Genomic DNA, 57,671 nt, shown 5'->3' on the forward strand with positions numbered 1-57,671 from the left:
AAGAGTGGTTGATGATCGCTCGGCAAGACGGCATGTGCTGTGAAGAGCGGGAAGGCAAGCGGGTTTATCTTGGCGCCATGACATGGACGGACAAGAAGTTGAAGCGCCCGATACGTGCCGTTTACCAAGTCATCGAACGAACGGTCGAAGCCGACGGACAGCTCTTGCTGGTTCCACAAATCGAGGTGCAGGTCTTCTTCACGACGCTCACCTGCTCGCCCTGGCAGGTCATACGGCTCTATAGGGATCACGCCACGAGCGAACAATTTCATAGTGAGCTCAAGACGGATCTGAATCTGGAGCGACTGCCCTCGGGTAAATTTGCAACCAACGATTTGGTGCTCTGCGCCGGTCTGGTCGCTTACAATCTGCTGCGGGCCATTGGACAAATCTCGCTGCAAGAACCGGATGCCCCTGTCAAAACCAAGGTGTCTCGCAGACGTGTGAGGACGGTCATTGAAAATTTGATTTGGCTCGCTTCGCGAATGGTGGAGCATGCGCGGCAAACGAAGCTCCGCTTTGGCACGCATAGCCCATGGTTCCAGACCTTCCAACGCATTTATGGCGTGTTGTCCGGCTGAGCGAATGACGAACATAGGTTTTGTTTTAGTCGCTGTGGGGAGCGCCTCTATTTTTCTGCGCTCTTTTTCTCAACGTTCCGTTGCTGTTGGCTTCTCCTTCACGAACCTCCGTCAGCTCACGTGCATCGACTACCTTGCCTCAATCTTTCACGGATTCAGGCATAACTCCTTCCACGCATTACTGCCAGTTAGCTTAATCCCATCTCCAGTCTTTTTCTCAGTCTAGTACTTTATTTTCTTTGAACAACTAAATAAACTTGCGGTGCGAAACCTCATCTTCCAACAAATTGGTGATCTTTTTCAAGTATCGGCCTGAAATCCAAATGCTTATTTATTCGACGACTACATAAAACATAAAGGGTTCCACATATTAGATAATAAGTGGAACCCTGGTCTTGATTCTTAATTCCCCATCACACTACTTAAATTGTTTTTGGTATCGTTTAAACAAATCATGTAATGCTTTCGCCTCATTGTTGACCGAAGAGATCTCACCATTGTCCACGTAATAGTAAAAGTTACCATCCGCATGTCCCAAAGTTAAACTATTACTATTACCTTTACGAGCCATCATCAGTTGCCTGCTTGGATCAAAGTAATAATAAGTAGTTTCGAAACCTTTGTATTTAGCAATTCCTTTTAGCTCCTCAATACTATTTATAAGCTGGTCATCAATAGACTTAATGGTAATGAAGGTTACCTTATCTTCATAATAATAAATGCTATAGTTTGGATATTCCTCAAATGGCTCATTCATTCCTGGATCAATCCCACTCTTAGTAGGGGTCCCGAGAATTGATTTTACTTCAGTCGAACTCATCCCAAGTCGTAAGGCATTGATTACTATCCGCTGATCTTGTATATGTATCGATGAATTTTCCTTTTCTGTTTCTACCTTGTTGATTTCAGGTGCATTTGTAACAATTAATACTGTGTTTGTTTGATCATCATAATCAACCTTTGCATTTAACGCTTCAGCAATGGCGCGAGCGGGTAGATAGACTCGTCCATCCACTAATCGGCCTGAAACTTCGAGATTCTTATGAATACCATTAATAGAAATGGTGTTTGCGTTAATAGAAACTTCAATCATTTGATTTTTTGGTGTAAGCGGTATGATGGAAACCATCTTTTGTTGATCATTCCAGATAATATGGTTGTCATCATCGGGTATATCTAAAGAGATAAGCAAATCCCGCAATGGAAACAGGCTACTACCATTTTCAATAAAAGGTTGGCCATATTGAAATTGTATGGATTCGTTGTTTACCTTTAATTTCGGACTGTCAGCAAACGCAAAGCCGGGGAACAATAAAATAAATACTGCGATTAAAACAGGGGTGGCGATTAAATTTTTCATGATGTTCCTTCTTTCAAATATTGAAATAATAGACTCGTCTTTTGTTCATGAATAGGAAAATACAAAGCATTCTTTACATGACTCGGGTAATTGCACCTAATTTTCCGGGATATTATCAACCATCCCATTTTCACTCTTCATTTCTTTTGTTATCGGATTCACATGTACCCAATCTTGGATTACCGTATCCCGTTTCCTGCGAATAGCAATGATATAATTCCCCTCTTCATCCTTCTTCTCATAGACAGCATACGTTGAATAATCTTTATAATCTATTTTATTTGGATCTTTATCAATTTGTTTAGGTATATTTGCATAACCGCAATTACAAGTTTCCTGTACTAATTTTATTGCAGCGTCAATTGATAACATCGTAGGTTGAAATGCAAGCTCCGCTGGATATTCTTCAATAATGACAGATTGATTTTCAGGTTGCCATTCCACATATTTCCCTGTAGCTTCTGCGATGAACCGAACAGGCACCATGGTACTGCCATTCACGATTTTGGGTGCGATTTCCATAATAAATGGTTTCCCATTTATCCGAGCACTTTTATCACCTATTTTTACCTCAACTAAATATTCTTTGCTCTTCCCCAAAACAGTACCATCTGAGGAATCAAATTCAACGGTTAAACCTATTTTTTCGAAAATGGCTCTAATAGGTACTAAGGTTAATCCATCTTCAATTACAGGCTGCGTCTCAAACTTAATAGGGGACCCATAATATTGGACAACGATATCTTTTTTTTCTGCAAATGCTGTGCTAGTAGAGATCAAAGAACCCAGCGCTATTGCTATTAAAATTTTCTTAACATTCATCCTTATATTTCTCTCCCATATCAATTTAGTTAATCTTGCCAAGAGGAGCCTGTTAATCCAACTCCTCACCTTGAAAAATGACGGTTTTTTTGAAATAATCATCAATCTGATGAGTTACATAACTATTACTTTACACGATTCCTGTTAGAAAAAAGTGCCATCCAGAGTTTTTGCATGTTTATTCTATTTGTTTAACTAAAGTAACATCATCTGCAATGTCTATTGCAAATTTAATTAACTCCTGTTCATTTTGAAAATGGCTAGTAAAACCTCGTTTGTAAAACCATTTAAGCACATCATTTCTTTTTGGATTACTTGCTCTTACTGAAACAGTGAATGTTTTTATACCTTTTTCAAGAATCCTTTCCTCTAATGTTTTTAATATAGAAGACCCGATATTTGCTCCTCTGAATTGCTGATTTACTACTAAAGATATTTGGACCTCTACCTCATCATCATCCTCATTCTCAAAGGCATCTCCCTCGAAGACATCAAACCACCCGAATCCAATAGTTTCATTTGAGTCTTTATTATAAAATCGGTACAAATCCTTTTTTTCAATCTTCCCATCCTCCAGATTTGGGATATTAAATGATTCACTTTCCTTTGAAAGGATATCTTTGAATTCTTCCAAAGTCGTATCGTTTGTTTGTTCATATTCAATTTGCATGTAGTACTGTCTCCTTCATCCTCTTGCTTTGGCAAAACAAAACCTATTCGACTTTCAATGCATTCTTCATATTTTCCATTTGAGAATACAAAGAAGACCATGCCTCCCTTGAAATTTCACCATCTCTATCAGCCTGATCAATAATCGATTGGCAGCGTTCAATATGTTCGTGGAATACCGGATAGGCCTTCAAATATTCAGATAACCTGAAGCGTGCAAGCAGAAACCGATAGTATTCAACTTTACCAAATGCATCAGCCCTTATTTGTGAAGATGATTGTGCATCTTGCTTTACATCATAAGCTGCCGCTACTTCGTCCCTATATACCTGCTGAACACGCGTCTTAGCTTCTTGCCGCTGTTTGTATTCTCTAGCCGCTTTTTCGGCTTGTTCGTTTAACCGCTTAGCCTCTTCTTCTTTTTCCATTCGTTCACGTTCAAGTTTTGCATTTAGCTCTTCATAAGCATTTTGAGCACGTTGTTTCAGCTCGTCTCTCATAGAAAGCTCATTTGGAGCAAACCATCGAAAATCGGTTCCACGATCGTTAAGGGTTACAATTTGATCGAGTTGTAAAGGAACCGCTTCGTGCGGCATGTATGCCCACCCTACAGTTGAATCAGATCTGCTTATAATTGGAACACATCGAACCATTAATGCAGTCAACTTACTCATATTCACATACATCATTGTAAGGACCGTATAGGGACGAATCGTCTCACTCGATTGTAAGACAATTAGGGAATTTTCACCGTAGAGCCTGACAATTGATTCTATTTTCTCTTTCCATATCTGGTCATACTCAGTGGAACGCAACATCAAAAATTCAGATCGGTAGAGAGATAGTACCGGTTTTTCCATGTGTGGTGAGTACCATTCCTCGTCAATCAAGAAGAATGACCGGAACCCCTGATCCGCATAAGTTTGGATCCTTTTCCGTAGAAAGTTATGATAATTTTGATCCGTCTTAGTGCCTGTAATATAATCGATAGCCCACACCTGACCATCAGGAAAGTATAGAATCAAGTCCGGAATGATATTCAATCGTTGTTTATATAGATAACCATCTTGAACTTCTATTCCACGGAATTTTAACTGACCCGTCAAATATTCTTTGAGAATGGTTTTACCAATGCGGTGTTGCTGATCATTTTCACCGATTCGGCTTGATGTATATTTCTTGTAATTGTCTTTGCCAGAACATTCATCAGTATTCTTATGGCTAAAAAAGCAAACCTTTTCAGGGCCATAGAGCACAAGTTTTACTGTACTCCCGCAGCAGCGGCAAATAAACTTGCCCTTTTGTGCATGTTTGCGATATTTTTCATCAAGGACATCTCTGATTTTATCCCAACTATAGCCCTCAGCTTGTAACTCTTGCCTTTCTTGTTCGATATTCACGATATCATGAAATAGCTTTGCCGTTTCCATTAAAAAACTTCACCTCCGGTGTACCGTCATATTAAAGGTTATGTAGGATTCTACGATTTCAAAGATTAGCAGCTGATATTCAACGTAATCTTTTTCCCAATTTAGAAGTCCTTAAGTTGTTTTCCCTCTTTAAACCATATTAATTCATGTTTTTCAGGCAGTAGCACACCTGTTTCAAATTCAATAAAAAGACCAAAAGTATAATGAAGCTTGTTATGATCAGATTTATCCGTATAGCACTCCAATTTTGTATAATCAAAGACTCTATCAGTAGGATTTGTTGATTTTTTTATTTCAATTATCAAAAAATTACTCTCGCTCCCTCCCCTTCTGTGAACTACTATATCTGGATATATTGAAAATTTTGCATATTCAATATCATTAATCAAAATTTCTTTCTTCACAGTTTTACCCAGTTTCTCAGCTTCAGCTTTTACTTGATATATATTCTTGGAGCTCTTTTCTTCATCGATATTTTTATTATATTCACAGTCTACATTCAGATATGGAAACTCCTCCTGGAGATACGTAGCAAGCTTATGGGCTATCGTTCGCTCATTTAAATCATTTACAAGTAAATAAATGTCTTCTTGAAACAACTTTGAAATTGCATTGTTAACATTGTGAGATATGCTATTCATCTTGTTTAATTTCCCCCTCTCACCACTGAAAATATTACACCAGTATTGTGATTAAACAGCTATGTATATCCGCCACGTTTGTTAACTGTTCTCTATGTTAGAATTTAGAGTAACTCTATAAGTAGTACATTTCAATCTTCTTTGTCATAAGGATTTAACATGGGTATACTTCCGATGTGTCTGCCCCAAATTAGATTTATATATAGACAAGCCTGTTCTATAACCGCTCTTACATGACTAATCCAGTTAATTGTTAGAACCTCCGGATGCGAATGTAGATCTCGAAGTTTCATAAGGCTTTTACACTTGGATTGATCCCATTTTGTTAGACTATTAATCCTAACTGCATGTTCTAACAAATTTTCTTTATTTCTGGGAAATGGCAAACCTTTTACTTTTACATTTCGAGCCTCATTTTTATTTGACCAATCGTATATTGCTTCTCTTTCAGGCTTCATCATTACATTTACTTTTTCGCTTTTTATCTGAGCCTCCACTACAACATCTTGTGTACAATTGCTTGTTACGCATTTTCGTCGAACTATGCATTAAGAAACTTCAATCGTTGAATTGGGGTTCTTCTCGCACTCGTGAAGCAATTTTTGTACATAGGCTAATGCTCCTTCGTAATTCCCCCATCCGTTGGGAGGATTCATCGCCTTGTATTTCTCTGGATTTGAAATCATTTCTTCTACACATTGCCGAAGCAAAAGGGTCGATTCCCCTGCGTTTACACCGTTAAAAGCACTCAAAGATTGCCCCATAGCTTCAACATACATTTTCGAAACGTTATAAGTGTAGTTGCCAATATCAGCAACCTCGACATCCAGCATTTCCTTTTGTTTCAGGGATATGTCCCAGCTCATTTCAATCAACCTTTCTTTCACTTGGTTTAAATATCCATTTTCTTGTAATAATGGTTTTAGAAAAAAGTCATTCCACTAGAAAATCCGAAGAACCACAAATAGTAAAGAAAAATAACTGTACATAGAGCTCCAGCTACTAGAACAAGATAAATACTTACTGAATCAAATAATGTCAATAGTACGAACCAAGTACCAGCAAGGATCAAATATGAAGAACTGACCATGAAGAGGTTCTTCGTAAAGTGGACAATGATCGATTCCTTATAGGATTCTTTAATCACATAGATGAAACTAATAATAATTAAGACGATCAAATTGGCCAAAGCGAAAATTGCTGTTAAGGATAGAATCACGTTTCGCCCACCCTCCACTGGTATAAATATACATACTAGTATATCATATCGTTATATTCATCATTAGGGAAATTTTGTATGTCATTATGAAGTACATCATAAACACAAACAGCCCCCATGAGAAGGCTGTTTGTGTTGCTATAGACATTATACAGAGTATATGCGGCCCACATGCTCAATCTCAGGATAACAATATATCTCTCTAATTAATGGATCGTTATCGTAACAAAGAATAATATCGGCGCCAGGCATACCCATGTGTAAGGAATCTAAAAGTACACACAACCGAATATGCTCATCAGTATCATAATGACAGCGATATAATTGCTTTCCCTTTTGACGAAAAGGTGGGTCAAGATAGAGGGTAAGTGAATCGTCCCAATAAGTTTCCTCAATTAGGTCACAAGCATCTAGGTTTAATACTACGAATCGGTCACTTAATTGGTGAATTCGCTGAATTCTCTTGCATAGCTCTTTGGGGTTCCAACGAGAAAGCAATTCAGACAGTGTTCCCTTTCGACCCCCTAAAGGATTGGCATTGTAAATTCCAGAGTAAGCTAACCTATTTAGAAGTAACGTGTACCACGCCGCTTCTAGAATCGTACATCCCTGATAGTCAGACTTTATTATAGATTGAGTATTAAAGTAGGACTTGTGATTGGGTCGCTCATTTTGGATTCGATATATTAGCTCATTAGGCATATTTTGTATCGTCCAATATAGAGAATAAATCCCTATATCTTTATCATTCAAAACTAGTTTTTCAATAACTCCCGCTTCAAGAAAAGAGAATTCTGCGCTGGCTCCACCTGAGTAGCCGCTCACTAGTTTCTTTGTTTTAGATTCCTGAAGTTTCGAGTACAAATAAGGAATGAACTTACTTTTTCCTCCTGGGTAGCGAAGTAAGGCCATCTGTTTTTTCAGAGAGATCCTGATATCCGGTGCAGGAGTATTAACGTTCTGACGGTCTTCAAGTATTAATGTAAAACGATGTCTGGTTTCTGGTTCATAAATGTAAGTGTAAGCGTCACAATTCGAGCACCAAAATCCTCGATTATATTGATCAACCTCCGCTTCCTCAGAATCTTCATCATTATCGCAAAACTGACAGATTAATATCATGATGATCCCCCTTCTTAATAGGTAATAATGAGATAAGATCATTGTCAATTCATTGATCCTATTCACATCCTGTTTTGTTTTTCGCGCAATATAAATCAAAAAGAGAAGGACCATTTAGCCCTTCCCTTCATGTTTAAAACATAGTTAATTGTTCAGAAAACCCGAATACCTCTTTCCCCATTCGTCTGTTAGCAATCTCAATGTATTCATGGCAAAGCTCGAACCCCATATAGTTCCTATTTAATTGAGCGGCTGCAACTGCGACTGTTCCAGAACCCATGAATGGGTCAAGAACTAAGTCATCAGGGTTACTAAGAGCCTTGATCAGAGGTCGAACTATATCCAGTGGAAACTGGCAAGGATGATCCGTTTTCTCCGGATGATTGTTTTTAACATTTGATATCTGCCAAACATCCCCTGGGTTCTTTCCCATTGGATGGCCAGACAATTCACCTTTCTTATCACCCTTATAATGCTTTTTACCTGGATACTTTTGTGGTACCCGGATAGGATCAATATTAAAAGTATAGTCCTCACTTTTAGTAAACCAAAGAACGGTCTCATGCCTGCCAGATAATCGTTTTGTACAATGCAGACCATGCTCGAAATGCCATACAATGCGGTTTCTTGGGATTAGTTTATTTTCCAAAAAGAAAGCAAAAAGCATACAATCTAATGGATAAACCTTGCCATTATCAACGTAGTTACCCACTTGGTAGGCTATACTTCCTCCTGTTTTTAATACACGGCTGCAGGCTTTAATAATTTCACGTTGCCAAGCTAAGTATGCGTCAAGCGACGTACGCTTTTCGTAAGATTTTCCAATATTGTATGGAGGTGATGTAATAATTAAATCTACTGATTCTGCTTTCATTGTATTCATTCCGGATAGACAATCTTGATGGTTAATGGTATTCATTCGGGGAATCCCCTTCCAAATCTAAATGTCGATTTGGATAAGGCGGGACTCTATTGTTGTCCCTATCTGCAATTTTAGTTGCAAATGCTACTCTTTCCCGAGCGGGCTGTCAGTTGAAAGCGAGTCACAATGGACTTACAAGCTTGCCGAAGCCAGCTGCTTTCATCGCACCTTTATCGGAGAAACCCCAATATGGATGTATGCATGAACATCATCCTTTCTAATAGAAAAAGATAGATACACATGTGAAGAGTTTCGGTATACCCTATAGTAGAGCAAATCTACGTCTGGTGTGGGAGCGGGTTCATTCTTTTGAGTAAAGCAATCTGAAGACGAAACATCGCTTCACTAAGCTTATTGGCGGTTTGCTTAACATAACCATCTTTTATCAGGAAAGTAGTTAATCTTCCCATCGTACGAGTATTACTAAATCGGTTTTTTACATGTTCATCACTGAAGAGATCTGCTAAACCTTTCATTTTTCCAAAGAATTTCTGAAGCTCTATTCGTTCCTTTTCATCCAATGATTGTTCGTATTCTTCCTTAGATGCTTGAGCTGCACGCAATTTTTGATTATACTCACGAAGTAAATGTTTGATCTCTGAAAAGTGTTTCACTAACCCATGTTTATGTGCCAAAGTATCAAATTGGGTAACAAGTTGATCCGCTTCATACGGTGTGAAATACTCCGTAATCGCAATCATCTTTTCCTTCTCTCTCTTCAGGTCGCGCATCCGTTGTAATGACCGCTCTTGACGAATGAGTTCTTCATAAAGAACTGCCTTTTTAAGAAGCTGTTTTCCTTCTGCAAAAATGTAATGCTGAATACGATTCTCTTCTAACAGAGGAACGAGACAGTCAGTGATTGATTTTCCAACATGCAGTTGAACTTCAGCACCCGGATATTTCTCTGTTAGAAAAGCCAATATTCGCTCAGCAAATAACTTTTGAAGTTTTTTATCAGGAACTGGGCTCCGCGGATAAAATGAAACACTTTCATCATAAGAGATGATACGGAGCTCATGAAAACTTAAAAAGTAAATATGTTCTGTTGGAAATCGTAATTCTTCCATGAACCGAAGTGCAGCGTTTATCCAACGGCTACGCTTTCCATTGTAAAACTCAAAGGCTGGTGCAGATGCCATCCTATTGGATGACTCCATAACTAGCGCTACTTTCATCGACGATTTCATTAAGTACACCTCCATGTTTAAGTAACTAATTGGGTTTCTTCATCAGCAAGCCCTCTACCCGATTATTTGCGAGAGAACACAAAAAAACACTTTCCCCCAAGTGCAATCAATTCTGTAAAATAACAGAAAAGCACTTTAGAAAAAGTGTATGGTCTCGAATGCTAAAAGCGGGTAAGTCGCTTGACGCCGCCCAAATAGTGTTTTAATATACCAATTATTATAAATCATACGTAAGAATATTGTAAAGTGAGTAAATTGCATTCAATCGGATCACAGTGATAGAATGCCTCTGCATAATTCAGCAATTTCTTACTGTGAAAAGAAGCTATATTCCGTTTACCATATCGTTGTATTTTTCTTCAATTACTTCCACCGAATCTTTTCCCTCTTTATATAGATCCAACATCCGAAGAAGATCTCGTTCATCAAGAACCAAAATCCTTACTTTGTTATCTTTCCAATAATCTCTTAACCAGGTCTTACACTTGTTGGTGATACCTTCTCTCGTTAATACTATTCCAAAATTCCCAAAATACGGGTTCTTGTCAAGGTAGGCTCTAAATCTTGCTAGTTCCGCTTGTGCCAGTTCATTTTTATAGTTCTTTGCATCGAATAACAAAATATCCACGTTGTCTCTCGATTTTAAAAGACGTAAAAATTCATTTTTACACTTTGTCTTGTTCGTGATTTGAAAATCTCGCCTATCCGTTTCTAAATGATTAGTGACTTGTGTTTTAATATCTACTTTCCCTCGGTATGCCTTATGGAAGCAAATAGTCAAAAACACTTCGAGAAACCTTTCAAATGCAGTTCCATCCGAAAAAGGTAAAGATAACAGCTCCTCTCGTAATTTGGCAGTTTTCTCTAATACATTGGTATAGTTTTTAAAAAGTGTCTTAAAAATTTCTGCAGAAACTCCATCTTTATTCCCATAATAAAAAAAAGATGAATCTTTTCCCGTCGATCTCAAGTAGATCAACCCAGTCTTGTATTGATCAAAAGCTTTACCGTGTTCCCTTATTTCTCTATTTAGTCTGAGCATTTGTTCTGTTGCAGGAAACTCCATTATGAAATAAGTAGGCTCTTTAATTGCAACAATTTGTATTATAAAAAAGCCTAAATCATATGCATCATCATAAATTGAATTAAAATCAACTAGGAGTAGATCTAAGTTGTGCTCCATTAAAGAAAGATCAAAATCAAAAGTGTCTGAATCTTCAAGAGGCCTGCGATGATTTATATATTTTATATAGTCCTTGCTTGAATATACGCATTTCGAGTCATTCGGTATCACAATCTTCTCCGTATTAAAAAACAGATTCACATGCTTCAATCAAATCACCCTCCTTGTTAATCTTAGCATGCATTTGACAAGAATACCAAAACTGAAATCTTTATTGTTCGGACTAATCGAATACTCCAAAAAACTGGCCATTCATTTTAATTCCGATTCCAGTCAAATAGTTTTTTTCATTTCCACCTTGCTTTTTTCTTCCTATTCCTATTCATCTTTCTTATCTCGCGTTTCAACTCTTGTTCAGGATTAAAGGGGCCTACATCTCTCTGGTATTTGCGTAATAGAATCCAGTAGGGAATGCTGGTTATTATGAGTGTGAAAACCCAAAATGCTGTTATAGTTTGAAGAAAAGGGGTCAGATATTTAATGGTATTGAGTAACATAATAAAATCAAGACCCATAATCGCAATACCGATTTTAGTTAGTTTCATACCCAATTGTTTCTCTGCCTCTGACATTTTCATGAGAATTCTCAAAAATCCAAGTGCGAACAACACGAATATAAACGGCATTAAACCATATGTATTGACCCATATTAAGACTTCAGCGGAATAGATGAAAGTATAATAGAGCAGCGGAAATCCACTTAATAATTCATCGGGGTTTATTTGACGGTTATCCATTAACCATTCTAAGCCACCTGCGATCATAGGTACTAACATAACTGGTATTAATATAGATCTTAGCCAGCCTAATCTTAATTTTTGATCCCATTTAGCAAAAAAGAAAAGAATATCTAAAAACCTGTTAATATTGTAGCGTAAAGTTAAGAACAAAAGCCTACCATTTGGGGGTTTCTTCGCTTTATATGGGTTTCTCTTCAATGTTTTTACCCCTTTATTTACGAAATTTTCTATATATTTCATACGTGCGGACTGGAACTAGGTTCCAGTTCGAAAGCTACGATGTCTTGTATTTACAATTGGAACGACATCATATTCAAATTGCTATAATCGTAAATCGTTACTATAGTTATCCGTTTATCACTTTTTCTATGTGTACGCATAATCCACTCGATGATGTTTACATGACCATCGTAGGCGCGCAAGGCAATCAAAAAGTTGAGAGAAGAAGATATTCTTTCCCTTGCAAAGAAGGGGATTATAATCGAACTGTAGGAGTCGTAGGAATAAGACTTGCCAAATCATGGAGATGTATGATATTTTGATCGTAGGAGTCGTAGGAATAACAAGGAGGACAATATAATGATTGTAGAATTTACAAAGGTTCTACCGAAATTTCAAATTACATTAAAAGAGGCTATCCGTGATAAATTAGGGGTCAAAGAAGGCGATGAATTAATTTTTGTCGAGGAGAAAGAAGGCTTTTTCGTTAAAAAAGCCAATCGAAAAGAAAGTATATTTGCTAGGTACTTGCCGGACGAACGCCTTATATTGGATGCGTCTGTTAGGACGCTGGAGGATCTCGCTAACTTCGATTTTCTATCTACCGAATGTATTCCAGTTTTGAAGCAGATTATGAACCAGCGTAAAAGCCTGTTGATCGCTTATGAGCCGCCGAATAAAGGCTTGATGGAAAAGAAGTTAATTAAAGCCTTGTATCACGAAGTGAGGAATGATATAGGGGTCATAAATTTCAATGCTGCTTATGACCTCAAGTTACATGATACCTATTACGAACAACCTATCATAGAATTTAACCTATGGGCGTTTAACGAAATGGAACACCTTAAAAATTCAACGCGTTTAGCCATGCTTAACGATCTTATCATTTTTCCGGAAATCTTGGATTCCCACGGGGCTCATTTTTTCGATTATTGCACGACACGATTAGGGAGGGTGGTCTCTTCGATTCAAGTGTTAAACGTGCTTCCACATCCGAATATGGTATTCGGTCAAATAATTCGAGAAGCTACACAGGTTTACGATAAAGGCGTACCTTATCGGATTCTACTTGAACAATTGGCGAATGGTATTGGATATATTCTTTATTGCGGGCCTTGTAATGGCAGCTATAAATTAAAACAGGTTACTACCATTAAAGTCATTGATGGAGAAATTGTTTCGAACGATATCATTTCGTATGATGAAAAAACAAACGAATGGCATCTGAACGAAGTTTAATAAGGACAACACTACGTACGTATAACCTTCCTTATTTTAGGATCTGCTATCGAAAGATAAAAAAAGCAGCGGCAAACTTGGTCTTTCGAGTCCCTAACAGACCATCCTGTTTAGAAATAATAATGTTTTAGACTCGGACACCTTGATAGGACAGGGTTTTTAGCTCTCTAATTTCGGGACCATAGAAAAAATAGTTTTAGACTGGGTGGCGTTTTAGTTGTTTGTTGAACCAAAAGAGTTCGGAAAACGAAGACCACGAACGCCCAAAACTGTAGATTGCTCTTGTGGTAACCCGGCTCCTAAAGTTGAATATGCAACGTATGAATGCAGTTGTGGTAAGGCTTTTCAGTACCAGTATGGAAAATTAATTGAAGGATCACATTACTGGAATTACTCTTTTAGCAAACGTATATATCGTAAGCGTCTAACAAGAAGGTGTATTCCAATCCAATCTAGACTTTGAGACAATTCCGTTAGAGTAAGTCGTTAGAGTTTTTCGACTCTACTCGAAAAACTCTAATGGGAGTGTATCCAATTGCAAACTGTAGAAATAAGAAATCGCTATCGACTCCAGCAGTGGACCGAGATGATTCGTGACTGCCGTTCCAGTGGTCAGACCGTGGTTCGCTGGTGTGCCGATCACGAAGTCAATGTGAAAAGCTATTACTACTGGCTCCGTAAAATCGATAAGATTCGTCAGATGATAAATAAATCTGAATAAAATAGATAATTTATTGGGAGATGGTTGTATGTTTGTTTTAGCTCGTATAGTTAGTGAATTAAGTGAAGAGGAATTAAAACAAGGCTATGATGAATTGCATGAGTTGGGGAAGACTGGTATTTTGGTGCAAGGTATTGTTCGTAAAGTAGATGAAGAGTTTAGAAGAGAGATTCCTACACAACAGTTTTCAGTTACAGTATTAGAAAGAGCATTTTTGTATGAGATTGCCAAAAGGTATTATAACAAAGAGGAGTAATTATCATGGACGAATTTGCGACAATGAGTTTTTGTGGGTTAGAGGTTTTTGATTTTGATACAGTTGATGGAATTGAAGGTCACTTTCAATATAACAATGCGAAATTCCATTTGCAATCATTGAAGGAATTTGATAGCGCTTGTGTTGAAGTATATGAAGATTGGAAGGTAATCATCTGGGGTGATGAAGGTGTAATTCAAAAAGAATTTTACATAATGGACATCGAAGAATTTAGGATTAATCTGTATACGAAATATCCATTGAAAGGATAGTTTCATTCTAATAAAACAAGGAGTGTGCATATAATGAGTTGGTTTTCGAATGAACCAAAAGACAATTCTTACGTAGTAATTCCGTCAGAAAATGTAACTAAGATAAAATTTGGAGATACGTGTTATATTGGTTATCAAATATATGGGCAAGAATTCTGGGAAATAACGGGTGTCTTTTATACGACTGAAGTATCTTCGTTAGAAGTTCGTAAATACAAATACCATATGGCAGGATATCTGCATCATGCCTTATTGCCGCTTAGCAGGCTACTATAAGTTAATTTTCTATTTTGAAGAAGAAAGTGGATGAACTTGCAGGAGTATCTGACGTCTAAATGTAGGGATAGTAGCGATCCGTTGGATTGTCGAGCAAGGGTTCAATTGCTTGAGGAATCCTTTGTCGAAAACGACCATTATAAGAAAGTTAAACAAGTTGAAGGAGATACGTTAGAGTATTTTAAGCTCATCCAGCAACATGGATTAGAGGGAATAGTCAAGAAGAAAGATTCAAAATATGAAATCGATAGACGATCATGGAACTGGCAAAAGGTTATCAACTGGATATATGCTGAAGTTTATATTACTGGTTACAGAAAAAAGGATTTTGGATGGTTAACGTCTATAGTAAGCGTCTAACAATCAGGTGTATTGAAAATGAAAAGCCCATGGTTCATGAAGATCCACAGGCTCTGCGTTATGTACAATGTTGTTGAACTGCCGGACTCCATGGAAGGTACGCATCAAGTAGCTCCGGCTGCTGACGAAATGCAACCGCTGGTAACTGTTGCAACAGATAGACTAGATATTTGTACGGGTTCAATCCATTTGCCTTTGCTGTCTCTACGATGCTGTAGATCGCTGCACTTGCGGTTGCCCCCCCGTGGACTACCGCTGAATAACCAATTTTTTCGTCCGACCGTAAAGGGACGAATGCTGTTTTCAGCTAGATTGTTCGAGATCACACAGTTCCCATCTTGTAAGTAATTCATCAACTCTTGCCTATGGTTGCGTGCATACTTCAGCGCTTCGCCTAGCTTGGATTTGGGAAGAACTTTACCTTTGGCCGTTTCTACCCATGACCAAAAAGCATCCAGTACAGGCTTTTCCTGCACCAGACGTTGTTCCTTTCGCTCTTCAGGAGGATGTGAGGCAAGCTGTGCCTCCAGCTCAAAAAACTTGTTGCAATAGGCAATGCCTTCACTGGCAAGAGACTCTTCCGGATGCTTCGTTTCCAGTGGTAATGCCTCAACAAACTTACGCCGAAGATGGGCCCAGCATAGACAAGGGATCGTCCCTGCTAGATTCGCATATCCGGAGTAGGCATCGCTATGTAAGTATCCCTTGAACCCTTTCAGGAACGCTTGCGGGTACTTCGCCCCTCGTCCTGGTTGGTACTCAAAGATCCGTATGGGAGCACGATGCTGCCCACTGCTATAGATCCACATGTAGGAGGGGGTCGTGTTCTTCCGTCCCTTCTCATTCATCACCTGTAAGGGCGTCTCATCCGCATGCAGATATCGCTCTTGTACAAGCAACTCATGCAGTCGATTCACCAGTGGTTTCAGCCAGTCTCTCGTGGCCGCGATCATCCAGTTCGCCATCGTGGCCCGACTCAGATCAAGGCCGATGCTCTTCCACTCCTTCTCCTGACGGTACAGCGGCATGCTGTTCACAAACTTCTGGTACATCACCCATGCCACAGAGGAAGCTGAGGCCATCGAATGCTGGATGACAGGCGTTGGTGTCGTTGCCTTTTTCATCTGAGGCTTGTCCTCTTTCCGACAGGTCCGGCACTCTAAGGATTCTCTGTAGATATCAATCGCTTGCACGCGGGCAGTGCTAAACTCCATTTCCGTACGCACAAACGCTTCCCCCACCCAGACAAGCTCGCTGTGGCATACATCACAACAACGGTCCTGAACCTGACAAAGTCGCTTCTCATGCGGAAGATCCTGAAGGAGTTCTGCTCGTTCGCCTACCTGCTTCTTTCGTTGGTAGCTTTGGATCTGCTCGATGGTTGGCTCCGATGCAGCGCGTGAAGCTGCTGTCTCTGCCTCATCAAATAAAGACAGCTGCTCCACACCTACGGGGAGGGAAGCTGTTTTCTCGGAGCTTTTTCCGTACAGTTTCTGTGTTAGAAATTGCACGGTCTCCTGTAGCCGTTTATTCTCTTTTTCCAGGTCGCCGATGCGATGCTCCATCTTTTGTAGCTCTTCCAAGGGGCTCATGAGATACCGTTCCTTCACTATCTGCTATACCTATCATTATACCAAAAGAAGTAGGCATAAACCCAGATTTTACAGGGGATTTCGGCTCTGTTTTGACTTACATGGAAGGAGTGAAGCCCAGCTTTTTGACTGCTTTCGGCTGATGGATTGACAGTCCCTCCAGCAACCACCGAAACTCCTGTGACGTGATCGAGCGTACGGCATCCGCATCCATGGGCCACTGGTATTGACCGGATTCCAGCCGTTTGTACAACAGGACAAAACCATCGCCTTCCCAGTACAAGGCTTTCATCCGATCGCGCTTGCGACCGCAGAACAGAAACAAATGATTCTGAAACGGGTTCAACTGTAGCTGATGCTGCACCAAGTGAATAAGACCGTCAATGGAATTTCGCATATCCGTATACCCACAGGCGATATACAGCTGTTCAGCCTTGGAGATGTCACCGAACATACTGCAGGATGCGCAGCGTCTGTTCAAGGAGTGCGGTAGACGCATGCGGATGAATTTCAATCGTAACGGCATCCGTACGAAGGATGATCGCCGCTTGCTCCTGACTCGCTTCGGGGCGTGGAGAGTTCCTCCGCAAGGAGGAAGGAACAGGAACCAGAGTCGGTTGATTCGAGGAAGACAAGGCAGGGAGAGATTCACAAGCAGCCTCACGGATTTTTCGAAGCCAGTAGTAATAGCTTTTCACATTGACTTCGTGATCGGCACACCAGCGAACCACGGTCTGACCGCTGGAACGACATTCACGAATGATCTCGGTCCACTGCTGGAGTCGATAGCGATTCCTCATTTCACCAGTTTGCAATTGGACACACTCCCATTAGAGTTTTTCGAGTAGAGTCGAAAATCTCCAGCGACTTACTCTAACGGAATTGTCTCAAAGTCTAGATTGGATTGGAATCCACCGTCTTATTAGACGCTTACTATATATCAGAAAATCCGAACTTTTCCAGTGTCGGATTCAACGTTAGTCTAAAACATTAATATTCAGTCTAATACATGATTAATTGCAGACACATCCAGGAAACAGCAGAATTTTTTCAAAGGTTGATTCTAGGGCTTGAAATAAGTTATTATGCTTAGTTTGATTTACTAACGAAAACAATAGCTACAAATAAAGGGTTCCACATATTAGTCATGCATAATATGTAGAACCCTTTATTTTATTTTATTTGATTTTCTCAAGTTTAGGTCTTGATATATTCCAGTCAACTTTAATCCCTTAGTCTAAACTTTAACTTTATTTTGATGTAACATTTTTCAACCAAACTCCCCATCTAATACCTCTTGCTTCCTGTAGTTATAAAAATAAAGAATGTTGGCTACATGCCGAACATCCTTGTATGATTACTTGATCTTATTTTCTGCCAGTGAACCAGTCAATTCAATGGCAATAGGTGGGGTTAATTTTAATAAGTGTTCTTTTAAGAGGCTATGAATGATGTCCCCTGAAGCACCCCAGGTTTTACCAGAACGTGTATTGCCAATCATGTCACATAATTTCAGAGTTTCCATTCTTTCCACCTCCTACAATCCATTGTATCACGAATAGTCCTCATCGTTATAGCTAATCGTTCTATCCTTCTAAGCACCATAAGTGATAACACACCAAATCGATTTAAAATGCTATTCTGAATAAATGTGTGCGTAAATAGTGAAAAAACGTGTGATTTGCAATTTATAAGGTTGTTTAGAAAGGGTAACTCCAAATATATTTACAAATGTGTTATAGATATGTAAATATTTATCGAATTACGTCGATTATTAATAAAAAAACAATTATTATATAAGTTGATATCAAATTTGGGGGACATCTTATGAGAAAAAAGCTTACTTACATTTTTGTAGCAGTGTTCATCACTCTACTATCGTTGAATTCTGTGGTATATTATTTCTCCTTCAAAAATGCGTTAGAAACTAAGGTTGAAGAAAAAGCAAACATCGTTGCAGAACATATTAAAAAGGATATTGATCGATCTATAGATGGTAAAATGTATATTGATGATCTCCTAAGTATGAGTCTGAGGCAGTCTTCCATCGCTGTATTACATAAGCTTGACCCAGACTACAAAAATGTTACGGTACAGCAACTTCAAGAAATCAAGACGGAATTGGGCTTGTCAGGCATAACACTTCTTGCTAAGATGGACTCCGATATCGTAGGCGTTGTGGCCACAGATGAAAAAGAGCAAGGAATGAGTACAAAAGACTGGAAATATTGGTTTGTAGCATTCAATCAATTATTTGACTATAAAACCGTTAGTGTAAAAGAAGGACAAAAATCAACAAACTATTGGTCTGGCCCGATTGACTTTGCAGATACTGATGCCACTAAAAGATATAAATATGGATATTATTATGATGGCTCAACCAACTATATAATTAACCCTTATATCCAAGACACATATATCCAAAATTATGATGCTATAACAGGGACAGAGAATATAGTGAAGTCAGAGATTGATGATACCGGTGTTCTTGAGGTAACCGGTTTTAATCCTCGTACCTTTGGACATCCACCTATCATATATAAGGATACCAACGGTACTGATGCAATCTCCATATACGATAAAGATATCATTTTTGGCGACTATGTATATCAAAATTCCGATGTTGACTCTTCTTATATAGAACAAGCAGTATCAAAAAATGTTGAATCGTTTTATCTTGATAATCTAAATGGTAGAGACGTAATAAAGTTTTTCAAACCCGTTGTATTGAATCAACCAGAGGTCTTAGGTAATAAAACTACGTATGTCATTGGAATCGTTTATGATTACAATGAAATTAAATCAGAATTAAATACTATGACCTTCCGTTCTTCTATGATCATTTTACTTTCTCTCATTGTAAGTATCGTACTATTATATTTATTCTTCCGTTTGCTGAGAAGGACAGAAGAACAAGCAGTAAAAGTAACATCTGAGCAATACATCAACGATATTAACAAAATGTTTACTGCAGTAAAGGGTCAACAACATGATTTGAACAATCACATTAACACCATCAATGCACTTGTCACTCTGGAAAAGTACAACGATCTTCGATTATATTTAAACGAATACATTGATGAGGTATCGTTACTTAATGATATTATTCAAATTAATCATCCTATATTAGCCGCGCAAATCCAATCTAAAATGACATTAGCATTTAATAAAAAAATCAAGTTTGAACATGAATTTTTAACCATAGACGATACTAAACTTACAGCGGTTAGATCAATCGATATCGTTAGAATTATTGGTAACTTAGTCGATAATGCGTTTGATGAAGTATTAAAGCTTGATTATGAGAATCGTTTTGTTAGTTTGAAAGCATGGACAAATAAAGATCAATTACACTTATGTGTTCTAAATAATATAGAACATCAGATCTCGAAAGAGAATGTTCAGAGCATGTTTGAATCAGGTTATACTACTAAAGATGGACACCATAGAGGTCTAGGCTTATCAATTGTTTCTGATATAGTCGATAAATATAAGGGTAAGATAAACACATATACCCAGGATTCCATGATTGAGATCAATATTGTAATTCCAATGGGATAAGGAGAGAATAATGTCTAAATTGATAACGATAATGATGCCTGCTTATAACGCTGAGAAATTTATTAAAGCAGCTATTGAAAGCCTTTTGAATCAGACATACACAAATTTTGAATTACTTATAGTAAACGATGGATCAACAGATGCAACCAAATCTATCATATCGTCTTTTGATGATCCGAGAATAGTATATATGGAACAAAACAATATGGGCGAAGCGGGTGCACGAAATACAGCCTTAGAAAGAACAAATGGAGAGTTTATTGTGTTTCAAGACGCGGATGACTTATCGCTTCCTAATCGCCTTGAAACACTTGTTGAAGCCTTTCAAGATGGTATTGGCATAGTTCATTCAGATATGCTTATTATTAATGAACATGACGACGTTACTGGATGTTTCCAAGGTGTGAATTTTGACCATAAACAGGTTGTTAGACAGTATTTAAAAATAGGTAATCCTTTTCATAATGGATCCATGATGGTACGTTCTAGTTTACTGAAGCAGTTTCAGTATAACCCGTTAATATACGGTACAGATACTGACATGGGATTGAGATTAGCTAGAATTACAAAATCTATTCATATTCCACAAGCCCTTCTTCTTTACCGAAAGCATTCTAATAATATTTCTACTGCTCCTATGAATTATAATACTCAGAATGAAACGGTTCATAGGCTACTAGATGAGTACAAGCCAGAGGAAATTATCCCCGAATTAGATTGGGAGAATGATTCTCAACAAGATTTACAGGCACGGTACAATGCAATTATTGCCATCACATTATTCAAAAGAAACCTATTTAAAGATTCACAAGAGTACATGAGTAACGCTTATCATAATGTTTATGATGGTGATACTGGTGATACTGTTCTTTTTCTACAAGGAATATCTAAATTGATCTCAGGAAATATAAATAAAGCAGTTGAGAGTTTTATGCTAATTAACGATAAGGATCATATCTCTTTTAACTATTTGGGTGAAGCTTTATTACTTGATAATAAGATTCAAAATGCATATCGTGCTTTTTCACACGCATTAAGAATCAAACCCAATTACTTTGAGGCAATTGAAAACCTTAAAATTTGCGGATCATTAATGGAATACCATTTGATGGACAATTCCTATTACAAAGAGTTTAAACAGCATATTAAATCCAATCATCTAATTTTTAAAAGGCAAACATTCATGCTAAGCAAATAAACCAAAATAAGTGAATGCAGTTGCCGCGGCTGTACCCTTAGCACGCAGCGCATGGTGTCCGAAGAAAATAAAGGATTTGTTGATTTGACGCAGTATCTGGGTTGAATATTCGTTAGCTTTTGAGAAATAAGTTTTAGACTGACCCCAATAATCTCAAACGGCGGCAGCTAAGAACAAGAAAATAAAGTTCTAGACTGCCGCTGTTCAATTGAACTCCCTCAGTTATCCGTTAGGAGTTGAAATAGCACCTTATCTTTTATTACACATTATCGTCGAACTGTGGCAATAATTAGAGCTATGTTTATTGCCTTTCAGGTTTCCTTTAAATATATTTTTATAAAGCTCTTGCAATTTATTCGATATTATTAGATTATATCAAATATAAACTACAAGGAGGCTTCATATGAAGACTATATTAACAAAGATGCACAAAGTCTCAGCATACGTGCTAAACAAAGAACTTGGCTACACGCAATCGGCTATTGCAACACTCATGAAAGTTACACAATCATCTATTAGTAATGCTGTTAAGGAAGTGAGTTACGAAAAAAAAATTAATGATTTAACGAAAGAACTTGAAGCGGCTCGTACCGAACTAAGAAAACAGCTGCCCTCTCCGAAAATTATAGAACTGGACTAATCCCATGGGTCGTCATACTTGCCCCCTTAATGACAGCAATCTCCTCATCGTTACACATACACATATTTGAACTAAAATGCCCGTTATTTTCTTCTGAGAATAGCCCAATGGTACCCTTAAGGAACTTCCATGTGAGCGAGCTGAAGAACGTCGGCCGCCGCTAACTCAAACATTATATTTTCCGACACTTACGCTTTACTTAATCTAAAATAACTTTCTGCTGGAAGGAAGGGATTCTCTGTTTATTGCTAAAGTCTCAACTCTGGAACAGAATTTGATCCGCACGAAAAAGGCTTGACAGGGTTGAAGACTGTCAAGCCTTTTTCGAACTTGTTTAACGTACTATATTTGTAAACTCCATTGCCGGTTTGCGATTGAATTCGGTGTTTCTCCATAAATGAATCTCTTTTTCGTTAATCGTTATTTTGTAATCTGTAAGATTTGCGGGTGGAATAAAATTTATTACGCCAAGTTCTTCATTTCTCAGTTCATCATCTATGGAACCCAATTTGATACGCCGATCCTGACCATCTTGATATAAATAATAAAGCCGGTTCTGATAAAAAAATGGTTGTGTATATGAGGTTCCTTTTAATCGCTCAATTTTATCCTTCCCCTTTTCATCGAAAGAGACCTCACCAGTTTCATAATTCAACTGTTTTACAGTGTTCTTCGAAATAATTTGTACTAATTTGGATGACCTATTTATTAAGTACTGTGTATTGACAGTTCCATTTTCCATAAGGATATTATTCAGATCCTTGATATCGAGTAGACCGTTAGGAGCTGCTTCTGTATAAAGTGTCATCGAATTCTTGATTCCGGAAAGGATTCCTACAGATCCATCATCATATCGGGCTATGTTCATTAACTCTCTTTCTTTAGAGGTCATTTTCTTAACAACGTACACCTCTTGAGTAACAGTACCCTTATCAAATGATGATTTCATAACGCCATCTTGCGTACGCCAGTAAACAGAATTTTCGTTAAATAAAAATTGAAAAGGAGAAGCCTCTTTTTTTACATACTTGAATAAATGGTTCTGATAAAGCCATTTACCTGAGCTCATGTCAATAACCGAACAATAAAAATTCATGAAGGGACCACCTTTAGCTTCATCTGACCACATGAAGTAGGCAAATCCATCCTTCTCGTAAACATATGGGTTCACTTTGCCAAGGATATTGGAATAATTAGTCGGAAAATAACTATCGTTACCATAATTTGATACTGTTGGTTGAACTGTCATTCGGTTTTTAATCGTAACTGTGTCTGTGCTTGGATCCCACGATACGTTCTTGCCCATAGACTCGGAAACAAACCGTAAGGGAATCATCGTTATGCCATCTATAATTCTGGGTTCCATCTCAAGGTCTTTTTTTTCATTGTTAACAGAAACGTTTTTTTTCCCTATATACATCTCTATTTTAACGGCATCATTGCTTCCCACTACGCGCCTGCTTGTTTGCTCCCAAGTCACTGTTAACCCAAACGCCTCAAAGACACTTCTGAAAGGTACGAGGACACTTCCGCTTTCTAACACAGGTGCTACTTCGAAGGGGATTTCCATACCTTCATAAATCACCCTTATTAGCGGCTGGCCAGCATAGATAGAGCTGGTAGGAATTAACGAAAACCATATGGAAAGCATAATCAATAAACTCATTTTCCGTTTCAATGGATATCATCCCTTCTTTTCTTAGAAAAAATAGTAGTATTATTCGTATTGACAAGTTAGGGTTAATGAAATAAGTTCACTTGTAAACAGTAGCTAAAATATGGATACCCGAGCTAGAAATGAATAAAGCGTTAAGAGAGAAAATCACAAAGTTCTATAATCATTTAAAAAGCCATTATGCGGCAAACAATGCTGCCTAATGGCCTCTCAGATAAAAGATCCTAATCCTCTCCTTTTATATCGTTTTTTGGATAACAGAACTACTTTGTTGAAAAAAAATTCTTCGATCATTCAGTTTTCGATTAAGTACATTGTTGGCACGAAACTCCAACCGCTGACAGCAACTGCACTTATATACCATTATCATTTCCTCGTCGGAATTTAGAGCCTCTTCTTCATCAATTCGCTTCATCCTTTCAATACCCCACAAGGATGCTTGATTATTCTTACCAATAAATTCTAAAATACCGTTGCAAAGAAAGTTCGGACTACATTGAGTGTTCACCATACCCCTTCACATCCTTTTTTTGGATTAACGTTCTTTCCATTCATGAGCAGCAGTTCTAAAGAGTCTTGGTGGAGTAACAATCGAATATCGTGGCTTACCTACCATAATCGTTATGACAACAGACGGATCTCCTATTGCCATGGAAAAGTAACCAGAACTGTGATTATACAAAATGGGGTATGAAGAATTAGAATCATCAAAAAATTGAATGTTATAGGTCACTTTATCAATCCAATAACTTCCTGGCATCGGTATGAAATTATTATCAAGATTTAAACCTTTTCGTATCACATATTCTGCCGCTTTGATTCCCTCAGATTGATTAAAAACCATACTTCCATTTGAATAAGCTATCGAATCATGATACTGGGTGGCCGCAGCCGCAGCTTCCTCGGCTATATATTTGAGCTTTATATATTGACGTTCAGCCCTATTATATTCATCTTGGATATTTAAGAAAGTCATATTTAGTAAAAACAAACTCATCCATAAGATAAAAATTTTCATGGAGCTAGTACCTCACTCGGAGCAGATCCTCGAACTGGGTACATATTTTGATTTTGAGTGTTAGTAAATCCAAAATAACTAGCCATTGCAATAATTTCACTGATTGGAATCTGGACATCATAGTCGATCATTTCTCGTTGGTCGAAAGCGTTAAACCGGTATTTAGGTGATGTTGTAACATTCACAACGATTTTACTTAAGTCAACATTACAGCGTAATGATAATTCATTTTTCATAGAATCAATATTACTTGGAGTAAAATATCCCTCCGTTCTTGCTTGCTGCACATGTTTGTGGACAATTTCTATAGCATTATCCATTCTGTTATGATTGGCTTGGTTCAGTGTATATTGGGCGATTGGGTAGAAAACCAGAATTATCATTGAAAAAGCTATAATAAATTTTGCCACTGAATCACCTACTTTGTATGTATGGAAGACTACTAAACTCCCTTCCCATCTAACCACGGTAAATTTATTAGCATACCGTGGTTATCTTAGGAGAGGCGTTTGACCCAAAGTTAATTCTTTTCTACATCCGCAAGTTTTAACATCTGCTTATCGGCAACCCGTGTTGTTTGCGTTGTTGCTGTATCCGCATCCCCGTTAATATAGTTGTAAGATAGAAAGCTCCCCAGGATAACAAATGCTGCTACAATAATAAATTCTTTCATTTTCATTTCTCCTTATTGATTGATTAGTTCGAAACCTTTTAATAAATCCATTAAGAAACCTAAAACTAAAAAATTAGTTAATACAGCTAAAAGAGAAATAATAACAACAGCGTAAATCAGATGACTCTTATACTGATTTTGTTTCAGTTTTTCCGTTTGACGCTTTTGTTTGAAGTCCTCTTGAAATAGTATTAATTGGTTTTTCAATTCAACAGGGTTTAATCCGTCCAGTTTCTCAAATAAACTCCCAATCTCCTGCGCATGATCAGTATCCATAGCTTCAATAAAATACTTACAAGCTTCTTCTTTCTGGCCCATAGTCCACATCATGAGCATTCGATTAAAAATAGGTTTCGTTATCTTTGTAAATTTGTTTAACTGCTCTAAGATGTAAAGTGAACCTGGTGGTCTTTCTTTTTTAATAATAATTAAATTTTTTAATTGAGAAACTGCACGATATACCTCTAAATTCTTTTTGTACTTAAACCTCGCACCTAAGATATCCATTAAGTATTTAAAGGGAGTCTTTCTCTTGAAAATATACAGAGTTGGACTTGATATTAAAAACAAAATTGTGACGAATATCAAAGACGAGGTCATATCGCCCCCTTTCATTGTTTTAGTTACGATATTACTAAATAGCAAGAGAAATATGAGCAGATATCTTATTGTTTGATACTGTATTGAACTTATTGCTAATCCAGATACAGAAAAAATTTTATTAACCTCATTATCTCTAAACCGTTTATTAACAATTTGCTGCACCTGGGTATACCGCCCTTTTTTTGTTTGGACTCTACCCGTTGAAAAAACGGCTTTTGTTTTCCAAAACAGATAAATACCTAATAATGACAAGATAAAAATAGTGGTGAAGTAGGCAGCTTGTAAGTGCAGCAAAGATGGCCCTCCGTTCTTTAAAAGTCGTTTTTAGGCCTACGAATAAAGTAATAAATAATGAAATTTCCTGAAATACATACCAACGTGTAAACGAAATATTGTAACCCTTGTGGGTCATAAAACTGATAACTAATAAATTTCTTGGTTGAAAATCCCAAGTAATGAATCAGTCCATACACGCTAAGCACGTAAGCTATGGGAGCAACATACTTAATGATAAGAAACGTTTCAGAGTTGTTTTGTTTATTCGTTTCGTTTACAGTCTTAAGGGCAATCAGCTCATTAAGGATATCTTCTAGCCCTTCCCTAACATCATCTCGATATGCTATAGCTTGATAAATATTGTTTGATAAAAGAATGGCCCATTCAGTACCCACCGAGAAAGCAAATTCTTTAACGATATCTTCTAATTCCGTTTGGTTTCTGCATTCTTTTATGTCAAGGCTTAACCTAAACAGCGCTTTTCTTGTGTAGAGATTTCGTGGCAGACGTATTATGGTTTGATCTATGGCTTCTACCATATTGAGATAATTGAGCTTGTACTGGCTTATTAATTCAGTGACAAGCGTGTCAGCCTCATAGCTGCTATTAACATGTATGGCACGAAGTTTAATGAGTAAAATGAGATATGGAGCCCCTGCGGCTATGGAACACGTGAGAATACTTGTTAAGACCGTCTGTGAGCTTCGAATACAAAATAATAATGAAAAGAATGCAAGGACTCCTGAGATAAGGAAAAAAGTGTAAAGAGCTTGTTCCGATCTTATGTTTAATGCCACACGTATTGTTCGTTCAAGATGAATAATTAACCGACTTTTCCTGTGCGTCTTCGAACTATCTTCTCTTTGTACTCCTTTAAACCGTCCATAAGTACGTCCTTTACGTACAGATGGTAAAATCATGGAGGATATGACCATCCATCCAGCTACCAGTATGATGGAATAAATAACGTATCTAGCTAGTTCTTCAATTGTCGAGAATAACACGCCTTCACCTACTTGCTGAGTAGTAATTTAATATATGGCAGTTCAGTAACGGTTTCACCCTCTATGGGGTTTTCAAGTGCTAGACGTTTGAGTTCCGTTTGCACTATTTCAAAAGCTTCATAGTTTTCCATTTCGGCAATGTTAATTTTATCTTGACCAATATCGTATTTATAACTCCATGAATCACTCTTAAAGTTATACTTGCATATCTGATGAATCGAGATTTGAAGCGACAGAGGATTGTACCTAATTTCATAAATACCCTTAAGCCTTTTCTTTGATTTATCCTTGAGCTGAATAAACTCAAATAAAAAATGTACATTTTTGGCAATTTTTATCGTGTTTGCGAAAACGTCCCCACCAAACTCTTGTACAATCCCATTTGCAGCATCATAACAAAAATCAACGGGGTCGGATGTATGATAAGTAAATTTCACCCTTCTCGTTCCACGGTTTGTTGCTTCAACTACTATACTCATGGCAACAGCATCCCGAGCTTCTGCCATAATCAGATAATCGCCGTCAGCACGAAGCAGTCTTTTTATGATCTTTCTTAATCTATGGCCATCTGCGACGATTTGCATAATTGGTGCTTTAGGCATCAATACATGTAATGGGATTTCAGGATCTGTTTCGATTTGGATCCCTTCCAAAGTTTCATCTTCATAACTTTGCCAGGTTTCCAAGAAGGTTGTTTTTCCCACTCTTACAGGTCCTATAAATCCAACATTGAATCCGACAATGGCCCATGCTTCAAGTGCGGGCACTATATCATAGGGGATTGTTCCTCGCATAGCCTGTTCTTTAAAGTTAAATTGTCCAATGATATATTTCCTGAAGATGATCGTGGGCTCTTTGGATAAGCCATCTTCTCCGTCTGCAAAAATAGCTATTCTTGTTCCATCGAGCATGTAGACCTCTGCATTTCCATCATCCAACCTTTTCTCAGGTGTTTGTAACATGAGCGCTGTAATTAACTGATTTATCCGGTCCCTGGAAATCGTTTGTTCTTGGAGGGCCATTTCGCCGTTAATTAAAAAATAAATGCGCGACCCAATGATTTTACAAGAGGTACTATCTTTCATTTTAATTTTCCATTCCATAATACCGGCTAGTCCCCAGTTTTCATGGAATATGGCTGATTTAAGATCCTCGAACCAATCAGGGAACCATTCACTAGATGCATTGTTCTTTTTTAGATATTCTTCAATTTTCGTTTTAAAATAATTAACTTCTTTCGTGTGTCCGATGATAGCTCTTTTTTGTTGGTAGAGAAATTGGTTAGTTAGATCGGTTTCTGCAGAACCAGTCCCAATACCATCTAACATTTCCATTTTTATAACATTCTTAACATCCGAGCAAATTTCATAAAATCTTTCCAATCGATTAAAAACTGCATTCTGTTTTCGAGACGTATCCGTACTGTCTTTCTGGATACCTTGCATATATTCATCCAAATTAAATGGTTTTTTAGTGCCAACATCGATCATCTGTATGTCTCCTTCTGAAATAGCTGCCTTGCAAACCCAGACATTTTAATTTCTTATACCTGCAATGTGGCAGCTAGGGCAATTTGCAAAGATTACCATTTTCTTTCATCATTTATTGCAGATGATTTTGGCGTCTGATGTTTGACTTCAAAATCTCAAATCTTGTAACCAACCCTTGGGGTGGGTTATATGGAACGTGAAATTTAAATTCTTAGTTACACGGGTTGTTGCTGCAACTATAATTTTCATGGTATCCGCATCTCTTGTTTCTGTCATAATCAGATAATCGGCGTCAGTACGAAGGAGGCTTTTTATGCGGTTTCCATTCATGACAGTTTTCATAACCTTAAATTTGTGACCCAAAACCTCAAGATCCATCTAACGACACCTACCTCACCATTTTGAATTATCTTCATAGTATCAGTCTTTTTCTTGATTATCTTTAAAAATCTGATCAGTATCGTACCCTTATTAAAATAAGATCTGCACCAGGCATACCTTGATGAAGAGAATCAAGAAACACACTCAGCTCATGATGCTGATCCCTATCGTAAAAGCAGCGGTACAGCTGATTGCCTTTCGCCACATACTTAATGTCGCACACTGTTCAATTGGGCCAGTGCTTTCAAAGCTTCTGATTTCGCCATCAACACTTGACCAATCTGATCATTATGAACTAAGTGAGAATAGCTCTTAAGATATTTATCACACTGTTCTAGATGAGCAATGATTAGCTTTTTTGTTTCTTCCATATTACCTGTACACCTCCCTAAAACACCAACTCGGGATCGTTTCGGTTGACAGAACCTGCAAATCTTTTATCACGACCGTATAGTATTTTCGATGTATTGTTTTCACTTCAAACTCCCTGGTATTTTAGGTATCACTACATGTGAGTTGAATTTCTGGGCCTGTTTCAATTTGCATCTCCTCCAATAATCCATCTACAACGCATTGCCACGATTCCAAAAAAGTTGTTTTTGCCGTTCTTGTATGATCTCCAGAATCTATCATCCCGTATGTTTCCTCCCGAATAACTGGTTCATAAACCCAGGTTTTTTCTTTTCAAGTTGTCGATATTCAACTTTCAATTGTGTAGCTATCAATCGAGCTGTGAGTTCAATTTGTTCGGTAAAGTCTACTTCGTTAAAATGGAGTAATGTTTTACGATCTACCTCGGCTTGCCAACCCATAAACTCTAAATGTGGAGGCGTTGCAGCCAATGTCATTTTGTAAAGATCAGCCATTTGTTTTCCGTCATACATTGAAGAATCTTTTAAGAATTTATTAATAATGATCATGAAATCTGTCGTCTTTAGCTGTAGAGATTTGAAAATCTGGCTTTGAACCTGTTCAAATTTTATTCGCGGTTTTTCCTGCTGGGTAGTGACTAAGTATTTGTGGTTTGCCGCTCTTAAAACACCGATAGTCAACCCTAAATTATAACTTGCCCCAGCATCGATGATAATAATGTCAAATATCTTGGAGCCCAGATCCAGTAGTTGTTCAACATGCTCTGGATGAAAATGACGCATATCTGGTAAGTAGCGCGGAGCCTGTAAGATATATAAGTTGTTTCTCTTAATGCAAGTTTGGAGCAACTTATCAGGGGATAACACATTACTCCACAGTTCAGCTTTAATTTCATCAATACTAATATCTTCATCCTCACGAAGTTTCACATAGTAAGGACCCATTGAGTCATTCAGAATATAGAGCCCAATCTTATATTCAGTATTTTGTGCTATTATTTCAGCTACAGATTGGCTAACCATCGAAGTACCTACATCCCCTGCTGCACCAAAAAAGGCAACAACTTTACTATTTTTCCTTCCCATTTCGGGATACAGATGGTTCGATACGAATTGGATAATTTGATTTATCGTCATTTTGGGCGGAATGACTGTAATGTTTCTAGCCTCGCATATATTGGCAATTAATTCATTGGGTGTATCGCCTTCTTGATCGGTTAGCATATAAAAAACTTTTTTATTGGTAAATTGCTTTGTATAACGACCATATAAATCTGAAAGCGTGTTGTGACTGATTAATAAACTGCTAATGACCAACGTATCTGCATCAAGGGCATCTTCTAAATTTGCTGATATGGTTACTTCCTCGAAATAACCAAGATTCCGCAATGGATCCAACAAATCAATATTATTACTTACTATTTTTACTTTCATTAATGGCACTCCCTCCATCGTTATATCCAATAATAAATTTACTTCCTTTACTTACAATGGCTGATAGCAAATCCATATCCTCTTTAGTTGCTATAATTTCAAGATCCTTAATGGTTGAATTAGCATCGATGCGATCAACAGGACTGGTTGATACAACTTCTCGGTTTGCACTGTCTTTTACATAGCTAACAACAGCTGTATAGATACTGACGTTTCTACCTTGTAGCTTGTTTTTCTCATCTTGGATTTGGGTAATAAGAACCTGCCTTTTTTCAGTATCTTCGGATACTTTACTTGTTGCATCGATCTGAATTTTTTTATCTTTATCTTTAATATTCATAGATTCAGCATCAATTTCATAGAATACAATTTGGTCCTTTCTTCGTAACGAATTCGGGATGGAATATATCCATTCGTTGGGTATCTTCCAGTTCATATGCTTCTCATCCGTTAACAAGTCAGGCGATTCGAAAAAATGTACATCTAACTGTATATTTTTTGGGATAAACTGCTTCGCCTCTAAACCAATTATTTTTTTTTGTTCTTTAATATAATTGTCAATAAGCTGATCCTTCTCGTACTTAACCGTTGTGAACATATCATCCTTAATTAATTCACCACGTTTGATATCATTTTTAAAAACAGGTACATCCACATAAAAAGCTCGTTGTCTTCCGTCGACTTCCCACCACCACATAGCAAGAGCTAATGAAACGATGATCATTATACCCAGGATCGGGATCAAGAATCCGACGTACTTTTTAATTTTTACTTGAAAATTTTTCGAACTTAACCTCGAACTAAACACTTTCATCACTCCAATTTTAAAACGGTTATGTATCGATGCAATTTTGATAAAATTTCACATGACCCTAACAGCACAAAATTTTATTTCGACATATCGAGAACACTTGGATCACTGATGCCAATCATACTATGATGTTTTCAAAGAGCATTCTTTCATTTTTCATAGCATCAAATTAGACAAAAAAGCACCCCAAACAAAGGCCGCTAAGCCTTAGTTTGAGGTGCTCCCTCAATTACAAGTATATGTAAGTATGATTATATTATACTTTTTTCTATCTACTGTGTAAACGGTAATCTAATCGAGGCTGTGATAGAGTTCTTCAATTTAAATGTCATATCATTATTATATATGACTAACTATCACTTCGAGAAACAACGATCAATGTACTGATAATATATGAGACGAGTATCCGTCTTTCTTATGGAAGAATTTGATCCAGTACTATATTTACCATCTAAAATCCAACAGAATCTTCACCTAATCATAATTGATTACCCTATAGGAAATTAACAACATTTTATCTGCATAATATGGATATCTTATTTACAGCTTACTCTATTCACTCAAAAAATAAGAGGTTTAGGCATCAACTTACAACACCTAAACCTCTTGAAATAATCACGCTTTTATTACTTAGACGGATACAAGACTCTTTCTAGTAATGCCGCAGTTTCTGCACGAGAACCATTACTGGTTGAATCAATAGTACTCTCAGTTCTTCCCATCATTATATTATTCTTGTACAACAACTTAACATGACTAACAGCCCACTCGGAAATGGAGTTTTTGTCTACGAATTTGCTCAATATCTCAGAATCGGAGGAATCCAACTGGATCAAAGCTTTTCGCTTTTCAAACGCTCTAGAGACTATAGTTGCCATCTCTTGACGAGTGATTAAGGCGCCAGGATTAAACCTATCAGTAGAAACCCCTTCAACAATACCATTAACCTGCGCTGTTATTACCCAAGGGGAGAACCAGTCATCTGATTTAACGTCCCCGAAGATATCCCTAAACTCCGATATATCCAAGCAAAGAGCTTTCACAACAAGAGTAGTAAACTCTGCTCTAGTGATGTTTGAGTCTGGACGAAAAGTGGAATCCGGATAACCATCTATTATTCCCTTAGTAACAAGTTTCGTAATATGGGAATTAGACCAGTGACCGTTAGTGTCTAATAAAGCAGAAGAGAGTGCTAGATCCTCCCTAGAGCAAGAATGTTTATACACCGAAGTATCGAAAATATTACCAACATAACCTAAATCCTTTGTTGTTGGTTGAGGTGTGGTACCTGGATCGGTCACAGGTGCAGGTGCGGCTGCAGGGTCTGCTAAACCTGAACCGCCACCGCCACCAGAACCTCCACCATACGAACCTCCAGAAGAGCCACCAGAACTGCCACCACCTGTCGTTGGAGGTGCTGTAGGAGTAGGTTCTGTAACCGTACCATCAATGAATAATGGAGGAGTAGTTGAGGTAGTACCATCAGCATTTTTAACTACGGCAGTTAATTTATAATTAACTGGACCAACAGCTAAGCCTTCCTCAACAAAAGGCAATTTTCCGTTGGTAATTGATACATTACCTAAGTCTTTTGTTTCTCCTGTTACTGCATTATCATACGTTCTATGATAAGTCCCATCATCATTGAGAATGTAAGCCCAATGGGGGTTACGATTCCAGTGATATTCAATTGCTCCAGTGATTACTTCAAAGTCAATTGTAATTTTACCTGCAGCCATTTGAGGTTCTGAAACAACAATCGCTGGAGCTGCCGGGGTAGTTGCAGATAAAGAAACTGGTGTACTCATCCCATAATCATTCTTAGCATATAGCAAATAATCATAATAAGTCGAAGCTGTGACTGTTTGGTCCTTAAATACAGATGGAATTCCCTCATAAACTTTCTTCGTTGATTCGCGCATCATCATATAAGTTGATGCACCAGAAGACACGTCCCAAGACATAGTCAAAGCATCAAAATAATTAGATACCAAACGAAAATTAGTTGGTGGGGCCGGAGGGTCTCCTAAAGTCTTAAAGGTCGTAGCTATGGGTATTGCTTCTCCTGCGCTGTTCTTCGCAACTAAGGTATACTCGTAGGTAGTCTCCTTAGATAATCCAGTAAGATCTAAATAGGTATTAGATGTAACTGTAGAGCTTCCACCAAGAGGAGACACTGAATACGAATCTGCTCTAGTTACAACATTCCATTCCAATCTGGCACTAGTTTTGGTTACGTTAATTGCCCTAAAGTTAATCAATATTGGATTACTAATATCAGGTTTCGCAGCAGCTGCAGCACCCCTATTGATTAAAAAAGTATAAACTTTCGTTGTCCCATTTTGAGCCTGTACTTGAACAATAACGGTGTTTATTCCAGAAATCAACGGCAATGGACCTAAATTAATCCCACTAGTTGCTGGTAATCCATTCACAGTAATAGATGCATTAACATCACTCTTAAAAGCAAGTACTGAAAAAGTTTCGACTGCTTCCGGAGCATTAATAACATAGGAAGTCACTGAAGGTGAGAAAGAAGGAGATACAGATAATCCTCCAAAAGAAACTGAAATTAAATTAGTGTTTGATGATTCGCCCGCACGAGTAATGGTATGAATGTAATTCTTCACCGTTCCATCCTGAGCTGTGACAGCTATAGTAAAAGTGTTTGCCCCATTATCCAAGGGGAAATAGTTGGAGGTAATATTTGCTGAAACAGGTATTCCATTAATTTCTATAGTAGAATAAATGCTATAAGAGCCTACAGTAAAACGCACTCTGTCCACCGAGTTGGAAACAGATGAAGCGTAAGAAGTAGTATTACGGTTAAATGTTGGACTAATAGACATTCCTTCTGCAAAAATAGAAGACAAATCAGCAACATTTGACAATGTTTTAATTACTGTGACACTATAATTCTTTATCGTCCCAGCTGCAGAAGTTACTGAAACTGTGATCACATTCGGACCCGCAACCAACGCAATTGGAGCTGAAGCTACCCCAGATGCTTGTGGGTTATTCCCTATCTTTATTGAAGAACCTGCATCTTCCACTACAGCAGTAACAGTGACTGAATTAGCAGAAGTAGAACTAGTTGAGGAATATCCTACCGTTGTCTTTGAAAATGTTGGAGATAGTGTCACCCCAGAAACATTAAGACTAGTCAAATTATTAATTGTCGATAAGGTTGGAGTTCCTCCTCCACTACCCCCTGTTCCACCGCTTCCAGCATTTACGGTCCCAGAACCTGTTCCAGGAGTTATTGTAAGTAATTTAGCACTACTGCTGGTAGTGGAATTCGAGGCTATTACCGCATATGTGTAAGTTACTCCCGGTGTGACTGTCGTATCATTAAAGCTTGTTCCAGACCCTGTTGTGATCAACACACCATTTCTAATTATTTGATAGGAACTTGCAAGGGGTACAGTCGTCCATGATAATGCTACACTTGTATTGTTATCTGTAGCAGAAAATTCAGCAGGTGCTGATAAGCTAGTGCCTGCACCACTTCCACCTGAATTTAAATCTCCTGATAATGCGGTCGGGTTTCCGGTAGAAGTTGTCGTACCATTCCCTAATTGACCAAACCCATTATCTCCCCAGGACCAAACTTTCCCATCACCAGTTAGAGCAATACTAAACGAGCTCCCTGCAACAACATCAACAACATCAGAGATCCCTTGGACTCTTGTAAGTGCATTTTGGTTTGCAGTATTTCCATTGCCCAACTGACCATACCCATTATTACCAGAAGCCCAAACAGTTCCATCAGAACGTATAGCTAGTTCATGCAACACACCTAATGAAATCTTAGTGCTGTCGACTATAGTTGATAGTGTAGGTACATTGGGGCTAGTAGATAACCCCCCGAGTTCTCCATAGTTGTTCGCCCCCCACCCATACACCGATCCATCAGAGCCAAGAGACATAGTATGATTAGATGATACTGATATTTGTGCGACTCTCGATATACTTCCCGATCTAGTAGGTGATGTCTTATCTACAGTAGTACCATCCCCTACCTGTCCATACGAATTGAAACCCCACGAATATACTGTCCCATCCAACTTAATCGCAGCAGTGTGATAGAGGCCTCCTTTAGCAGTCTTAACTGCTGTTAAACTTGGAACTTTTATCGGTGATGATTTACTTGAAGTACTGCCATCTCCTAATTGTCCGTGGGAATTATCCCCCCAAGAAAATAAAGAACCATCAGGTTGAACAGCTAAAGAATGATATGCACCTGCTCCAATATCAACTACGTTGGTTAAAGATGAGATTTGTATCGGACTATTCCGTTGAATCTTGGTCCCATCACCTAGTTGTCCAAAGGAATTATCTCCCCACGCCCAGACAGTTCCATCATTTTTCAGAGCTAGATTGAAATTATAACCTGCCACTATTCGAATAATTCCGGTTAAGGAAGGGACCTGCATAGGTACAGAACTATTTGAGGTAGTACCATTTCCTAGTTGACCGTTATTATTTCTACCCCAAGCCCAAACAGTTCCGTTAGTCTTTAGGAGTAACCCGTGTGAGTACCCAGCCGCAATATCCCCAGTTGAGGAAATCTCAGGGATATCTTGGTTTATCCAAGCAGTACTAATAACTGGAGTAGGTTTGGCATTTGTGGTACCATCACCTATCTGACCAGAGGAATTATAAGGACCCCAACCCCAGAGTGATGTTCCGTCTAAGCTAAGAACCAGAAAATAGTCCCCACTTATACCAGCAGAAGCTGTTCTTGCTGTAGGAACAGAAGATAGTATTCCAGGAGATAGTTTCTCAGATCCAGCAGGATCTGCTACATATGTACCCCAATTATATACAGTCCCATCTGTAGTCAAAGCTATTACACCGGTACCACCACCGTATATACTTGCCACATCGGATATCCCTGATAGTTTAACTGGAGAGGTCTTTACTACTTTTGTTCCATCCCCAATAGTGGAACTGGCAGGTCCCCAACCCCACACACTCCCGTCATTTTTAATTACATGCATAGACCCTGCATCCGTCGTTGCAAGAGCTTTTGTGCCGGATAAATTTGCAACTGCCGCGAAAGTGGTTTTAGCGGTGGTAGTTCCATCCCCCACATACTGTCCAGCTACTAGAACAGTTCCATCACTTTTCAATAAAAAAGTGGCATTACTTGCTGCTGTTACTTGGATAATTCCTGATACTCCCGGAACAACTTGAGTAGGTATTAGGTTATTTGAAGTACTCCCATTACCAAGTTGCCCTGAAAAATTATATCCCCATACCCAGACTGTGCCGTCCTTTTTTAAAACTACTGCATTATTACCGTTGGAAGAAATACTTTTTACATTATCAACCAGAGTTGATTTAGTAGGGATTGTACTTGACACACTAGTGTTACCATTTCCCAGCTGGCCTAAGTTATTAGCTCCCCAACTCCAAAGAGAGCCATCAGCCTCGACCGCATAACTAGTTGATCCAGCTGCAACTACGGAAACTACATTTTTAGGTCCTTTAACTTGAACATTACCCATAGTTGAAGTTGGAACCTCTCCACCTAATTGTCTCGATCCGTCACCACCCCAGGTAACAACTGTCCCATCTGACTTAAGAGCGATAGAGTGATAACTTCCGCTAGAGATCGCTGTTAAAGTGGGAATAACTGCCGCAGCTTTAGCCTTACTTGGCAAAACTCCAACCACCAAGCTTAAAAACATAATAATTGATAATACCATTGAAATATCCTTCTTTAACTTGCCCATGTTTCTCCGTCCTCCATTTACAATAAGTCTACGTATCGTCTGATATTTTAAATAAATGTCATCAAAATAATTTATTTGTGGGAAACCACTTGGTCACCCTAGTGCCACCTTTGTTGGTTACCTATCGCTTAAAGATCATAAACTTTTAATACCCGAAGATAATACACCTCCTTAACAGTAATACATACAACCTTAATCCCTTTCCCACAAATTTGAGGTGGGATATACACGATCCTCATTTATGGTTACTTCAACGTGATATTTACGTTGCGATAGATTTATTTCTTTTAATATTCTATTAAGTTCAGCAACAAGTTCCCATGATTCCATTAGCCCCTTGATCTGGAAATATAACACATTCGCGTCATCAGCCACTAAATCACTTAGAGACAACCAAGACTCTTCTTCTTGCTCAATAACTGTTCGACCCGATTGTTCATTTGAATGGGATGTATCCATACAAGATTCATCATCATCTGTTTCAATCATAGGGATATCCATCTCATTTAGAACGAAATTCAATTCATCAATGGTACCAACGGACCACGCATTGAAAATATCTTCTAAAAAAAATCTCTCCTGCCATTCAGACCAACACCGTAAACGGACATCAATCGGTAGGTGTTTTAGTTGCTCTATGGAGATGACTGTTTCATAAATATTATAGCTTGGCTTGTTCTCACATTGCGTATACTCCATCTGCTGTTTTTTTGACATGAAGGAATAGGCAGTTACCATCCCTCTTCTCCTGCCCTTGACTCTCGCAAAAGCTCCATTGGCAGCTCGCTTCTTTGACTTACTATCGTCGGAAAATACCTTACCTATATCTTCAGACAACTTTATCCCTCCTTCAAACCGCATATGTTTCGCGTAGGAAAGACAGAGTCAAGGCACCCGCAGACTTTCCACAATGTTACAATAACTTCAGTTATACCAAACTTTCGTCTGAACATCGAAGTAATATAAACTACATTGAAATGTTTGATTATTCCTCACTTTACATTATGAGATTAAATCATTTATCGTTTGCTTTTAGCGCATTTCGGAGTGCGTCCTGAGCTTTTTTTACATCAGATTTCAAATTGTTTTGTATTTTCTTTAGCTCATCTTTTGATATAATCTGAACAACACCACTTTTTATCGATTCTAATAGCGATGATCCAAGATTAATTACTCGGTCCGATAATTGATCAATGGTCTTGGTATCAAATTTCCCTAAAGCAATCATTGTTTGTATGTCTTGCCCTTCCTTGGCTACATTCGCATTCCCTGTAGACTCACCTAATTTTTGAAGCTCTGTCGCATTCCGTACCGTACTCTTCAGACTTTCATAATATTGCATGAGATACGGATAAACCTTTTTCGTTTTTTCTACTACAGTCAGGGCAGCACCCCAAGTTATTTCTCTTCCTTTCATGTCACTTTCTTCAAAAACTCCGAAATCAGCGAGTGTAAAACTGGTTTTTCCCCCATCCAAATTCAATGCCCGCTCCAGCCACTTAACTACATCTTCTGAGGTTACTATCTTTCCTGGTTCTAATTTTCCGTCCACAAGGTCATTCGCTGCAAGAATACCCTTTTCGAGAGCATAATCAACTATCTTTTGTACATCTTCATTTTGTAACACATTACTAACTGTTTTAGCTAAAAGGACATATCGAAACTTTGGAAACAAGGCTTCCAACAAGAGGTGAAGGAACACTTCTCTTGTTATGTATTCATTCATTTGAACATTCCCCATCGTAACCCCAAGACCTGCTACCTTTTGCTGAAGACTGGCTTGAGATATTCCATCTCCTATAGGAGTAACGTATGACCACACTCCACGATTCGCTTCTTTTGCTTTATTCTCTAAAATCGTAAACAGTTGCTTCCATGGATGTTCTTCCGCCTCCACAAGTCCGTACCCTCGTGCAATGAAAATAGCATTAATAAAAGTCCCATCCTCCAAAAATAAGTACCCCTTCAAGCGATTATAAGGATCTGTTCCGGACTCCATGGAAACATGGATGTATTTGCCCTGGAGTTGCTTTATTTCTTTGAGGGCCTTTTCTTTCATGTTGGGATTCACTTGAATACCAAGTAAAGTTATTTTCACCTTACTATCATTTACTGAAATGAGTATGGTTTGTTCGTCAATTACTTCAATTACCTTGACTCGATCCGTTTTCAACGAATCAATGGTGATCGTCCTTGTAAGCTCTTCCCATCCTACAAGTGAGCCAGCTGCTTCACTTACAAATCGGAGTGGTACAAGAGTTAGGTCATTTTGAAGAAATGGAGCAACGGGGAGATTCACTGTTGTCGTCTTATTTAACTGAGCTGTAGTTCTACCTATTTGAAGATTAATTTCTTGGCCATCACGAACTGCATGGATGATTTGTTCTTGGTTATTCCAATTCACCTCAAACCCTAAACGTTCAAATATGCCACGCATAGGTACCATCGTTGAACCGTCTGCAATTGTGGCGAACTTGCCAAAATCAAGATCATTACCATCCATATAGATGGAATTAACTCCTGAAGGGATTGAAGCTTTCGCAGTCCCACCCAACAACAACGAGAAAACCAGTACACCCGTCATTGCCTTTTGTACCATGCTCATACTCTTCCTCCAATTAGATACAATTTACATGTTATTTAGGATGAGAATCTTAATCCGTTTATTCCCCGCTTCCACGGCTAACTCGAATCCTTCAAATCGACTATTTCTTTTACTCTATTTTCTATAGCGTAACATATTAAAAATAATTCGAGAATCAAACCACAAGGAACGTGCACCATCATCTCTCCTTATTTCTCGAAACGAATGAACTACAGTAAACTATTTACAATCACATACTATATTTGAAAGGAGTGACCGCGTTGAAATTACCCATACCAAGCTTTCGTTTTCTTTCCGCCTCTCTATTCGTTATAAGTCTAGTACTCTTCACAACAGGATTCTTCGTTCCTTTAACAGGAACTATTCCATCTTTTTTACTCGGATCGGGTATTTCTGCTTTCATATCTTCTATTCTCTTGTTCTTTATCCAAGATATTAAAACAATCAAATCTTCGTCATAAATCATAAAAATGCTTTTCGGATTTATGATAGAAAGCAATGCTCATTTCAATCATTCCGAATGGAAAAATTGTAAAGGTTGGGGATTCCATGAGTAAAGTTGAACTAAGTAAAATTTGTCCCAAATGTAAAAGACTCAACCATCAAGATGATGCACGTTTTTGTATCATTTGTGGAGCTGAGCTAAAAAATGAACCGTTAAGAGAATTTTATTTGAGCCTTGGAGTTCCCGATAGAAAAATATCATTAGAACAAAACGATCCGTGTAAACTTTCTGGATTTTTTCCGTTCTTTCTACGAAAGATAGACCCATTCAATAATTTACTTCATGCAATTACATTGCATGATTACCCGAAAGGGACTCTGCTTTCTGTAGAAATACCAAAAAAATCACCAATAGCTGATAAATCGGAAGAGATTATTATGACGGATTCTCTTCTAGAAGGCTTAATCAGTCAGGGTTTTGAATGGCTTCATCATTCAGAAATGTCTACTATGTGGTAAATCGAAGTTTGCACTGGAAAATTGAATTACTTTATTACCTCATACAATTTGATTAGCCTCATCATGTCTCACGTCACATGTCGAGAATATGCTGATGAAAAATAATTTTTTTCAAAAAAGGGAGAGCTACAATGACTCATTCAGGTAAATTTGATATTACCCTCGGTACCAATATGATAACTGATACAAAAGTAGTTTTAAGCGAGGAAGGACGTTACTTACATGAAATCCTGGCTGTTCCAAAAACGAACAGTGATTCTGTGGTTGAGACTTTGCAGCGGGTTGAGCAAGATATTGAAAAACTCGCTTCAGGACAAGTAGCCGGAATTTTCATCCTATCGGAAACTGCCGAGGTTATTGAGGAGTTACTTCGTACTGCACGCAAACACGGAGTTGAACCTAAGAAAATATACGAGCTTACGCCATTGCTTTCACGTTTCGATGACCCGAACAAAACCAGTAACATCATTTCAAAAGTGATGAAAGATGGAGGGCTTGTTGTCGTTGAAGCCACTGATTCGATGGAACCATTTTTTAAAAATAGAATCATCCATCAGTTCCTTCAGCTGTTTTCAACAAGCACCTTTCAACGTCCAACAGAACAACGCATTCCTGTCTATTTAACCATTCAATCAAGTGCTGCATTTCAATCACAGGAAATGTTGAGAGTTTTTGCACTTGGCCGTTCATTCCATGTAGGCATCTGTCTTATCATTGATCTTTTTCAGGACTACAATCAAAACAAATTCGTCCTTCCCAATATTCGCAACTACACTGCCTATTACCATGAAGATCCTGCAGATCGAGAAATAATCGCTAAACTTCTCAGAGTTGAACCACATTTGCTTGGTAGTGATTATTTTAAACCTGGTACTGCTTACTGCAGGTACTACGAACCACATCAAGGCGTTAGAGAATGTATTTCCATTCAACCATAAATAACTTTAAAGGAGTAACACTAATGAAACATTCCACAATAATCGCGACATCGATTTTAACTTTTTTCATGGTTTTGACCAGTTCTGTTTTCGCTGCAACTGAGGAACCAACAAAAACCTTAAACCTAAGTTCTATATCTACAAACCAGACAGCTCAGATTGTTTCCACAGATGCATTTAATGGAATGCACATCCCTGCAGTTTTTGTAGATGAAACCCTCTATGTGAAGGCAGATAGTTCTGCTGGATTTACTGATGGTAGATGGAGCATGATACAGAGTGAAAACATAGAACGAGTCATCATCTCTTCAGATGTAACGGTATTTGTAGGCGAAAATGCCCGGATAGCTGCATATGGAGAACTTGTACCATTGAGTCCAGCTGTGATAGAACAAATGATAAAAGGATATTATCCTGTACGTTTAGTTTATGAGTTAGCTGGCTATCAAGTGTTGTATAATCAAACCTATCAGGATGTTTCAATCATTCAATAAGTTCCAGTTTTAGTTGTAGTAATGGAGCGAGACACTTTAATCAGAGGTGTCCGCTCTTTGCTATTGTTTGCGACTTTGTGAGGATGCCAGTGACACTAATGGACCAACAATGTATTTACAGAAATCCATGTTCAAATAGAGTTATGTGGTGAATTTGTGTCACTTGAAAATGCACAAATGTGCCTACTTACTATTTGAAGAGAGGAATTATTTAATGGGTGCAGACATATGGAGCTTTAAGGAATATAAAATCGTTCCAGAATACGGTGAGTATAGGCTTGAAACTATCGGGGAAAAGGCATTAATTTACGGGGATAGTATTCATTCGAAATTTGATCATTTACTCGAAGAGCAAGGGATAGATGGATGGTTTCAACTTATTCCATACTTGCATGATTATAATTTCGATGCGCTTGATGAACGACAAAAAGTGGCATTTGAGGGGTGGATTTTTGATCAACCTCAAAAGGGATTAGCTTTTATTAAAGAATGGAATGTACTAGAAATAATCCAGGCTCATTTGCCCGATAAGTTAGAATATATTCAATCTCTTTATGCATATTGGAGTGAGGGATATTATCTCTACTTTGATTATTAAATTAGTAACAACAATGTAGGGAGATTTGTGTTGTTGGCACATTTGTGTCATTAGACATTATTAAGACCGTAAAAAAATCATTAATCTTTATGGCAAAATGAAATGAGAAGTAACATTTTGAATAGGGAGTGTTCATAATGAAAACCTTATCAAAAGCAGCTATAACTTTAGTAGTTGTAACATACCCACTTTTTCTACTTGCAGGTTTTATGAAGGGGACTTTAACTATTTGGACATTTTTGCTGTCACTGTTGCTGGCAGCTAGTGTAATAGTGCTGATTTATTTTATTTCAAGAATCGAGTTTAAGATACCGATGGAAAAAGAACATAAAACGCTTGGTTTGACCATTCATAGCGATACAGAACTTATGTTTAATCCCTTTAAAGAATATTGTAGGTTGAAAAAGTTGGATTTTGGTACCACAGTTGAAGAGTGGATGTATATGAACCATTCCTATGATGGTATTTATTATTACAAAAATTCGAGAACCAGGTGTTATATGCTGATTTCAGAAAAAGGAAAAGTGATCAATGAAAGATTTGAAGCATTAAAAGAAAATGTGAAAAAGTGGTTTTGAAATGAGATATGAATTTTCAGACTCGGATAAATTGCTTTTGAAAGCTACTATGAGTTCTTATGGTTGGGTTGTACCATCTGAAATACAGTAATCAGTATAATAATTCTCTTGAATCTTAATTGGCCTATACTGTTTATCGTGCAACTGGTGTGAACGTAACAAAGATTGAATCTCTTTTACTCAAGTGGGTATGACATTTTGCGTTTGGATGTCTACTTTTGGGAATATTACCGCATCGAAGTTAGGAGGCTAAATAATAACTGTGGAGGATTCTATGAAGAAAAAAAGGAACACCATGGCTCTAGTTGGTTTTATTTTAGGGATAATATCGTTGTTCATTAGTATTTGGGGAGTAGTAGGAATAGTAGCATGTGTATTTAGTGGAGTTGGGCTTGGAAAATTTAATAGTGAAACGGAAGATAACAAATGGATGGCAGTTACAGGTCTTATACTCGGAATAATTGGAATTCTTTTCGAAATCATCGCGGCAACTATTAATAATTTTTTGTCGAAGTTCTGACAAGCATAAATAACATTAATGAAACGGATCAACCAACACCCGCTTGAAGAGATCGACCGACTTCTTCCTCATGTAAAAAAATCTTTAATCATTCTATATAGTTGTATCAATATAGAATTCACCATCTCGCTTTGAGACCGTTCAAGTTTTATTTTTCAACCACATGAGGGACGATATCATAGGATTTCGTCCCATATTTCCTTGTACTAACGAAATGTATTCTGTCCACCTAAGCTTTGTTCTGCAATCTGTACCAATCTCCGCGTAATCCCACCACCGATAGATCCTGCTTCACGGGTCGTCATATAACCGTAGTAGCCGTCATTAGGGATTTGAATTCCTAATTCTTGTGCAACTTCAAATTTCAGTTGTTGAAGGGCGTGCACTGCTTGCGGGACCAATAGTGTATTATTTCGTGCCATTTGTTTAGCCTCCAATTCATTTTGAGTATGAAGTTACTTTCTCCAAACTGACCAAAAATATGCAAATCGCTCTTATATCCTTTCCAAATTGTATGCCCCATCCTTTTCCATGTCCAACGAGGTTTTGTAATGGTATCCTAGAGTTACTTAGGAGGAATTTCAATGATACCCAAATTTATCTCTCCGATGTTGCTTAAGAGAACACCCTCTCCTTTATCTTCGAAGAACTTTCTAGCAGAACCTAAAATCGATGGTATTCGTGGATTGTTTGTCTATCAAGAAAGTCAGGCTCAACTTTGGAGTCGGCACCAAACCAATATTACGAATCAATTTCCCGAGCTTTGTATAAAGCCCGCGGCAGCGGATTCAGTTATCTTAGATGGAGAAGTGGCCATGTATAACCCGGCCCAATCCGATTTTGATTTCGATGGTGTTATGGATCGATTTCGCCTCAAAAATGAACTTAAGATTAAGCTGGCAGCGGAACGGTCACCAGCTGCTTTCTTGGCATGGGACATTCTTTTCTATAATGGGCAGGACCTCCGTATGCTACCTCTTTATAAGAGAAAAGACATTCTAAACGAAATCCTGGTTGAACACTCTTCCTTATCAAAGGTGATTAGTATTCCTGGCATACAGGGATTGAACCTTGCCAACCAAATTATGGAGCGCGACTGGGAAGGTTGTGTTTTCAAAGAAATCGAGAGCAGTTACCAAACAGGAAAAAGATCCGATCAATGGCTCAAGTGGCTTAATTATAAAAGCAAAATCGTATATATTACTGGTATTAGAAAAAAGAAGTTTGGATGGATGCTGGGCTCCGAGCATGCAGGTAAACTGCAACCAGCCGGTTTGTTGGAACTAGGTACCTCTGAGGTTTCTCGTTCTGAAGTATGGCAGCTCGCAAGAAAGAGTATCTTAAAGGAAGATTCATCATTTTATTACCTAGAGCCAGACATTAAAATACAAGTAAAATACGTCCGATTGACTCGAAATGGCTATATGCGCACCCCATCTTTCCAGCGTATATGTTAGCGGGAATCCAAAAAAATTAAACCAAAATCGACGAGGAACATTCCGAGTATGCTATGCTCAAAGAAATACAAAACCTTCAAGGGGTGAGAGGCATGGCTACTCCACAGTCACTCTTTATTAAAAACACGGTTGCATTCTTGCTCGGGATGATCATCATTAGATGTCAACAAGTATACGATACACATCAGATGGGCTATTTGTTTATAGGCGGGTATGTTCTCTTGTCACTATATCACTCTTGGCAATTTTATTGGAGACACCATGGGAATCAGTTTTCCTCTGTTATCTTTTTATTCCTGCCCTTTACACTTGTATTTACTATCTTCGTCTCATTGAACGTCGGGTTCCTTACATCAATCCCAAGGTTCATCTATTGTGCATATCAATGGCGAAAACAATCACCAATACATGAACGAGTACCAGCTAACCATACTAATGTTATACCTTTCCATACCGAGTAAATGTATCATGCAGAAGAGGCCTCTCTCGTCAAATGACGTAGGAGGCCTCTTTAGAGTGATGTTTAATATCCCATTTTTTTATTAAATAAATCGTTGTCAGCCAGATAGCCTTTTATGAATATTGAGATTCATTTATTAGTTATAGTTGCTGTGCCACCTTCAAATATTACCTTAACGGGCAAAGATCTAAGTGAATCTATATATTCAAAAAAGTTTTCATCATAATGCTTTTCTTTCATTTTTACAGAGAATGGGAGGTTTTCATTTAATTTATTCATAATATAGTTCTTTGCTCCTTCTATATCATTGCTAACATCAAGCGTCTCTACGTTTGAGGCATTTTCTGGATTAAATTCAATACATGCAAAGCCATTTCCGATTATAACATTGCTCAGATTTAGCCCAAATTTGTTGAGCAAAGTCTTATCGAACTCATACAAAAAGTCTTTTTCGTTCATTTTAAGACAAAAGGGGGAGTTCAAGCTGATCTTTGAAGCCATATAATGTTTAATCCACTGGAATGTCGGTAAGAATACAATACTTTCATGTTCCTGATCTGTTTGCTTTGTATTGATAAATACAGGCAATCTATTCACGCTTGATATTACCTCCTTCAACTTTTACCCTTATTCGATTTAAATACTAACACTGAAATATCCACCATATGATCTTATTATACTATACAATGTTGTCTACCGAGAATCCGAAGATCCCAGCGCCGACCGAGAGGCTAAGGACCTCATCGTTGTTCGCTCGATAGAGCTTGCCGTTTTCAGCTCGAAACATGTTATGAGTAGAATTTTCTAACCATCCCAGAAAGACGACTTTCTCTGCGATGGTCTTAATTATTGTAAAGTGATCCTAAATAGGTTTTACAACTTGATCTAGTAACCCCCATAGAATTTCCCTTGGATGTGTATCGAGGTCGTAAAATGCTCTTTTAGATTTCCACTCAAGCACCTGTGTCATGTATATAAGATTCTCTTTATCCAAGCCATTTTCATTCACAAATTGATTTGCTCCGGCGTTATAATGGCGAACACATCATTCAAATACTCATCTTGTTTTTGATTTATTTCTGCATGATCATTTTTCATTACTGATCCCTCCGCATTACTAAAAATTATGGAATATCGGATGTTTGGGTGTAAATTTCCTGTAGGTCTTAATTCTGATAGCTTGTATTATTTGATAATCCAAAGCCCGTTTTTTATGCCGTCATTCGAACAAATGACTTTATAAAGTGTTCATTTTGGTCTCTCGGTTTTGGTACTGCGATGTTCCACTGTCGAAGTGCTTCATAACAGGTTTTCAGGACATCGCTTTTCAGTTGCTGTAAGGTACGTCCGTTCTCTGCAAGAATGAATTGCACATTGATATTCTCAGACCAATTCACGGTATTCAGAATATCCTCGAAACTCATTACCTCACAGGCTCCTAAAATCCATTGAGAGCATTCCTTGACGAGGTCATTGTACAACATAAAAATCTCCCCCTTTAATTCAAATTGTTTTGTAACAAAGAAGGATAACCCGATACAAGTGAACGGGTTATCCTTGCTATTAGTGATTATTCAGCTACAGGTGCAGCTTGTTGGTTGACCAGATATTGCCGCAGATGAGCAAGTGGCGCAGAGTTCCGTGATTTAACACGATCCAAGGTCGTCGTTCCTGAGGTGGCCGAAGCAAAACCTGCCTCGTGAACATAAAATTGGGTAGCCCACTCCGCGAAAACATGATGGTCTTCAGGAAGAATACCCTCTTCTAACGTTTTGGAAACAACGTACATCAATGAGATGGTTTTCGTTTTATTGAATATTTTATCCCTCATTTTGATGTTCTTAAAATTGGTATAGACCTGGTTGAGATAGGTACCAGCTACCTTGGTCTTTTCGATCACATTGGTATCAAAATTATAATGATTTGCTTCTATGACTTTCATTGCTAGACCTGTGTTATTATCTGTACTGATGACGGCCATGGCTTGAAGAATGGCCATCAGGTTTTCATCACGATCCACTTTTTTCGGTGTTAGACCTGCTTTGAAAACGTCAAACTTTTTAAGTGCCACTGAAGCAAAAAGAAGCGGGTCACTCAGCTTTGATTTCAGTTTTTCTGTTGGTGTCAATGATTCGCCATTGTTCCATCGATAGAATAGAACCTTCTTAATCTCCGGATCATCGAAGTAATACTCCTCTACCATGAAACTGAACCCCATAATACGTTTTTGAATCATAGGATTCAGGTCTTTAAAGTACAATCCAGAGATATCGAGGTAGACAGGTTTTCCTGCTTCATTAAGTGCCTCAATAAAAAGACCTTCGACATAGATCGTATTCCCTTCTTCATCCTTCTTCGCTTCCCCGTCCTCACCCTTCATTGCGTAGCGTAATTTAGCGAGTGGATACAGATTTCGAATGTAACCACGGATACGTGTTGCCCTTTGTGCACCGTCCAATACGATGTAGTTTCGTCTTTTTTGAGCTTTGTTTTGAACGACCTGAGTCTTTATCGAACCGATGGAAACACGTTCGATAATAGAAACGATCAATTCTGCAGCTTGCTCCATGGACCAAGATGTATTGTTGCGTTGAATCGGGTCATCTGTAATAAAGATCGTTGGCCGCTCCATGTATTCAGCAATTGTCCAACTCCTTCCCCCAGCCTCCAAGCCGAAGTCATAAAAACCGTCCATTTGATTCGTCGTAACTATTTCGATATTAGAGTCCATTTTAATTGATAACATAATGACATCTCTCTCCTTGTTTTGTCCTATTGACAAGATAATGGGTTGTGAACAAACTACATTAAAAAATTCCCAATCTTAATAGTCTAATATCCTTATTCTACTATTTCCGGAATCAAATGAGTAGACAAATTGGAAATCTAATAACTTCTCTATTCCAGCAACTTACCAAAGAAACTCCTCCTCTTCTTCTTTCATGTTCTCAAAAAAAAGAGAACACCGATTCCAAGGTAGAATAATTGTACCCACAGGAAATAAGGGTAACATTAGACACTTAGAATGGTGCTCTCACACACAAAACGGTGGTATCGCATGACTCCACCTGAAAATTGATAATTGATAGTTTTATTATATGTTCCTCCCTTTAGGTTGTAAAGCAGGAGAAAATAAGTTAAAAATGAGAACTCAGAGGACTTATGATAAAATAGAAGGAGAATATTTCTTAGGGGTGATAATGAACATGATGGATTCCAATCAGCCTTTTTTTAATGAGTCCTCTGCCGCTACCTCAGTCACACAAGTGACGGTTAGAAAACTCACCGATCAGGAAATTGAAGCTAATTGCTATAACAATAGAGATCTGAAACGTCAAGCACTGGGAACCATATCTAAAAATGAATTAAATCTATTTTGTGAGAAAGCGAGCGCCATATTGGAAAGTATGGATATTCGTTCGCAAATTTATGTAAAACGTGTTGGGCTCCATGATAGCCCGCGCTTTGAAATTGGTAGCTGCTCAGCGGTCAATGAAATTTTAACTATTAGTAACGAAAAAGTCACTTCAATTGGACTTTACTTTGAGCACCCGCTCACAGAAGCTTTCCCGGCGCAGCATTCTAAAAACAAAAACGAGGACCGTTATATTGTCTGGGTTTACCGTACCATTAAAGGGAAAGCACTAACAGTCCTTCGGAAATTTCTACTCAATTCCATTATCTACTATGAAAAACCATCCATACTAACAAGTAAAGAGTCCGCTCAACAAATCTAATCTTTTCGAGCTTTTTCCAATCACTCATGTCAGTTTCAAGAGGGTGAATAAAACAAATGCAAATAAAATTTAGTGAGTCTCTGAGTATGAAGAAAATTCGCGAAGAAAAATATCTGATTGTTGTTTTGAAGATGTCGATGTGAGTTACAATTTAGTAAAAGATAAAATCAAGATTTTAACCACTACTGAGGTGTGAGCAGATGAGAATCGAAGGAATACATCCAACAGGGGCGCGTATTGAAATAATTAGGAATAATGTTAGAATCTATGAGGTGTCTTGTTATGACACAAATGGAAGCTTAGTTTTTTGGTCAACGTTTCGAAATCCTGAGTTAGCGAAGTCTCAGGCTCGTAAACAATTTGATACCAATGGAAAGTGGACGTGGAATACTTTAATCGATCTAAGAGCACAAGAGGTAAAGTTTAATTTTAAGAGTATTAATCATGATTTGACTGCTAAGAGACATCTAACAAAAAATGAGGCATTCGTCGTTATTCATAAAGATTGTATTGTAAAAAGTGATATAGCGAATGGTTACATAACATTAAAAAAGAAGCGATTTGGCATTTATGAAATTCAAACATTTGAATTTGATGTGATTGATCCTGAAACTTCTAGCGTAAAACTTAATACTTTAAAGGAAATAATGGATAGTTTGGATAATTACTATACTGATGTTTTTTATTAATTTGTTGTTTTATATAGAAAGTGAGATTGAAAATGTTTAATGGAAAATTTATTACAACATTGATTGGAGGTTGAACCACATAAATAATAAATGTAATGTAGATGGCTGTAGTAGGATAATTAAGGCCAAAAAGCTTTGTGATATGCATTTAAAGCGTTTGTACCGAACAGGTAATGTAGGAAATGCGGAACCATACACAAAAGGAACAAGGAATAATTCAGTATTTAAGGCTAAAATGTGTAATGCTGCTGGCTGTATTGATTTAAGCATTAGAATGGGTCTATGTCTAAAGCATTTAAAAGAATTTAAGATAGAGTAAAAAAGGCAACTATAATTATTACTTTTTTTACTCTGACTGGACTGGTTGCTTGGGTAGCCTTTACAGGAGATACGATTACATAAAAAGACTTTTTGTCCAAATGCATATTACAAAATAAACTTTCCATCTTGTAATTGGTTGTGGTAACTACTGCACGCAATCAATATTTGGCCCCCCAATATCTTCAGCTAGTCTAGCATACCGTCAGTCACGTACACAATTTAGTACATATATCGTACCAAGGGTAGTGAAGACAATTTTAATAATGGGGGAATTTATATTTCATTAGATTCTCCTACTCATATATTAAACCGAATGTATCCTGTAACCCATTTCGTGACTTTGCTTCATGAACTGAACAAGTAACCGTTCGAACGTAGAGATCCCCTTCGTATTCACATATACAAACGGAATCTCAGCAGTCTTGGCTGCATCCATTGCATCTCTCCAATGATCGTGCCCCGCTAGCCCTTTTATAAAGAAAACCGCTTGACTTCCCATGACGGAATGATGCACTAAACTTAATTGGTCTTCGGGAACAAAAGAGATTTTTCCGTTATAACGCTCTATGATATCTCTATAATGACGTTCTCGATTCCCACCAACTACTGCGATCGTTCGGCCTTCCAGGTCGTTTAAATCGTTAACAGGTTCGTTAGAACGCGAGGCAAGTAATTGACGTAAATTGTCTATGGTCTGCTGATAGGATATCCGCTCTTCTTGTGAGGTTTCCAGCAAACCCAATATCTCTTCTTCGTGCTCACGTTTTAACTGTTCAACCTGATGTCTTAAGAATTCGGTTTCCTTTAAAGCATCTTCATAAAGATCATGCATCTGGCCACGTAGTGCCTTTTCATTCTGTTCTTTTTCGTGAACGGTCCTCTGAAGCTGTATTTTTTTCTTTTCTGATTTATCTAGATTCTTTTGTAACTTTTTATTCTCCACCTGGATACTGCTCAAACTATTCGATTGGTCTTGTGACATTTCGTTCGGTCGGTCCATGATAACCTCAAACTCCATACCGATATAACTTATCAAACAATACCATAAGGAATAAGCATAATCTCTGGGGAAGGTTTCTTTTAGATAATTCAAGGTATCTTCATCATTCAATTGGCAAACGAGGATCCAAAGTAAACTCTCAAATGGAGATTTGCTTTTCAATTCGATCAGGGAGCTTTTTGAGTCGGCCATTATTGTAGCGATCTCTGCTCGGTAATTAAACTCCAAGAACTTCGAAAAATAGTCCCTCACCTTTTTGTTGTGATATTTCCGGAGTACTCTTGATAAAATCGCATACTTACCCTTTTTTATATCTTTATGGGTAATCGTAATTCCCACAGACTGACTTAGCTTTTTTATGAAATTCGGGTCACAATGGAGAAGCACATCGAGGACATTCGAAAAAAGTATACCTTCTTCGAGTCCGTACTTCTGATGCGACCATATTTGTTCTAATATTTTGATGACCTCAACTATCTTCGTGTCATCATACTCATCTGCTTCACTTTCCAAGAAAGCATTGATTACTTCTTGATCAATGGATGAAACCTTGTTTGAGAGTATTTCCATTGAGTTTTGAACTAACATGTTATTCATACCATCACCTCTACTCTTACTATAAAAGAATTTAGACATAAAAGCACGAGGTGCCTCCTAAAAAAGTAAACTCAATTTGTCTTTCAAACCGGTATACTTAGCTACACCCGAATGACAACATCGAATCTGTTTACGTATTCTTTGCTTGTTATCGATTCTCAGACCTTTAAACCTTTCATAAGACAACTTTTCACTATCTAAATATAGCTCTAATCGCAAGCCAAACCGTCTCCGTCACGATCCAATTTGCTACTATATCCAGGGTCATTTTTATGGAGTGGAGCCTTTCCTGCTTTTTTTACTTCTGTACAATTGTTGTAATGTACATTACTCGCAGCTGGGTTTTCTTTAGGTTTTTCGTTTGAAGCTGGCTTATGTGTTTCAAACTTAGCATTCATATCGATTGTATTATCTTTTTTCGTCTTGCTGACATCATACCCTTTATCTGTTGCATAGTTTTCAATGCTCCAAATTCCAAGCTTTGCTTCCTGTGCTTTTTTTTGATTTTCGCGGAACCGATCTACATATTTCACATCAGGAGGAAATACAGCAACTCTAGCAAGTCCCTTTTCAAGTAAAGTCTCATTGAACATCTTATCGCCAATGTAAACGTAGTATAAAAGACGCTTGTATTGATCTCGTTCGGAAACATCACGCTCAAGCTTTATGTCTTTACCTTCCAATGTTTCTTTGGTAAATGTGGAAGCTTCGGACCCAAACGCCTGGACTGGTGTATTTGGTTTTTTAGTCTCGGGTGTATCGACCAGAATCATTCTAACGGTTTCTTTTTTGCCGTTAATCGTGACTTCCAGAGTATCTCCGTCAACGACGCGGGTTACCTTGGCATTGATAAACTTTTTGTCATCAACGGGTACAGTGGCTATTGTGGATGCAGTTGCTGCAGGTGATACAGCTACACCTGGTGCAGTTGTGGTAGCTACAGGATTCACAGGCACTTGGTTTGTAACTGGAGTGGATTGTCCACCACATCCTGATGTTAGGGCAATCAATGCCGCGAGAATGATCATCTTCTTCATTTAATTTTCCTCACTTCTTACCTTATTTGTTAGGGTATTTTGCCGTTATGTTGCAAACCAAACTATATCCGGAGCAGGAATATAGTACCATACTTTGTTCAGGAAAATAAAAAGATGAGGAAGGTTAACCACTCCTCATCTAGTTTTGGATGTAAACTCCTGAGAAAGAGTGTACTATAAATAAATCTACTAATTTTCCTTCAATTTCCAAAGATCAACTATTTTTTCTCCTTTCCTAATATTGTATCTCTTTTATGATTTCAGTATCAAATATGCAAATCTCAGTTTCACCTGACTTGTATGAAACTGCTATTGCTTTGTAACCTTTGTTAGCCACTTCTTTGGACCACGATCGTTCGTCCAAATACCTAAAGTTTTCAAAGTCAATATGCGTCACCATCGAGTCGTCTATCAGTACCTTTAATATAGCATTTCCAAAGATTTTAGCACCTTCCTTGCTTGATGTCAGGTATACACCCTTTCCCCATAATCCCTTCTTTGGTTTAAAATTACTATTTATTATCTTTTTCATTTGCCGTTCATTTGTTCCATGGTAACCCAACATATTATTTGCTTCATTTTCATTCAATTACTTCAATCTCCTTATTTTCTATATTCTTCTTAGCGGGACGCTTGCAGCAGTAACAATTGCATCTGCACCACAGGTATGACATGTCCAGTTGTTGTCTATATTAGGACCATGCGTAGTTTCTAAAGTGGCCAATTCTTGTAAGAAGTTTCCTGCCGGATCAACCACCCAATCTTGGGTTACATGGGCAACCGTTACAAACTTATTATGTTTTTTATCATTAGGGCATTCAGCTAATACTCCTCTCATTAACCCCTTTAAAGTGGGAGGCTATTGCTTCGTCCTCACCACTCAGGGTTTAAATGTACACCATCTAAATACAATCTTTCTAAAACATACTGATCTGCATCGGAACTGCATTCAATTGGCTTTTTAATGCTGTGGCTAATGCCTTTCCCACATTGTAGGCGACCCCATTGCCGGTTGCCTTATATTGATGAGTTAAGGGCATATTCTCGGGATAAACATATGAGTCTGGCACGCTCATGATCCGGAGGCATTCCCTTACAGTTAGACGCCTGTCCTCTGATGAATGCAGAGTTTCTCGGCCATCTTTCGATAAATGTGCGGTTAATGTTGGCGATACACCTTCCCAAGGGACTCTTCTCATCCCACGGAATTGATTGGGTCGGGGGTTCTTCATCACATCATATATTCTTTCGGGAGTTGGACTGGTCCACGTAGCGATATGGTTAGAAAACGATCCATCAGGAGCGGGCAGATCTCCTATGGCCTCTCTGACTGTTTTTGTTTTATTCTTTAAATTTTCAGGGAATTGAAATACAAACCCCAAATCTTTCCTTACACCTACAAGGAACACACGCTCTCTATGTTGGGCTACTTCAAACTGATTCGCATTGAGCACTTTCCACGAAACCGTATAGCCCATCTTGTCAAACTGTTCGATAAGACGATGCAAGGTTTCCTTATGTTTCCTGCACAGTCCTACGACGTTCTCAAATAAAAAGCAAATCGGTTTTTTGGCTTTGATGATACGCAAATAAGCCCATACGAGCTTCCCGCGTTCACCCTTCTCCCCTTTATTTTTCCCAGAACTGGAATAGTCCTGACAAGGAGGGCCTCCAATAATCACATCCGTACTCGGTATTTCATTCAACGGAATACGCGTAATATCTCCAACGCGAATATGATTACCAATATTAGCGCAATAGCTCTGCGCTGCCTGCTTAACAATTTCATTTGCCCAAACAATTTTGAAAGAATCCATAAAGGCATAATCAAGTAGTCCTGCTCCTGAAAAGAAAGAACTGACCGTATAATTTCCGTTAACATCAGGCATTCATAAGCCCTCTTCTCCTTAAAGCTCACTGGCTTTAAGAGAGGGCAACCGATAAGAAGTACGGTGGGGACGTACTCTGCACTTGCGAGATGCTCCAATGCCCCTACATCTAGCTGCATCGATTTTATGAGGTACTAAAGAGACGGTTATCGCTCAAGTGTTCCACACTTACCGTGGCAGGGAGCGACACCGATTCCCTCAACCTGTTAAACAGGGAATGCTTTTTGTTTTCGATTTCTACGGATCTCTTTTTGAAATTCGAAATGACTACCATCACGGTATTGTTCTCTGTCGTCCTCTCCACAATCAAAGGATAAGGAGAGATAACAATTATGCGTACCGTACTCTTCACATGTCATACACACATTTTTAATAAAAGCTCCAGCCTCTTTCATTCGAACCAAATACGTACGATCCAAACTGATGACACCAACAAAAGACTTATTGGTCAAATTCGCTTCAAATAACTGAAGCGGAAGAACCAATACCCAAAGACTTTCACATTCACTAAGACTGCGGTTGAATTTTATTGCCTTTTTCCTTCCATCGAGAAGCCCCTTATTGAAAAGATCTGTTTTGAATGATCCATCTACGGGAATGTACGCATAACCCTCTTCAGCATGGATAAGCTCCTGAAAAACAAGATGTTTCTTACCCTTACTGTTCGAATGAACTTCAATTGGCCTGGGTCTGCCCATAGCTAATCACCTCCTTCAAATTAGAATTGAGGGAACATGGCATTTACAAATAACAGTTGTTGTCAGCAAATTTGTAGTACTCATTTGTCATATCAATGATAAAGACCACAGCGACGCCATAAGCAGCGGAAGCGGTGGTCTTTCATGTAATATTATTAATTGATTAAGCATTTATATCATTTATTTAACATTCAAAGTTTTCCTAACAAAGCTGTTAAACCAGTGTTCGTATAAGGGCCTTATCACCTGTGGTACTGGCTAACAGTTTCACACTGAATATCAACTCCCTTCGAATTCATAGATCAAACATAATAATCATTCAGATTAGCTGTTATCCTTTCTCTGGGAACAAAAAAAGAACCCAACTTTAAGAGATGTTCTACCAGAAGGCAGAAAAACTCTATAAGAGGATTCGTAAAAATCGAATAACGGTGTGTCCCAGGACGCCGCTCAAAATAAATGAATGTAATAACCTAATTATACTCGTTATTCGAAGAGTTGAAAAGTAATACAAAAAAAGAGGATGGCCATAAGGCGATCTCTTTCTTTGTATTTTTAGATTACCCGTATTACTCTTTAATTTCTTCCAACTCGCCATTCTCCATCATTGCCCATATCCGTTCGATTGATTCTTTATCCTCTTTTGTCACTCGATCAATTACGCCATCCGGATCTAGAATCGAATCATACAGATGACCTACGAAAAGTGGCCTATATGGTAAGAAAGCAAAGAGTGCGTCCCTAAAAGACTGACTAATTACAAGTCCTTCCCGTATCTCACGTTCACAGACTTCTTTATAGATTTCCCAAACCTCTTCTTCCTGCAGTTTTATGCCATTCTCTCTAAGAATTCGGAGTAGGGTAACTCGGATTTGGACCGTTAAATCACCAAAACCAGGTTCAAATCGGTATTTCCCCTTTCTTTGAATTCCTACAACTGATCCGTACCTGATATCATGTAGCCCCTTTAATAGAGTCCGAACTCGATATAAAGGTTCAAGCTCTGCATAATCCATCATCATATTCCTCAGTGATGAATCATCATTTACAACAGTGCAAGTATAGCAGCCAAAGCGCGAGCTTTTGCCAGAACATGACTTTATAGCACTGTTTTCATCAGAGATTGCACTACCAATCGGGCACTCAGCAAGACCACCAGCTCCAGATCCGTAAAGGTTAAGAAGATTATAGTTGCTATAGCCTTCCCAAGCCGGCTGGCTTCTCGCAAGGTATGTAACGACATCTCGTGCAGATAGATTCCTAATTGGTGTAGCTGTTCGAATCCCTTGAACGTCATGCTGACCGTAGAACGATTCCCCATAGTGACGTTCCATGCTGGCACCCCTTTGGGTACTCTCTGAGGAGCGGCTCCCGAGGATTTGGCAAATCTTTTCTCCGTC

The 57,671-nt window shown here is 38.1% G+C and carries 60 protein-coding genes and 1 pseudogene (1 of these 61 running past the window's edge); 18 read left to right on the forward strand and 43 right to left on the reverse strand.

The features are described from left to right. Positions 1–77: 77 nt before the first annotated feature. Complete coding sequence (locus LRL21_RS14245; RefSeq protein ID WP_240416780.1) at positions 78–581, forward strand: transposase; 504 nt, start codon at positions 78–80, stop codon at positions 579–581. A gap of 418 nt (positions 582–999) precedes the next feature. Here LRL21_RS14245 and LRL21_RS14250 read toward each other — a convergent pair whose 3' ends face one another. The 13 genes from LRL21_RS14250 to LRL21_RS14310 form a co-directional block, all read right to left on the reverse strand. Further along, positions 1,000–1,941 carry a copper amine oxidase N-terminal domain-containing protein gene (locus LRL21_RS14250; RefSeq protein WP_240416457.1) on the reverse strand — a complete coding sequence of 314 codons (942 nt, stop codon included), beginning with the start codon at positions 1,939–1,941 and terminating at the stop codon, positions 1,000–1,002. A gap of 96 nt (positions 1,942–2,037) precedes the next feature. Continuing rightward, complete coding sequence (locus LRL21_RS14255) at positions 2,038–2,763, reverse strand: stalk domain-containing protein (protein ID WP_240416458.1); 726 nt, start codon at positions 2,761–2,763, stop codon at positions 2,038–2,040. A gap of 178 nt (positions 2,764–2,941) precedes the next feature. After that, on the reverse strand, positions 2,942–3,433 hold the full coding sequence (locus LRL21_RS14260; protein WP_240416459.1) for a GNAT family N-acetyltransferase: 492 nt from the start codon (positions 3,431–3,433) through the stop codon (positions 2,942–2,944). A gap of 43 nt (positions 3,434–3,476) precedes the next feature. After that, positions 3,477–4,862 (reverse strand): competence protein CoiA family protein, encoded by a 1,386-nt coding sequence (locus LRL21_RS14265; protein ID WP_240416460.1) that lies wholly within the window; start codon positions 4,860–4,862, stop codon positions 3,477–3,479. Positions 4,863–4,963: 101 nt separating this feature from the next. Next, positions 4,964–5,503, reverse strand: coding sequence for a hypothetical protein (locus tag LRL21_RS14270; protein ID WP_240416461.1), 540 nt, complete (start codon positions 5,501–5,503; stop codon positions 4,964–4,966). Positions 5,504–5,634: 131 nt separating this feature from the next. Further along, positions 5,635–5,964 (reverse strand): hypothetical protein, encoded by a 330-nt coding sequence (locus LRL21_RS14275; RefSeq protein ID WP_240416462.1) that lies wholly within the window; start codon positions 5,962–5,964, stop codon positions 5,635–5,637. A gap of 87 nt (positions 5,965–6,051) precedes the next feature. Further along, complete coding sequence (locus tag LRL21_RS14280) at positions 6,052–6,390, reverse strand: hypothetical protein (protein ID WP_240416463.1); 339 nt, start codon at positions 6,388–6,390, stop codon at positions 6,052–6,054. A 35-nt stretch (positions 6,391–6,425) separates the two neighbouring features. Next, on the reverse strand, positions 6,426–6,722 hold the full coding sequence (locus LRL21_RS14285) for a hypothetical protein (protein WP_240416464.1): 297 nt from the start codon (positions 6,720–6,722) through the stop codon (positions 6,426–6,428). Between the two features lie 147 nt (positions 6,723–6,869). After that, a complete protein-coding gene (locus LRL21_RS14290) occupies positions 6,870–7,943 on the reverse strand; it encodes a DNA adenine methylase (protein WP_240416465.1) in 1,074 nt (357 codons plus the stop codon). A 34-nt stretch (positions 7,944–7,977) separates the two neighbouring features. Continuing rightward, positions 7,978–8,763: a DNA-methyltransferase gene (locus LRL21_RS14295; protein ID WP_240416466.1), complete on the reverse strand. Its 786-nt coding sequence runs from the start codon at positions 8,761–8,763 to the stop codon at positions 7,978–7,980. A gap of 281 nt (positions 8,764–9,044) precedes the next feature. Next, complete coding sequence (locus LRL21_RS14300; RefSeq protein WP_240416467.1) at positions 9,045–9,956, reverse strand: hypothetical protein; 912 nt, start codon at positions 9,954–9,956, stop codon at positions 9,045–9,047. 325 nt (positions 9,957–10,281) lie between these two features. Continuing rightward, on the reverse strand, positions 10,282–11,289 hold the full coding sequence (locus LRL21_RS14305) for a hypothetical protein (RefSeq protein WP_240416468.1): 1,008 nt from the start codon (positions 11,287–11,289) through the stop codon (positions 10,282–10,284). A 137-nt stretch (positions 11,290–11,426) separates the two neighbouring features. Continuing rightward, positions 11,427–12,119 (reverse strand): hypothetical protein, encoded by a 693-nt coding sequence (locus LRL21_RS14310; RefSeq protein ID WP_240416469.1) that lies wholly within the window; start codon positions 12,117–12,119, stop codon positions 11,427–11,429. A gap of 339 nt (positions 12,120–12,458) precedes the next feature. On the opposite strand from LRL21_RS14310, the gene LRL21_RS14315 reads away from it, so the two are divergent. Continuing rightward, positions 12,459–13,337, forward strand: a complete 879-nt coding sequence (locus tag LRL21_RS14315) for an AbrB/MazE/SpoVT family DNA-binding domain-containing protein (RefSeq protein ID WP_240416470.1) — start codon at positions 12,459–12,461, stop codon at positions 13,335–13,337. 502 nt (positions 13,338–13,839) lie between these two features. Here the strand turns inward: LRL21_RS14315 and LRL21_RS14320 are convergent. Further along, on the reverse strand, positions 13,840–13,980 hold the full coding sequence (locus LRL21_RS14320) for a hypothetical protein (RefSeq protein ID WP_240416471.1): 141 nt from the start codon (positions 13,978–13,980) through the stop codon (positions 13,840–13,842). Between LRL21_RS14320 and tnpA (LRL21_RS46790) the strand changes: the two genes are divergently transcribed. From tnpA (LRL21_RS46790) to LRL21_RS14335, 4 genes are all read left to right on the forward strand, one after another. Beyond that, a complete protein-coding gene (gene tnpA, locus LRL21_RS46790; protein WP_420832452.1) occupies positions 13,924–14,058 on the forward strand; it encodes an IS66 family insertion sequence element accessory protein TnpA in 135 nt (44 codons plus the stop codon). The two genes, LRL21_RS14320 and tnpA (LRL21_RS46790), sit on opposite strands and share 57 nt — an antisense overlap. A 28-nt stretch (positions 14,059–14,086) precedes the next feature. Further along, the gene (locus tag LRL21_RS14325; protein ID WP_240416472.1) at positions 14,087–14,314 is read left to right on the forward strand and encodes a hypothetical protein; all 228 of its coding nucleotides are present in this window, start codon (positions 14,087–14,089) and stop codon (positions 14,312–14,314) included. Positions 14,315–14,319: 5 nt separating this feature from the next. Further along, entirely contained in the window at positions 14,320–14,586 is a 267-nt protein-coding gene (locus tag LRL21_RS14330; RefSeq protein ID WP_240416473.1) for a hypothetical protein, read from the forward strand. 306 nt (positions 14,587–14,892) lie between these two features. Then, the gene (locus tag LRL21_RS14335) at positions 14,893–15,222 is read left to right on the forward strand and encodes an ATP-dependent DNA ligase (protein WP_240416474.1); all 330 of its coding nucleotides are present in this window, start codon (positions 14,893–14,895) and stop codon (positions 15,220–15,222) included. Between the two features lie 58 nt (positions 15,223–15,280). Here LRL21_RS14335 and tnpC read toward each other — a convergent pair. From tnpC to LRL21_RS14355, 4 genes and pseudogenes are all read right to left on the reverse strand, one after another. Beyond that, positions 15,281–16,814, reverse strand: a pseudogene (tnpC, locus tag LRL21_RS14340) (IS66 family transposase). Positions 16,815–16,911: 97 nt separating this feature from the next. Beyond that, entirely contained in the window at positions 16,912–17,268 is a 357-nt protein-coding gene (gene tnpB, locus LRL21_RS14345) for an IS66 family insertion sequence element accessory protein TnpB (RefSeq protein ID WP_240416475.1), read from the reverse strand. After that, complete coding sequence (gene tnpA, locus LRL21_RS14350) at positions 17,258–17,629, reverse strand: IS66 family insertion sequence element accessory protein TnpA (protein ID WP_240416476.1); 372 nt, start codon at positions 17,627–17,629, stop codon at positions 17,258–17,260. The genes tnpB and tnpA (LRL21_RS14350) overlap by 11 nt, the downstream gene beginning before the upstream one ends. 542 nt (positions 17,630–18,171) lie before the next feature. Beyond that, positions 18,172–18,339: a hypothetical protein gene (locus tag LRL21_RS14355; RefSeq protein ID WP_240416477.1), complete on the reverse strand. Its 168-nt coding sequence runs from the start codon at positions 18,337–18,339 to the stop codon at positions 18,172–18,174. A gap of 302 nt (positions 18,340–18,641) precedes the next feature. Here LRL21_RS14355 and LRL21_RS14360 point away from each other — a divergent pair, with 302 nt between their 5' ends. The 3 genes from LRL21_RS14360 to LRL21_RS14370 all read left to right on the forward strand — a co-directional run bounded on the left by LRL21_RS14360 (position 18,642) and on the right by LRL21_RS14370 (position 22,213). Then, positions 18,642–20,375, forward strand: coding sequence for a sensor histidine kinase (locus LRL21_RS14360; protein WP_240416478.1), 1,734 nt, complete (start codon positions 18,642–18,644; stop codon positions 20,373–20,375). A gap of 10 nt (positions 20,376–20,385) precedes the next feature. Beyond that, entirely contained in the window at positions 20,386–21,573 is a 1,188-nt protein-coding gene (locus LRL21_RS14365) for a glycosyltransferase (RefSeq protein WP_240416479.1), read from the forward strand. A 403-nt stretch (positions 21,574–21,976) separates the two neighbouring features. After that, positions 21,977–22,213 (forward strand): hypothetical protein, encoded by a 237-nt coding sequence (locus LRL21_RS14370; RefSeq protein ID WP_240416480.1) that lies wholly within the window; start codon positions 21,977–21,979, stop codon positions 22,211–22,213. Between the two features lie 334 nt (positions 22,214–22,547). Here the strand turns inward: LRL21_RS14370 and LRL21_RS14375 are convergent, their stop codons facing one another. The 14 genes from LRL21_RS14375 to LRL21_RS14440 form a co-directional block, all read right to left on the reverse strand. Continuing rightward, a complete protein-coding gene (locus tag LRL21_RS14375) occupies positions 22,548–23,879 on the reverse strand; it encodes a copper amine oxidase N-terminal domain-containing protein (protein WP_240416481.1) in 1,332 nt (443 codons plus the stop codon). A gap of 544 nt (positions 23,880–24,423) precedes the next feature. After that, a complete protein-coding gene (locus LRL21_RS14380) occupies positions 24,424–24,906 on the reverse strand; it encodes a hypothetical protein (RefSeq protein ID WP_240416482.1) in 483 nt (160 codons plus the stop codon). Then, positions 24,903–25,316: a hypothetical protein gene (locus LRL21_RS14385; RefSeq protein WP_240416483.1), complete on the reverse strand. Its 414-nt coding sequence runs from the start codon at positions 25,314–25,316 to the stop codon at positions 24,903–24,905. Before LRL21_RS14385 ends, LRL21_RS14380 begins: the two co-directional genes overlap by 4 nt. A 110-nt stretch (positions 25,317–25,426) precedes the next feature. Then, positions 25,427–25,579, reverse strand: a complete 153-nt coding sequence (locus tag LRL21_RS14390; protein ID WP_240416484.1) for a hypothetical protein — start codon at positions 25,577–25,579, stop codon at positions 25,427–25,429. Positions 25,580–25,591: 12 nt separating this feature from the next. Then, a complete protein-coding gene (locus LRL21_RS14395; RefSeq protein ID WP_240416485.1) occupies positions 25,592–26,476 on the reverse strand; it encodes a hypothetical protein in 885 nt (294 codons plus the stop codon). Positions 26,477–26,493: 17 nt separating this feature from the next. Then, a complete protein-coding gene (locus LRL21_RS14400) occupies positions 26,494–27,255 on the reverse strand; it encodes a hypothetical protein (RefSeq protein WP_240416486.1) in 762 nt (253 codons plus the stop codon). 215 nt (positions 27,256–27,470) lie between these two features. After that, entirely contained in the window at positions 27,471–28,952 is a 1,482-nt protein-coding gene (locus LRL21_RS14405; protein WP_240416487.1) for a CpaF/VirB11 family protein, read from the reverse strand. Positions 28,953–29,542: 590 nt separating this feature from the next. Further along, the gene (locus LRL21_RS14410) at positions 29,543–29,704 is read right to left on the reverse strand and encodes a hypothetical protein (protein WP_240416488.1); all 162 of its coding nucleotides are present in this window, start codon (positions 29,702–29,704) and stop codon (positions 29,543–29,545) included. 258 nt (positions 29,705–29,962) lie between these two features. Continuing rightward, a complete protein-coding gene (locus LRL21_RS14415) occupies positions 29,963–31,138 on the reverse strand; it encodes a CpaE/TadZ family protein (protein WP_240416489.1) in 1,176 nt (391 codons plus the stop codon). Next, the gene (locus LRL21_RS14420; RefSeq protein WP_240416490.1) at positions 31,116–31,862 is read right to left on the reverse strand and encodes an SAF domain-containing protein; all 747 of its coding nucleotides are present in this window, start codon (positions 31,860–31,862) and stop codon (positions 31,116–31,118) included. Before LRL21_RS14420 ends, LRL21_RS14415 begins: the two co-directional genes overlap by 23 nt. A 713-nt stretch (positions 31,863–32,575) precedes the next feature. Continuing rightward, complete coding sequence (locus LRL21_RS14425; RefSeq protein WP_240416491.1) at positions 32,576–37,690, reverse strand: RCC1 domain-containing protein; 5,115 nt, start codon at positions 37,688–37,690, stop codon at positions 32,576–32,578. Between the two features lie 192 nt (positions 37,691–37,882). Continuing rightward, entirely contained in the window at positions 37,883–38,527 is a 645-nt protein-coding gene (locus LRL21_RS14430) for a hypothetical protein (protein ID WP_240416492.1), read from the reverse strand. Positions 38,528–38,705: 178 nt separating this feature from the next. Next, positions 38,706–40,295 (reverse strand): stalk domain-containing protein, encoded by a 1,590-nt coding sequence (locus LRL21_RS14435; protein WP_240416493.1) that lies wholly within the window; start codon positions 40,293–40,295, stop codon positions 38,706–38,708. A gap of 229 nt (positions 40,296–40,524) precedes the next feature. Further along, positions 40,525–40,761, reverse strand: coding sequence for a hypothetical protein (locus LRL21_RS14440; protein ID WP_240416494.1), 237 nt, complete (start codon positions 40,759–40,761; stop codon positions 40,525–40,527). Between the two features lie 83 nt (positions 40,762–40,844). Here LRL21_RS14440 and LRL21_RS14445 point away from each other — a divergent pair, with 83 nt between their 5' ends. The 6 genes from LRL21_RS14445 (at position 40,845) to LRL21_RS14470 (ending at position 44,386) form a co-directional block, all read left to right on the forward strand. Further along, positions 40,845–41,258 carry a zinc ribbon domain-containing protein gene (locus LRL21_RS14445; protein WP_240416495.1) on the forward strand — a complete coding sequence of 138 codons (414 nt, stop codon included), beginning with the start codon at positions 40,845–40,847 and terminating at the stop codon, positions 41,256–41,258. 131 nt (positions 41,259–41,389) lie between these two features. Further along, entirely contained in the window at positions 41,390–42,196 is an 807-nt protein-coding gene (locus LRL21_RS14450) for a hypothetical protein (RefSeq protein WP_240416496.1), read from the forward strand. Between the two features lie 23 nt (positions 42,197–42,219). Then, the gene (locus tag LRL21_RS14455) at positions 42,220–42,690 is read left to right on the forward strand and encodes a hypothetical protein (protein WP_240416497.1); all 471 of its coding nucleotides are present in this window, start codon (positions 42,220–42,222) and stop codon (positions 42,688–42,690) included. Positions 42,691–42,904: 214 nt separating this feature from the next. Then, positions 42,905–43,288: a hypothetical protein gene (locus LRL21_RS14460; protein WP_240416498.1), complete on the forward strand. Its 384-nt coding sequence runs from the start codon at positions 42,905–42,907 to the stop codon at positions 43,286–43,288. 137 nt (positions 43,289–43,425) lie between these two features. Next, positions 43,426–43,866 carry a hypothetical protein gene (locus tag LRL21_RS14465; protein WP_240416499.1) on the forward strand — a complete coding sequence of 147 codons (441 nt, stop codon included), beginning with the start codon at positions 43,426–43,428 and terminating at the stop codon, positions 43,864–43,866. A 274-nt stretch (positions 43,867–44,140) separates the two neighbouring features. Then, positions 44,141–44,386, forward strand: coding sequence for a DUF4190 domain-containing protein (locus tag LRL21_RS14470; RefSeq protein ID WP_240416500.1), 246 nt, complete (start codon positions 44,141–44,143; stop codon positions 44,384–44,386). Positions 44,387–44,592: 206 nt separating this feature from the next. On the opposite strand, the gene LRL21_RS14475 is transcribed toward LRL21_RS14470, so the two are convergent. After that, entirely contained in the window at positions 44,593–44,808 is a 216-nt protein-coding gene (locus LRL21_RS14475) for an alpha/beta-type small acid-soluble spore protein (RefSeq protein ID WP_240416501.1), read from the reverse strand. A 162-nt stretch (positions 44,809–44,970) separates the two neighbouring features. Between LRL21_RS14475 and LRL21_RS14480 the strand changes: the two genes are divergently transcribed. Beyond that, entirely contained in the window at positions 44,971–45,843 is an 873-nt protein-coding gene (locus LRL21_RS14480) for an ATP-dependent DNA ligase (protein ID WP_240416502.1), read from the forward strand. 589 nt (positions 45,844–46,432) lie between these two features. On the opposite strand, the gene LRL21_RS14485 is transcribed toward LRL21_RS14480, so the two are convergent. The 3 genes from LRL21_RS14485 to LRL21_RS14495 all read right to left on the reverse strand — a co-directional run bounded on the left by LRL21_RS14485 (position 46,433) and on the right by LRL21_RS14495 (position 49,049). Then, positions 46,433–46,900, reverse strand: a complete 468-nt coding sequence (locus tag LRL21_RS14485) for a hypothetical protein (RefSeq protein WP_240416503.1) — start codon at positions 46,898–46,900, stop codon at positions 46,433–46,435. A 614-nt stretch (positions 46,901–47,514) separates the two neighbouring features. Beyond that, positions 47,515–47,727: a hypothetical protein gene (locus LRL21_RS14490; protein WP_240416504.1), complete on the reverse strand. Its 213-nt coding sequence runs from the start codon at positions 47,725–47,727 to the stop codon at positions 47,515–47,517. Positions 47,728–47,873: 146 nt separating this feature from the next. Next, entirely contained in the window at positions 47,874–49,049 is a 1,176-nt protein-coding gene (locus LRL21_RS14495; protein WP_240416505.1) for a DUF262 domain-containing protein, read from the reverse strand. 460 nt (positions 49,050–49,509) lie between these two features. Between LRL21_RS14495 and LRL21_RS14500 the strand changes: the two genes are divergently transcribed. Both LRL21_RS14500 and LRL21_RS14505 read left to right on the forward strand, forming a co-directional pair. Continuing rightward, complete coding sequence (locus LRL21_RS14500) at positions 49,510–50,040, forward strand: hypothetical protein (protein WP_240416506.1); 531 nt, start codon at positions 49,510–49,512, stop codon at positions 50,038–50,040. A 200-nt stretch (positions 50,041–50,240) separates the two neighbouring features. Beyond that, complete coding sequence (locus LRL21_RS14505) at positions 50,241–50,729, forward strand: hypothetical protein (protein ID WP_240416507.1); 489 nt, start codon at positions 50,241–50,243, stop codon at positions 50,727–50,729. Between the two features lie 625 nt (positions 50,730–51,354). On the opposite strand, the gene LRL21_RS14510 is transcribed toward LRL21_RS14505, so the two are convergent. The 7 genes from LRL21_RS14510 to LRL21_RS14540 all read right to left on the reverse strand — a co-directional run. Further along, the gene (locus LRL21_RS14510; protein WP_240416508.1) at positions 51,355–52,686 is read right to left on the reverse strand and encodes a DUF2325 domain-containing protein; all 1,332 of its coding nucleotides are present in this window, start codon (positions 52,684–52,686) and stop codon (positions 51,355–51,357) included. 170 nt (positions 52,687–52,856) lie between these two features. Further along, a complete protein-coding gene (locus tag LRL21_RS14515) occupies positions 52,857–53,684 on the reverse strand; it encodes a thermonuclease family protein (protein WP_240416509.1) in 828 nt (275 codons plus the stop codon). A gap of 235 nt (positions 53,685–53,919) precedes the next feature. Further along, a complete protein-coding gene (locus LRL21_RS14520) occupies positions 53,920–54,273 on the reverse strand; it encodes a hypothetical protein (protein ID WP_240416510.1) in 354 nt (117 codons plus the stop codon). Between the two features lie 21 nt (positions 54,274–54,294). Then, positions 54,295–54,522 carry a hypothetical protein gene (locus LRL21_RS14525; RefSeq protein ID WP_240416511.1) on the reverse strand — a complete coding sequence of 76 codons (228 nt, stop codon included), beginning with the start codon at positions 54,520–54,522 and terminating at the stop codon, positions 54,295–54,297. A gap of 79 nt (positions 54,523–54,601) precedes the next feature. Next, complete coding sequence (locus LRL21_RS14530; protein WP_240416512.1) at positions 54,602–55,573, reverse strand: DNA cytosine methyltransferase; 972 nt, start codon at positions 55,571–55,573, stop codon at positions 54,602–54,604. A gap of 206 nt (positions 55,574–55,779) precedes the next feature. After that, entirely contained in the window at positions 55,780–56,271 is a 492-nt protein-coding gene (locus LRL21_RS14535) for a hypothetical protein (protein ID WP_240416513.1), read from the reverse strand. A 569-nt stretch (positions 56,272–56,840) separates the two neighbouring features. After that, positions 56,841–57,671 carry the 3' portion of an adenine nucleotide alpha hydrolase family protein gene (locus LRL21_RS14540; RefSeq protein ID WP_240416514.1) on the reverse strand. 1,080 nt of this gene lie beyond the right edge of the window, so 831 of the gene's 1,911 nt are visible here — the last part of the coding sequence; its start codon lies beyond the right edge, outside the window — the gene reads right to left on this strand; its stop codon occupies positions 56,841–56,843.

The organism is Paenibacillus periandrae (genome assembly GCF_022458865.1).
Taxonomy (GTDB): domain Bacteria; phylum Bacillota; class Bacilli; order Paenibacillales; family NBRC-103111; genus Paenibacillus_S; species Paenibacillus_S periandrae.

Excerpts from the sequence above, each read along its gene's own strand:
- LRL21_RS14245 (WP_240416780.1), top strand. The coding sequence starts at position 78 with ATGACATGGACGGACAAGAAGTTGAAGCGCCCGATACGTGCCGTTTAC.
- LRL21_RS14250 (WP_240416457.1), bottom strand. The coding sequence starts at position 1,941 with ATGAAAAATTTAATCGCCACCCCTGTTTTAATCGCAGTATTTATTTTA.
- LRL21_RS14255 (WP_240416458.1), bottom strand. The coding sequence starts at position 2,763 with ATGAATGTTAAGAAAATTTTAATAGCAATAGCGCTGGGTTCTTTGATC.
- LRL21_RS14260 (WP_240416459.1), bottom strand. The coding sequence starts at position 3,433 with ATGCAAATTGAATATGAACAAACAAACGATACGACTTTGGAAGAATTC.
- LRL21_RS14265 (WP_240416460.1), bottom strand. The coding sequence starts at position 4,862 with ATGGAAACGGCAAAGCTATTTCATGATATCGTGAATATCGAACAAGAA.
- LRL21_RS14270 (WP_240416461.1), bottom strand. The coding sequence starts at position 5,503 with ATGAATAGCATATCTCACAATGTTAACAATGCAATTTCAAAGTTGTTT.
- LRL21_RS14275 (WP_240416462.1), bottom strand. The coding sequence starts at position 5,964 with ATGATGAAGCCTGAAAGAGAAGCAATATACGATTGGTCAAATAAAAAT.
- LRL21_RS14295 (WP_240416466.1), bottom strand. The coding sequence starts at position 8,763 with ATGAATACCATTAACCATCAAGATTGTCTATCCGGAATGAATACAATG.
- LRL21_RS14300 (WP_240416467.1), bottom strand. The coding sequence starts at position 9,956 with ATGAAATCGTCGATGAAAGTAGCGCTAGTTATGGAGTCATCCAATAGG.
- LRL21_RS14310 (WP_240416469.1), bottom strand. The coding sequence starts at position 12,119 with ATGAAATATATAGAAAATTTCGTAAATAAAGGGGTAAAAACATTGAAG.
- LRL21_RS14315 (WP_240416470.1), top strand. The coding sequence starts at position 12,459 with ATGATTGTAGAATTTACAAAGGTTCTACCGAAATTTCAAATTACATTA.
- tnpA (WP_420832452.1), top strand. The coding sequence starts at position 13,924 with ATGATTCGTGACTGCCGTTCCAGTGGTCAGACCGTGGTTCGCTGGTGT.
- LRL21_RS14325 (WP_240416472.1), top strand. The coding sequence starts at position 14,087 with ATGTTTGTTTTAGCTCGTATAGTTAGTGAATTAAGTGAAGAGGAATTA.
- LRL21_RS14330 (WP_240416473.1), top strand. The coding sequence starts at position 14,320 with ATGGACGAATTTGCGACAATGAGTTTTTGTGGGTTAGAGGTTTTTGAT.
- LRL21_RS14335 (WP_240416474.1), top strand. The coding sequence starts at position 14,893 with ATGAACTTGCAGGAGTATCTGACGTCTAAATGTAGGGATAGTAGCGAT.
- tnpB (WP_240416475.1), bottom strand. The coding sequence starts at position 17,268 with ATGTTCGGTGACATCTCCAAGGCTGAACAGCTGTATATCGCCTGTGGG.
- LRL21_RS14355 (WP_240416477.1), bottom strand. The coding sequence starts at position 18,339 with ATGGAAACTCTGAAATTATGTGACATGATTGGCAATACACGTTCTGGT.
- LRL21_RS14360 (WP_240416478.1), top strand. The coding sequence starts at position 18,642 with ATGAGAAAAAAGCTTACTTACATTTTTGTAGCAGTGTTCATCACTCTA.
- LRL21_RS14365 (WP_240416479.1), top strand. The coding sequence starts at position 20,386 with ATGTCTAAATTGATAACGATAATGATGCCTGCTTATAACGCTGAGAAA.
- LRL21_RS14370 (WP_240416480.1), top strand. The coding sequence starts at position 21,977 with ATGAAGACTATATTAACAAAGATGCACAAAGTCTCAGCATACGTGCTA.
- LRL21_RS14375 (WP_240416481.1), bottom strand. The coding sequence starts at position 23,879 with ATGAGTTTATTGATTATGCTTTCCATATGGTTTTCGTTAATTCCTACC.
- LRL21_RS14380 (WP_240416482.1), bottom strand. The coding sequence starts at position 24,906 with ATGAAAATTTTTATCTTATGGATGAGTTTGTTTTTACTAAATATGACT.
- LRL21_RS14390 (WP_240416484.1), bottom strand. The coding sequence starts at position 25,579 with ATGAAAGAATTTATTATTGTAGCAGCATTTGTTATCCTGGGGAGCTTT.
- LRL21_RS14405 (WP_240416487.1), bottom strand. The coding sequence starts at position 28,952 with ATGATCGATGTTGGCACTAAAAAACCATTTAATTTGGATGAATATATG.
- LRL21_RS14410 (WP_240416488.1), bottom strand. The coding sequence starts at position 29,704 with ATGGAAGAAACAAAAAAGCTAATCATTGCTCATCTAGAACAGTGTGAT.
- LRL21_RS14415 (WP_240416489.1), bottom strand. The coding sequence starts at position 31,138 with ATGAAAGTAAAAATAGTAAGTAATAATATTGATTTGTTGGATCCATTG.
- LRL21_RS14420 (WP_240416490.1), bottom strand. The coding sequence starts at position 31,862 with ATGATCATCGTTTCATTAGCTCTTGCTATGTGGTGGTGGGAAGTCGAC.
- LRL21_RS14425 (WP_240416491.1), bottom strand. The coding sequence starts at position 37,690 with ATGGGCAAGTTAAAGAAGGATATTTCAATGGTATTATCAATTATTATG.
- LRL21_RS14435 (WP_240416493.1), bottom strand. The coding sequence starts at position 40,295 with ATGAGCATGGTACAAAAGGCAATGACGGGTGTACTGGTTTTCTCGTTG.
- LRL21_RS14440 (WP_240416494.1), bottom strand. The coding sequence starts at position 40,761 with ATGATTTATGACGAAGATTTGATTGTTTTAATATCTTGGATAAAGAAC.
- LRL21_RS14445 (WP_240416495.1), top strand. The coding sequence starts at position 40,845 with ATGAGTAAAGTTGAACTAAGTAAAATTTGTCCCAAATGTAAAAGACTC.
- LRL21_RS14450 (WP_240416496.1), top strand. The coding sequence starts at position 41,390 with ATGACTCATTCAGGTAAATTTGATATTACCCTCGGTACCAATATGATA.
- LRL21_RS14455 (WP_240416497.1), top strand. The coding sequence starts at position 42,220 with ATGAAACATTCCACAATAATCGCGACATCGATTTTAACTTTTTTCATG.
- LRL21_RS14460 (WP_240416498.1), top strand. The coding sequence starts at position 42,905 with ATGGGTGCAGACATATGGAGCTTTAAGGAATATAAAATCGTTCCAGAA.
- LRL21_RS14465 (WP_240416499.1), top strand. The coding sequence starts at position 43,426 with ATGAAAACCTTATCAAAAGCAGCTATAACTTTAGTAGTTGTAACATAC.
- LRL21_RS14470 (WP_240416500.1), top strand. The coding sequence starts at position 44,141 with ATGAAGAAAAAAAGGAACACCATGGCTCTAGTTGGTTTTATTTTAGGG.
- LRL21_RS14475 (WP_240416501.1), bottom strand. The coding sequence starts at position 44,808 with ATGGCACGAAATAATACACTATTGGTCCCGCAAGCAGTGCACGCCCTT.
- LRL21_RS14480 (WP_240416502.1), top strand. The coding sequence starts at position 44,971 with ATGATACCCAAATTTATCTCTCCGATGTTGCTTAAGAGAACACCCTCT.
- LRL21_RS14490 (WP_240416504.1), bottom strand. The coding sequence starts at position 47,727 with ATGAGTTTCGAGGATATTCTGAATACCGTGAATTGGTCTGAGAATATC.
- LRL21_RS14495 (WP_240416505.1), bottom strand. The coding sequence starts at position 49,049 with ATGTTATCAATTAAAATGGACTCTAATATCGAAATAGTTACGACGAAT.
- LRL21_RS14500 (WP_240416506.1), top strand. The coding sequence starts at position 49,510 with ATGATGGATTCCAATCAGCCTTTTTTTAATGAGTCCTCTGCCGCTACC.
- LRL21_RS14505 (WP_240416507.1), top strand. The coding sequence starts at position 50,241 with ATGAGAATCGAAGGAATACATCCAACAGGGGCGCGTATTGAAATAATT.
- LRL21_RS14510 (WP_240416508.1), bottom strand. The coding sequence starts at position 52,686 with ATGTCTAAATTCTTTTATAGTAAGAGTAGAGGTGATGGTATGAATAAC.
- LRL21_RS14515 (WP_240416509.1), bottom strand. The coding sequence starts at position 53,684 with ATGAAGAAGATGATCATTCTCGCGGCATTGATTGCCCTAACATCAGGA.
- LRL21_RS14525 (WP_240416511.1), bottom strand. The coding sequence starts at position 54,522 with ATGAGAGGAGTATTAGCTGAATGCCCTAATGATAAAAAACATAATAAG.
- LRL21_RS14530 (WP_240416512.1), bottom strand. The coding sequence starts at position 55,573 with ATGCCTGATGTTAACGGAAATTATACGGTCAGTTCTTTCTTTTCAGGA.
- LRL21_RS14535 (WP_240416513.1), bottom strand. The coding sequence starts at position 56,271 with ATGGGCAGACCCAGGCCAATTGAAGTTCATTCGAACAGTAAGGGTAAG.